The organism is Undibacterium sp. (genome assembly GCF_030683615.1).
Taxonomy (GTDB): Bacteria; Pseudomonadota; Gammaproteobacteria; order Burkholderiales; family Burkholderiaceae_D; genus Undibacterium; species Undibacterium umbellatum.
Window position 1 is genome coordinate 1 of sequence record NZ_JAUXQE010000002.1, and the last position, 56,759, is coordinate 56,759.

Annotated in this window: 56 protein-coding genes and 1 pseudogene (1 of these 57 running past the window's edge); 34 read left to right on the top strand and 23 right to left on the bottom strand. The window is 51.7% G+C overall.

What is annotated here, in order from left to right:
* A pseudogene (locus Q8K39_RS00255) lies at positions 1 to 82 on the bottom strand (IS5/IS1182 family transposase); the annotation flags it as partial.
* 54 nt (positions 83 to 136) lie between these two features.
* Entirely contained in the window at positions 137 to 751 is a 615-nt protein-coding gene (locus tag Q8K39_RS00260) for an OmpW family protein (protein WP_305257818.1), read from the bottom strand.
* A gap of 267 nt (positions 752 to 1,018) precedes the next feature.
* Here Q8K39_RS00260 and ettA point away from each other — a divergent pair, with 267 nt between their 5' ends.
* Both ettA and fliL read left to right on the top strand, forming a co-directional pair.
* Positions 1,019 to 2,686 (top strand): energy-dependent translational throttle protein EttA, encoded by a 1,668-nt coding sequence (gene ettA, locus Q8K39_RS00265; protein WP_186953875.1) that lies wholly within the window; start codon positions 1,019 to 1,021, stop codon positions 2,684 to 2,686.
* Positions 2,687 to 2,834: 148 nt separating this feature from the next.
* On the top strand, positions 2,835 to 3,272 hold the full coding sequence (fliL, locus tag Q8K39_RS00270) for a flagellar basal body-associated protein FliL (RefSeq protein ID WP_186953874.1): 438 nt from the start codon (positions 2,835 to 2,837) through the stop codon (positions 3,270 to 3,272).
* Here fliL and deoD read toward each other — a convergent pair.
* From deoD to deoC, 3 genes are read right to left on the bottom strand one after another with little or no spacing between them, the layout of a single operon-like run.
* On the bottom strand, positions 3,262 to 3,999 hold the full coding sequence (gene deoD / locus Q8K39_RS00275) for a purine-nucleoside phosphorylase (protein WP_305257819.1): 738 nt from the start codon (positions 3,997 to 3,999) through the stop codon (positions 3,262 to 3,264). The genes fliL and deoD overlap by 11 nt on opposite strands.
* On the bottom strand, positions 3,996 to 5,351 hold the full coding sequence (locus Q8K39_RS00280) for a thymidine phosphorylase (protein ID WP_305257820.1): 1,356 nt from the start codon (positions 5,349 to 5,351) through the stop codon (positions 3,996 to 3,998). Before Q8K39_RS00280 ends, deoD begins: the two co-directional genes overlap by 4 nt.
* A gap of 1 nt (position 5,352) precedes the next feature.
* Positions 5,353 to 6,135, bottom strand: coding sequence for a deoxyribose-phosphate aldolase (deoC, locus tag Q8K39_RS00285; RefSeq protein ID WP_305257821.1), 783 nt, complete (start codon positions 6,133 to 6,135; stop codon positions 5,353 to 5,355).
* 167 nt (positions 6,136 to 6,302) lie between these two features.
* Here deoC and Q8K39_RS00290 point away from each other — a divergent pair, with 167 nt between their 5' ends.
* The 3 genes from Q8K39_RS00290 (at position 6,303) to Q8K39_RS00300 (ending at position 10,053) form a co-directional block, all read left to right on the top strand.
* Complete coding sequence (locus Q8K39_RS00290) at positions 6,303 to 6,890, top strand: YigZ family protein (RefSeq protein ID WP_305257822.1); 588 nt, start codon at positions 6,303 to 6,305, stop codon at positions 6,888 to 6,890.
* Positions 6,891 to 7,246: 356 nt separating this feature from the next.
* The gene (locus Q8K39_RS00295; RefSeq protein ID WP_305257823.1) at positions 7,247 to 9,469 is read left to right on the top strand and encodes a serine/threonine-protein kinase; all 2,223 of its coding nucleotides are present in this window, start codon (positions 7,247 to 7,249) and stop codon (positions 9,467 to 9,469) included.
* A gap of 137 nt (positions 9,470 to 9,606) precedes the next feature.
* Complete coding sequence (locus Q8K39_RS00300) at positions 9,607 to 10,053, top strand: hypothetical protein (protein WP_305257824.1); 447 nt, start codon at positions 9,607 to 9,609, stop codon at positions 10,051 to 10,053.
* 17 nt (positions 10,054 to 10,070) lie between these two features.
* On the opposite strand, the gene Q8K39_RS00305 is transcribed toward Q8K39_RS00300, so the two are convergent.
* Positions 10,071 to 11,591 (bottom strand): sigma-54 dependent transcriptional regulator, encoded by a 1,521-nt coding sequence (locus tag Q8K39_RS00305; RefSeq protein WP_305257825.1) that lies wholly within the window; start codon positions 11,589 to 11,591, stop codon positions 10,071 to 10,073.
* Positions 11,592 to 11,779: 188 nt separating this feature from the next.
* Between Q8K39_RS00305 and Q8K39_RS00310 the strand changes: the two genes are divergently transcribed.
* The 3 genes from Q8K39_RS00310 (at position 11,780) to Q8K39_RS00320 (ending at position 13,809) form a co-directional block, all read left to right on the top strand.
* Entirely contained in the window at positions 11,780 to 12,343 is a 564-nt protein-coding gene (locus Q8K39_RS00310; protein ID WP_305257826.1) for a hypothetical protein, read from the top strand.
* 46 nt (positions 12,344 to 12,389) lie between these two features.
* Positions 12,390 to 12,692 (top strand): hypothetical protein, encoded by a 303-nt coding sequence (locus tag Q8K39_RS00315; RefSeq protein ID WP_186953865.1) that lies wholly within the window; start codon positions 12,390 to 12,392, stop codon positions 12,690 to 12,692.
* A 70-nt stretch (positions 12,693 to 12,762) separates the two neighbouring features.
* On the top strand, positions 12,763 to 13,809 hold the full coding sequence (locus tag Q8K39_RS00320) for a hypothetical protein (RefSeq protein WP_305257827.1): 1,047 nt from the start codon (positions 12,763 to 12,765) through the stop codon (positions 13,807 to 13,809).
* 5 nt (positions 13,810 to 13,814) lie between these two features.
* Here Q8K39_RS00320 and ltaE read toward each other — a convergent pair whose 3' ends face one another.
* Positions 13,815 to 14,870, bottom strand: coding sequence for a low-specificity L-threonine aldolase (gene ltaE, locus Q8K39_RS00325; protein WP_305257828.1), 1,056 nt, complete (start codon positions 14,868 to 14,870; stop codon positions 13,815 to 13,817).
* A gap of 139 nt (positions 14,871 to 15,009) precedes the next feature.
* Here ltaE and Q8K39_RS00330 point away from each other — a divergent pair, with 139 nt between their 5' ends.
* Positions 15,010 to 15,711, top strand: coding sequence for a transglutaminase-like cysteine peptidase (locus Q8K39_RS00330; protein ID WP_305257829.1), 702 nt, complete (start codon positions 15,010 to 15,012; stop codon positions 15,709 to 15,711).
* A gap of 202 nt (positions 15,712 to 15,913) precedes the next feature.
* Here Q8K39_RS00330 and Q8K39_RS00335 read toward each other — a convergent pair whose 3' ends face one another.
* Complete coding sequence (locus Q8K39_RS00335) at positions 15,914 to 17,872, bottom strand: EAL domain-containing protein (RefSeq protein WP_305257830.1); 1,959 nt, start codon at positions 17,870 to 17,872, stop codon at positions 15,914 to 15,916.
* A 316-nt stretch (positions 17,873 to 18,188) separates the two neighbouring features.
* On the opposite strand from Q8K39_RS00335, the gene Q8K39_RS00340 reads away from it, so the two are divergent.
* The 3 genes from Q8K39_RS00340 (at position 18,189) to Q8K39_RS00350 (ending at position 20,668) form a co-directional block, all read left to right on the top strand.
* Positions 18,189 to 18,482 carry a DUF2288 domain-containing protein gene (locus Q8K39_RS00340; RefSeq protein WP_186953860.1) on the top strand — a complete coding sequence of 98 codons (294 nt, stop codon included), beginning with the start codon at positions 18,189 to 18,191 and terminating at the stop codon, positions 18,480 to 18,482.
* Between the two features lie 89 nt (positions 18,483 to 18,571).
* Entirely contained in the window at positions 18,572 to 19,171 is a 600-nt protein-coding gene (locus tag Q8K39_RS00345; protein WP_305257831.1) for a hypothetical protein, read from the top strand.
* A gap of 219 nt (positions 19,172 to 19,390) precedes the next feature.
* Complete coding sequence (locus Q8K39_RS00350; RefSeq protein ID WP_305257832.1) at positions 19,391 to 20,668, top strand: lipopolysaccharide assembly protein LapB; 1,278 nt, start codon at positions 19,391 to 19,393, stop codon at positions 20,666 to 20,668.
* Between the two features lie 252 nt (positions 20,669 to 20,920).
* On the opposite strand, the gene Q8K39_RS00355 is transcribed toward Q8K39_RS00350, so the two are convergent.
* Genes Q8K39_RS00355 through Q8K39_RS00365 form a run of 3 tightly spaced genes read right to left on the bottom strand, consistent with a single transcriptional unit; the run spans position 20,921 to position 23,607 of the window.
* Entirely contained in the window at positions 20,921 to 22,486 is a 1,566-nt protein-coding gene (locus tag Q8K39_RS00355; RefSeq protein WP_305257833.1) for an ammonium transporter, read from the bottom strand.
* 20 nt (positions 22,487 to 22,506) lie between these two features.
* Positions 22,507 to 22,845, bottom strand: a complete 339-nt coding sequence (locus Q8K39_RS00360) for a P-II family nitrogen regulator (RefSeq protein WP_186953856.1) — start codon at positions 22,843 to 22,845, stop codon at positions 22,507 to 22,509.
* A 15-nt stretch (positions 22,846 to 22,860) separates the two neighbouring features.
* Complete coding sequence (locus Q8K39_RS00365) at positions 22,861 to 23,607, bottom strand: TorF family putative porin (protein WP_186953855.1); 747 nt, start codon at positions 23,605 to 23,607, stop codon at positions 22,861 to 22,863.
* Positions 23,608 to 24,035: 428 nt separating this feature from the next.
* On the opposite strand from Q8K39_RS00365, the gene Q8K39_RS00370 reads away from it, so the two are divergent.
* From Q8K39_RS00370 to Q8K39_RS00385, 4 genes are all read left to right on the top strand, one after another.
* Positions 24,036 to 24,278 (top strand): accessory factor UbiK family protein, encoded by a 243-nt coding sequence (locus tag Q8K39_RS00370; protein WP_305257834.1) that lies wholly within the window; start codon positions 24,036 to 24,038, stop codon positions 24,276 to 24,278.
* A gap of 9 nt (positions 24,279 to 24,287) precedes the next feature.
* Entirely contained in the window at positions 24,288 to 25,811 is a 1,524-nt protein-coding gene (locus tag Q8K39_RS00375; protein WP_305257835.1) for a YifB family Mg chelatase-like AAA ATPase, read from the top strand.
* Between the two features lie 151 nt (positions 25,812 to 25,962).
* Positions 25,963 to 27,597, top strand: coding sequence for a DUF1800 domain-containing protein (locus Q8K39_RS00380; RefSeq protein WP_305257836.1), 1,635 nt, complete (start codon positions 25,963 to 25,965; stop codon positions 27,595 to 27,597).
* 35 nt (positions 27,598 to 27,632) lie between these two features.
* Entirely contained in the window at positions 27,633 to 28,835 is a 1,203-nt protein-coding gene (locus Q8K39_RS00385; protein WP_305257837.1) for a DUF1501 domain-containing protein, read from the top strand.
* On the opposite strand, the gene Q8K39_RS00390 is transcribed toward Q8K39_RS00385, so the two are convergent.
* The gene (locus tag Q8K39_RS00390; RefSeq protein ID WP_305257838.1) at positions 28,807 to 31,032 is read right to left on the bottom strand and encodes an ATP-binding protein; all 2,226 of its coding nucleotides are present in this window, start codon (positions 31,030 to 31,032) and stop codon (positions 28,807 to 28,809) included. The genes Q8K39_RS00385 and Q8K39_RS00390 overlap by 29 nt on opposite strands.
* A 339-nt stretch (positions 31,033 to 31,371) precedes the next feature.
* Here Q8K39_RS00390 and Q8K39_RS00395 point away from each other — a divergent pair, with 339 nt between their 5' ends.
* Entirely contained in the window at positions 31,372 to 31,632 is a 261-nt protein-coding gene (locus Q8K39_RS00395; protein ID WP_305257839.1) for a DUF1161 domain-containing protein, read from the top strand.
* A 229-nt stretch (positions 31,633 to 31,861) separates the two neighbouring features.
* On the opposite strand, the gene Q8K39_RS00400 is transcribed toward Q8K39_RS00395, so the two are convergent.
* Both Q8K39_RS00400 and Q8K39_RS00405 read right to left on the bottom strand, forming a co-directional pair.
* Complete coding sequence (locus Q8K39_RS00400) at positions 31,862 to 32,362, bottom strand: GNAT family N-acetyltransferase (protein WP_305257840.1); 501 nt, start codon at positions 32,360 to 32,362, stop codon at positions 31,862 to 31,864.
* 6 nt (positions 32,363 to 32,368) lie between these two features.
* Positions 32,369 to 32,704: a hypothetical protein gene (locus Q8K39_RS00405; protein ID WP_186953847.1), complete on the bottom strand. Its 336-nt coding sequence runs from the start codon at positions 32,702 to 32,704 to the stop codon at positions 32,369 to 32,371.
* A 257-nt stretch (positions 32,705 to 32,961) separates the two neighbouring features.
* Here Q8K39_RS00405 and Q8K39_RS00410 point away from each other — a divergent pair, with 257 nt between their 5' ends.
* From Q8K39_RS00410 to Q8K39_RS00455, 10 genes are all read left to right on the top strand, one after another.
* Positions 32,962 to 33,465 (top strand): hypothetical protein, encoded by a 504-nt coding sequence (locus Q8K39_RS00410; protein ID WP_186953846.1) that lies wholly within the window; start codon positions 32,962 to 32,964, stop codon positions 33,463 to 33,465.
* 147 nt (positions 33,466 to 33,612) lie between these two features.
* A complete protein-coding gene (locus Q8K39_RS00415; protein WP_186953845.1) occupies positions 33,613 to 33,957 on the top strand; it encodes a DUF1840 domain-containing protein in 345 nt (114 codons plus the stop codon).
* A gap of 4 nt (positions 33,958 to 33,961) precedes the next feature.
* A complete protein-coding gene (locus Q8K39_RS00420; protein WP_305257841.1) occupies positions 33,962 to 34,846 on the top strand; it encodes an alpha/beta hydrolase in 885 nt (294 codons plus the stop codon).
* A gap of 179 nt (positions 34,847 to 35,025) precedes the next feature.
* Entirely contained in the window at positions 35,026 to 36,456 is a 1,431-nt protein-coding gene (gene rsmB / locus Q8K39_RS00425) for a 16S rRNA (cytosine(967)-C(5))-methyltransferase RsmB (RefSeq protein WP_305257842.1), read from the top strand.
* A 56-nt stretch (positions 36,457 to 36,512) separates the two neighbouring features.
* Positions 36,513 to 37,100, top strand: coding sequence for a DUF4390 domain-containing protein (locus tag Q8K39_RS00430; RefSeq protein ID WP_186953842.1), 588 nt, complete (start codon positions 36,513 to 36,515; stop codon positions 37,098 to 37,100).
* A complete protein-coding gene (locus tag Q8K39_RS00435; protein WP_370868535.1) occupies positions 37,097 to 39,511 on the top strand; it encodes a PAS domain-containing sensor histidine kinase in 2,415 nt (804 codons plus the stop codon). Before Q8K39_RS00430 ends, Q8K39_RS00435 begins: the two co-directional genes overlap by 4 nt.
* Positions 39,512 to 39,727: 216 nt before the next feature.
* Positions 39,728 to 40,450, top strand: a complete 723-nt coding sequence (locus Q8K39_RS00440) for a response regulator (RefSeq protein WP_186953840.1) — start codon at positions 39,728 to 39,730, stop codon at positions 40,448 to 40,450.
* Between the two features lie 30 nt (positions 40,451 to 40,480).
* On the top strand, positions 40,481 to 40,870 hold the full coding sequence (locus Q8K39_RS00445) for a GTPase (protein ID WP_186953839.1): 390 nt from the start codon (positions 40,481 to 40,483) through the stop codon (positions 40,868 to 40,870).
* Positions 40,871 to 41,226: 356 nt separating this feature from the next.
* Positions 41,227 to 41,484, top strand: coding sequence for a DUF3567 domain-containing protein (locus Q8K39_RS00450; protein ID WP_186953838.1), 258 nt, complete (start codon positions 41,227 to 41,229; stop codon positions 41,482 to 41,484).
* A 287-nt stretch (positions 41,485 to 41,771) separates the two neighbouring features.
* Complete coding sequence (locus Q8K39_RS00455; RefSeq protein ID WP_305257844.1) at positions 41,772 to 42,800, top strand: adenosine deaminase; 1,029 nt, start codon at positions 41,772 to 41,774, stop codon at positions 42,798 to 42,800.
* A 14-nt stretch (positions 42,801 to 42,814) separates the two neighbouring features.
* Here Q8K39_RS00455 and Q8K39_RS00460 read toward each other — a convergent pair whose 3' ends face one another.
* Positions 42,815 to 43,981, bottom strand: a complete 1,167-nt coding sequence (locus Q8K39_RS00460) for an FAD-binding oxidoreductase (RefSeq protein ID WP_305257845.1) — start codon at positions 43,979 to 43,981, stop codon at positions 42,815 to 42,817.
* A gap of 8 nt (positions 43,982 to 43,989) precedes the next feature.
* Positions 43,990 to 45,018, bottom strand: a complete 1,029-nt coding sequence (locus Q8K39_RS00465) for a GlxA family transcriptional regulator (RefSeq protein ID WP_305257846.1) — start codon at positions 45,016 to 45,018, stop codon at positions 43,990 to 43,992.
* A 111-nt stretch (positions 45,019 to 45,129) separates the two neighbouring features.
* Between Q8K39_RS00465 and Q8K39_RS00470 the strand changes: the two genes are divergently transcribed.
* The 6 genes from Q8K39_RS00470 to Q8K39_RS00495 all read left to right on the top strand — a co-directional run bounded on the left by Q8K39_RS00470 (position 45,130) and on the right by Q8K39_RS00495 (position 48,645).
* Entirely contained in the window at positions 45,130 to 45,396 is a 267-nt protein-coding gene (locus Q8K39_RS00470; RefSeq protein ID WP_305257847.1) for a tautomerase family protein, read from the top strand.
* The gene (locus Q8K39_RS00475; RefSeq protein ID WP_305257848.1) at positions 45,393 to 45,824 is read left to right on the top strand and encodes an MAPEG family protein; all 432 of its coding nucleotides are present in this window, start codon (positions 45,393 to 45,395) and stop codon (positions 45,822 to 45,824) included. The genes Q8K39_RS00470 and Q8K39_RS00475 overlap by 4 nt, the downstream gene beginning before the upstream one ends.
* 39 nt (positions 45,825 to 45,863) lie before the next feature.
* Positions 45,864 to 46,445: a gamma carbonic anhydrase family protein gene (locus tag Q8K39_RS00480; RefSeq protein ID WP_305257849.1), complete on the top strand. Its 582-nt coding sequence runs from the start codon at positions 45,864 to 45,866 to the stop codon at positions 46,443 to 46,445.
* A gap of 142 nt (positions 46,446 to 46,587) precedes the next feature.
* Entirely contained in the window at positions 46,588 to 47,742 is a 1,155-nt protein-coding gene (locus tag Q8K39_RS00485; RefSeq protein ID WP_305257850.1) for an HDOD domain-containing protein, read from the top strand.
* 64 nt (positions 47,743 to 47,806) lie between these two features.
* Positions 47,807 to 48,343 (top strand): hypothetical protein, encoded by a 537-nt coding sequence (locus tag Q8K39_RS00490; protein ID WP_305257851.1) that lies wholly within the window; start codon positions 47,807 to 47,809, stop codon positions 48,341 to 48,343.
* Entirely contained in the window at positions 48,343 to 48,645 is a 303-nt protein-coding gene (locus tag Q8K39_RS00495) for a hypothetical protein (protein ID WP_305257852.1), read from the top strand. Before Q8K39_RS00490 ends, Q8K39_RS00495 begins: the two co-directional genes overlap by 1 nt.
* A gap of 111 nt (positions 48,646 to 48,756) precedes the next feature.
* Here Q8K39_RS00495 and Q8K39_RS00500 read toward each other — a convergent pair whose 3' ends face one another.
* From Q8K39_RS00500 to puuE, 4 genes are all read right to left on the bottom strand, one after another.
* A complete protein-coding gene (locus Q8K39_RS00500; RefSeq protein WP_305257853.1) occupies positions 48,757 to 49,644 on the bottom strand; it encodes a CPBP family intramembrane glutamic endopeptidase in 888 nt (295 codons plus the stop codon).
* 258 nt (positions 49,645 to 49,902) lie between these two features.
* Positions 49,903 to 50,043, bottom strand: a complete 141-nt coding sequence (locus Q8K39_RS00505; RefSeq protein ID WP_305257854.1) for a sigma factor — start codon at positions 50,041 to 50,043, stop codon at positions 49,903 to 49,905.
* A 96-nt stretch (positions 50,044 to 50,139) separates the two neighbouring features.
* Positions 50,140 to 51,237, bottom strand: coding sequence for a porin (locus Q8K39_RS00510; RefSeq protein ID WP_370868536.1), 1,098 nt, complete (start codon positions 51,235 to 51,237; stop codon positions 50,140 to 50,142).
* 121 nt (positions 51,238 to 51,358) lie between these two features.
* Entirely contained in the window at positions 51,359 to 52,315 is a 957-nt protein-coding gene (gene puuE / locus Q8K39_RS00515; protein WP_305257855.1) for an allantoinase PuuE, read from the bottom strand.
* A 324-nt stretch (positions 52,316 to 52,639) separates the two neighbouring features.
* On the opposite strand from puuE, the gene Q8K39_RS00520 reads away from it, so the two are divergent.
* Positions 52,640 to 53,485 carry a DUF817 domain-containing protein gene (locus Q8K39_RS00520; protein ID WP_186953824.1) on the top strand — a complete coding sequence of 282 codons (846 nt, stop codon included), beginning with the start codon at positions 52,640 to 52,642 and terminating at the stop codon, positions 53,483 to 53,485.
* A 306-nt stretch (positions 53,486 to 53,791) separates the two neighbouring features.
* Here the strand turns inward: Q8K39_RS00520 and Q8K39_RS00525 are convergent, their stop codons facing one another.
* The 3 genes from Q8K39_RS00525 to Q8K39_RS00535 all read right to left on the bottom strand — a co-directional run.
* Positions 53,792 to 54,214 (bottom strand): hypothetical protein, encoded by a 423-nt coding sequence (locus Q8K39_RS00525; protein WP_305257856.1) that lies wholly within the window; start codon positions 54,212 to 54,214, stop codon positions 53,792 to 53,794.
* 1,078 nt (positions 54,215 to 55,292) lie between these two features.
* On the bottom strand, positions 55,293 to 56,297 hold the full coding sequence (locus tag Q8K39_RS00530; protein WP_305257857.1) for an ABC transporter ATP-binding protein: 1,005 nt from the start codon (positions 56,295 to 56,297) through the stop codon (positions 55,293 to 55,295).
* On the bottom strand, positions 56,290 to 56,759 hold the end of the coding sequence (locus tag Q8K39_RS00535) for an ABC transporter ATP-binding protein (RefSeq protein WP_305257858.1). 517 nt of this gene lie beyond the right edge of the window; 470 of the gene's 987 nt are visible here — the last part of the coding sequence; its start codon lies off the right edge, out of view; its stop codon occupies positions 56,290 to 56,292. Before Q8K39_RS00535 ends, Q8K39_RS00530 begins: the two co-directional genes overlap by 8 nt.

The window sequence follows — 56,759 nt, forward strand, 5'->3', positions numbered from 1 at the left end:
TTTTCTTGCGTGCGCTCAGCAGAATATCTTCTATCTTCGCAAACTGTTCTCTACTGATGTCGCTTGGGTAGGCTTTTCTCATCACCTAAGTTTACGCAATATTCCTTTTGTTTACAATAAGATCTCGAACAGCCTCTTAGAAGCGATAGCCTACGCCTACACCTACCAGCCAAGGATCAACCTTGACTGCACTGACTTTAGCGCCAGAGATAGTGACATCGCTACGAATCTGTACTTTTTTGACATCCAGATTCAAAGACCAGTTTTTGTCGAGTTTGAAATCGACGCCAGCCTGTATCGCCAGACCAAAACTGCTGCTTTCCAGACCGCCTGCACCTTTGAGCAGGTTCACATCTGAAATGCGGGTGTAGTTAAGACCAGCGCCAATATAAGGACTGACTTGGGAACCAGGTGCAAAATGGTATTGCGCAGTCAAGGTTGGTGGCAAATGTTTGAAGCTGCCAATAACGGCGCCATCAAGTTTGACATCATGTTTTTGAGGGTAAGTCAAAATCAATTCTGCCGACCAGTTAGGCGTGAAGAAGTAAGTAATATCCACTTCAGGAATTACCTTGTTATCGACTGTAATACGGTCAGCGGCACCAGCGCCACCCACAGGATCAGAGCCATTTGCAGTACTGATATTGACGACACGGGCGCGCACTTGCCATGGGCTCTGTTCTTGAGCCATTGCCTGGGTTGCTGTGAAACCAATAGCGGCCAGGGAGAGTGCGATTACAAGCTTTTTCATTTTCATTTCCTTTTCTCATCAGTCAACAGTGATGAAGAAAGTGTAAATCCACACTAGTAGCAGGGTCTTGAGCTACATCAACTTTGGTGCAGGGCACCAAATATGCGTTCTTGTCATTGAAATTGCACGCATTCCAACTCGCTACATGCGCTATGGCAATGTCTGAACTTTGCCGTATACCTCAGATTTTCAGGTGAAATATTCCGTCCCGTGCTGGCTTGAGGTATCCTTGCAAACATTCTTATTCCCTATGAAAATTCAAGAAAAATGGCCAATTACGTCTACACCATGAATCGCGTCGGCAAAATCGTCCCACCGAAGCGTCAAATTCTGAAAGATATTTCCCTGTCCTTCTTCCCTGGTGCCAAGATTGGCGTGCTGGGTGTGAATGGTTCAGGCAAGTCTTCCCTGCTGAAAATCATGGCAGGCTTAGACAAGGACATACAGGGCGAAGCCGTGCCCATGCCTAACCTGAACATCGGTTACCTGCCGCAAGAACCGCAACTCGACCCGGAACAAACTGTGCGTCAGGCGGTTGAATCTGCGCTGGGTGAAGTGTTTGCAGCCAAGGCCAAACTGGAAGAAGTGTATGCCGCCTATGCTGAAGAAAATGCTGACTTTGATGCGCTGGCGAATGAACAGGCACGTCTGGAAGCGATTATCTCCACCTCCTCTGGCGACAATGTAGAACTGCAACTGGAAATGGCTGCCGATGCGTTGCGCCTGCCACCATGGGATGCCAAGATAGGCGTCTTGTCCGGTGGTGAAAAACGCCGCGTCGCCCTGTGCAAATTGCTGCTGTCCAAGCCTGATATGCTCTTGCTTGATGAACCAACCAACCATCTGGATGCTGAATCTGTTGATTGGCTGGAACAATTCCTGCTGCGCTTTCCTGGCACCGTCGTGGCGATTACCCATGATCGTTACTTCCTCGACAATGCGGCTGAATGGATTTTGGAGTTGGATCGTGGCCATGGTATTCCATGGAAAGGCAATTACTCTTCCTGGCTGGATCAGAAGCAAGCCCGTTTGAAGCAAGAAGAAGCCACAGAATCCGCCCGCCAGAAAGCCCTGCAAAAAGAACTGGAATGGTCACGCCAGAATCCGAAAGCACGTCAGGCCAAGAGCAAGGCGCGTCTGGCCCGCTTCAATGAGATGAGCGAGCATGAATACCAGAAGCGCAATGAAACCCAGGAGATTTTCATCCCTGTGGCCGAACGTCTGGGTAATGAAGTTATCGAATTCAAAAACGTCAGCAAAGCCTTTGGTGACCGCCTGCTCATCGACAACCTGAGCTTCAAGATCCCGCCTGGCGCGATTGTCGGCATCATCGGCCCTAACGGTGCCGGTAAATCGACCTTGTTCAAGATGATCAAGGGTCTGGAAACACCGGACAGCGGCGAAGTAGTGCTGGGCCAGACTGCAAAGATTTCTCTGGTTGACCAGTCACGTGAAGACCTGGGCAACACCAAGACGGTATTTGAAGATGTGGCAAACGGTGCCGACATTTTGACAGTAGGCCGTTTTGAAATGCCTTCCCGCGCTTATCTGGGTCGCTTCAACTTCAAGGGCGGTGACCAGCAAAAGATCGTTGGCAACCTCTCTGGTGGTGAGCGTGGCCGTTTGCATCTGGCAAAGACTCTGCTGCAAGGCGGCAATGTCCTGCTGCTGGATGAACCATCCAATGATCTGGACGTGGAAACCCTGCGTGCGCTGGAAGATGCCTTGCTGGAATTTGCCGGCAGCGTCATGGTCATTTCCCATGACCGCTGGTTCCTTGACCGTATCGCCACCCACATCCTGGCGTTCGAAGGCAACTCACAAGTCAGTTTCTTTGACGGCAACTATCAGGAATATGAAGCCGACAAGAAAAAACGTCTGGGCGAAGAAGGTGCCAAGCCCAAGCGTATCCGTTACAAGCCTTTGACTGTGTAAGCCCCCCTGCCTGGCGTTCAAGGCATTCACCTGTGTCGTTTCACGGGTGAATGCAGAATACCAGGCATGCCGTTGTAAATTTGTTTAACAGTGTGTTTTGTTGCTATGCGATAAGCTTCTGAAAAATATAGGTTTTTCTTGAGTAAACATGAGCAAAAGGCAAAATATGATACTGAAAAAACATTTTTCCCCTGTTCTGCTTTGCCTGGCTCTGAGTCTGCAATCAGGATTGCTCCTGGCGGCTCCTGAAAACAAAGCTGCCAGTGCTTCAGCCAGCGCAGGTGCACCGACTGCCAAACTGGAAGCTTTTGTGGTTAATCTTTCCAGTACAGAGCGCTACCTGCAACTCAGCATGGCGCTGCAAATTGCCAGCGCAGAAGTCAACGACAAGATAAAAATGTTCATGCCCAAGGTCAGGCATACCCTGATCCTGTTATTGAGTAGCAAGGACAGTGAACAATTGCAAAGCCTGGATGGCAAACATCAGTTGATGGAAGAGATCAAGAGCGGCGTCAACAAGACGCTGGAGCTGAAAGAGCGCGATGGCGTGACCGATGTCTTCTTTGAAAACTTCGTTATCCAGTAATTTTAGAGCGGCAATCAATACCTCCACAACAGCTTTCCAGCGCGATTTCCACCATATCGCCAAAGCTGTTTTGCCTTTGTTCAGCCGTCATGCTGGCCCCGCTGCGCAGATGGTCGGCCACCGTCAGCAAACCCAGTGCCTGCACGCCATGTTCGGCTGCCACTGAATATAAGCCTGCCAGTTCCATTTCCACCGCCAGTATCTGCATTTTTTCCATGATGTCGAAAAGTTGCGGCTGCACGCTATAAAACAGGTCGGCAGAAAACACATTGCCTACCCTGACAGGCTTGCGCAAACTGTTGGCCGTGTCCACCGCTTTTGCCAGCAAGGCATAGTCGGCAATCGCTGCAAAATCATGATCCATGAAACGCATGCGGTTGACCTTGCTGTCGGTGCTGGCCCCCATGGCGATGATCACATCCCCCAGTTGCAGGTCGTCCCGCAAAGCGCCGCAAGAACCCAGCCTGATGAGTTTTTTCACGCCATATTCGCGTATCAATTCTGTCGCATATATGCTGATCGAAGGTATACCCATGCCATGCGCCAGCACAGATATCTTCCGCCCACGATACCAGCCAGTGTAGCCCAGCATATTGCGTACGGTGTTCACCAGTTGGACATCGCTGAGCCAGTGTTCAGCGATCATCTTGGCGCGCAAGGGGTCGCCCGGCATGAGGACGGTGTCAGCAAATTCACCGGGGGCGGCATTGATATGGGGAGTAGTCATACTGTTTCTGTCGTGAGGGCTGGCGCAGTTGGGCGCAAGCCACCGCGCATGCTTTGCCGTAATTGTTGTGGTCGTGGCGCGGCTACTTCGCCAAATGTGCATGCTGCCAGCAGGCTCTTGCTGGCAATAGCCAGACTATCTGCATCAGCGGCATGGATGATGGCCAGTGGAGTGTCGCCCTCCATGAGTTGGCCCAGTTCCGCCAATTGGCTCAAGCCTGTGCTGGTATCCCGTTGCCCCTGGGCTGTGGTACTCAATTGCAAGGCCAGCAAACCAATGGCGCGGGTATCCATCTTGTTCAGATAGAAGCCAGCGGGCGCAAAGACTGCTTGTTGCAAGGCCGCGCCAGGCAAGTAGTCGTCAATTTTGGCGAGCAGATCAAGCGGGCCACCCAGCGCCGCACAAGACCGCTCAAACACCTGTGCCGCCTTGCCGCTGTGCAGAGCATCCAGCAAGCGCACCTGCGCCTCCAGAGTATTGGCAGCCAGGCCCGCCAGTAACAGCATCTCTGTCCCCAGCGCCAACACGGTCTGGTGCAGGCGCTGCGGGCAAGTATCGGTGCGCAGATACGCCAGCGCCTCGCGTATTTCCAGCGCATTGCCTACGCTGGGTGCCAGCGGCTGGCTCATGTCGGTAATCAGGGCTGAGCAAGCCATGCCCGCTGCATTGGCAGTGTCTATGATGTTTTTTGCCAATGCCTGCGCCTGCACCAGCTCTGGTGTCTGCGCGCCATTGCCACATTTGATATCCATGACCAGCGCATCCAGCCCGGCGGCAAATTTTTTAGACAGGATGGATGCCGTAATCAAAGGCAGGCTATCCACCGTAGCTGTCACGTCGCGTATCGCATACAGTCGTTTGTCTGCCGGGGCCAGATCAGCAGTCTGGCCGATGATGGCCATACCGCAATCCCTGACCACACGGCGAAAGTGCGCCAGATCCGGCGTTGTGCAATAACCAGGTATGGCTTCCAGCTTGTCTTGCGTACCGCCAGTATGACCAAGGCCACGGCCACTGATCATGGGGACAAAACCGCCGCAAGCCACCACCATCGGGGCCAGCACCAGCGACACCAGGTCACCCACCCCACCCGTAGAATGCTTGTCCACGACCGGCCCAGGCAAATCCAGATCATCCCAGCGCAAGACCGTGCCAGAGTCACGCATGGCCAGCGTCAGTGCAGCCCCCTCTGCCGCCGTCATCCCCTGAAAGCAGGTTGCCATGCAAAATGCCCCTAGCTGCGCATCTGATATGCTGCCATCGACCATGCCAGCGACTAGCAACTGTATCTCAGCCTGCTCCAGTGCCTGGCCTGCACGCTTTTTACGTATCAGCTCTTGCGCCAGCAGCATCTCAGTATCCTGCCTTGATCTGTGCCGGTACGTCGTGCAGGCAAGCCTGCAAATTACTCAAGAGGCTTGAAGCACCAAAACGAAAATGCGCAGGACTCACCCAATCCTGTCCCAGGATGTTATCCGCCAGCGCCAGATAGGCAGCTGCTTCTTCCGCCGTCCTGACACCACCTGCGGCCTTGAAGCCACAATGACTACCGGTTTCCTTGATCACGATCAGCATAGTTTCTGCCGCTGCCAGCGTGGCATTGACTGCCACCTTGCCAGTAGAAGTCTTGATAAAGTCTGCACCTGCCGTGATTGCTATCAAGCTGGCGGCGCGGATAAAGGCATCGGTCTTTAGCTCGCCACTTTCTATGATCACCTTCAAGAGCTTGTCGCCGCAAGCTGTCTTGCAAGCCCTAACCATCTCTGCCCCGGTGCTGGTGTCACCCGCCATCAATGCGGCATAGGGGAAAACCAGATCAACCTCATCTGCACCGTAGGCAATGGCTGCCCTGGTCTCGGCCACAGCGACCTCTACGTCTGCCTCGCCATACGGAAAATTTACCACCGTCGCCACTTTGATGGCTGGCGTACCAAATTCAAGCAGTATCTTTTTTGCATGCGGAATAAAGCGCGGGTAAATGCACAGCGCCGCCACCTGCCCTTGCTCACTGCTGGCAGCATTACACAAGGCCGTGATCTTTTCCCTGCTGTCATCCTCATTCAGGCTGGTCAAATCCATCAGGCGCAGAGCGCGGCTGGCTGCCTGCTTCAAAGCCGTATCTGGGGTGGAAGACATGGTACTTGCTCCGGTAAAAACAAACGTTAAAGATACGGCGCATGTGGATGGCACTGCTTGATATACATCAGACATCAAGACTATGCTCAGAATACGAGCAATACAGTTTATGTATACCCAGACCCAATTAGCCGCCAAAATAGCGGTTTTGCCCCATCCAGCACCCCATGTACCAGCTCGCCGCCCCCGCTTTTGCCGAAATCGAAATCAAGAAAAGCCGTTTCCTGGGCCAGCTCTACCCACTCAACAGCCGCGCCGAAGCACGCCAGCAACTGGCCAGCATACGCGCCCAGCACCCTGATGCCGTACACGTCTGCTGGGCGCTGATCTGCACTGGCGACTCTGGCCTGGATGATGATGGCGAACCTTCCGGCACCGCCGCCAAACCCATGTACAACGTGCTGGTACACAAGGACGTGACCAATGTGCTGGCCGTGGTTGTGCGCTACTGGGGTGGCACCAAGCTCGGTGCTGGCGGCCTGACGCGCGCCTATGGCCAGGCTATTTCAGATGCCTTCAAGGTCGCCGACCTGATAGAGGTGGAATACATGGTGACCTGGGATATAGTCTGCGCCTATGCTGATGAATCCCATGTACGCCGCCTGTGCGACAAGTTTGCCGCCAGCGTCACCGAGCTGGCCTATACAGAATCCACCACCATCAGCATCAGCATCAAACAAAAACTGGCTGCCAGCTTTGAAGCAGAATTGATAGAAATGCTCAAAGGCCAGGTCAGCATCAGCAAACCGGACTAAGCACTCGCCTTCCCACATTCGCCACTGGCGCAACCAATAGGCTGTCATTAGCCAAGGCTGCACAGCAAGCTCGCCCCAAAGAACAGGGCAAGGCCAAGCGCCAATATATTATCGATATACCATCAACATGCAGCGGCGAAATTGGAAGCTTGCTTTTTTACATGTAAATTACTGTCAATTAACATGTCATTTACATATAAAATAGCTTTGCTTGTCACTGTGCTTACACAGTTTTGTAATAAAGTTCGCTATATTATTGCCGTTACAACTTGTTACGACTAGCAACTATCTCGCATGGATAGATAGCTGCATGTTAACAATTGCGGTATTAAAAATAATAACCATGCAAGAAACCAATGCAAAAATCCAATCTGGCCAGCAACGACAATACGGAAAAAGAAGAAGTAAGCATCAAGCTCAGACACTACGAGTTTAAAAAACGTCTGGGTGAAGGCGGCTTTGGGCAAGTCCATGAAGCCTGGGACAGCAAACTCTGTCGCCCTGTCGCCATCAAACAGCTCAAAGCAATAGAGGGTGCCGCCAGCGCAACCCCAACTAGCAGCCTGCTCAAGGAAGCACGCCTGGCCGCATCTCTCAAGCACCCCGCCTTCGTCAAGATCTTTGCCATTGAAGATGAAGACAGTAGCCATTCCATCGTCATGGAACTGGTGCCCGGCCTGACCCTCAAGCAATTGCTGCAACAACACCCACAGCAACCGCTGCCAGAACAGCAAGCCATCAACATCGTCAACCAGGTCGCCGAAGCCATGCAGGAAGCACACGCCAGCGGCCTCATCCATGGCGACCTGAAACCATCCAACCTCATGGTCGAACCCGACGGCAAAGTGCGCATACTCGACTTTGGCCTCGCATCACAAACCGATGCGCAAGCGACCACATCCATGAGCCAGCTGGACCCGCAAGGCACCATAGCCTACATGGCACCGGAACGCATGATGGGCAGCCCGGCCAGCGCCCAAAGCGACATCTACGCCCTCGGCGTCATCCTCTACGAAACCCTGACCGGCCAACGCCCCTTCGCCAACGCCAGCGGCCTGGCCCTGGCCGCCGCCCTGATGCAATCGAATTCAGACACCTGGGAATTTCCAGCAGGATGCAAGCCAGAACTGATCAAGCTGGTGCTGGCGATGACGGCACGGCAGACTGAGAAACGTTTGAACAGCATGCAGCAGGTGCATGAACAATTGCGTGGGTTGGTGAGTGTGCCGGTGCTTGCGGCAGTTACTAGTGTCGGTAATGCAGACGGCAATTCAGGCAATGGCTGGAAAACGCTGAGTAAGCCAAAACGCTTTGCCATCGCCAGCGCCATTATTGTTGCACTGGGTTATGGTGCTTGGCAGGCTGCGCCTTATCTTGAGATGGACAAGATGTCGTTGAAGCCGTTTTCAGAATCATTGGCTATGAAACAGGGGCTGGAGGCATTGCGCCAATTTGAGAGACCTGGCAATTATGAAGTTGCCGCCAAAAGTTTTGAAGCGATCTTGAAGCGTAATCCTGAGAATGCGGCAGCTGTAGCTGGGCTATCGATTATGTACATAATGCTTTATGAAAGTGACAAGCAAGATGAAGTTTTGCTCCAAAAAGCAAATGCCAGCGCACAACAAGCATTGAAATTAAATGATAAGTTAGCTCTCAGCCATATCGCTGTTGCCAGAGTTGATCTACAAGCAGGTAAATATGAAAAGTCGTTACACGCTTTTGAGAAAGCGCTGACTTTTGATCCTGACAATATCTTTGCTTCATATGGCCGTGTAACATCATTACGGAAAATGAAGCAATATGAAGAGGCAATAAAACAAGCAACTGCTGGACTGGAAAAATTTCCTCAAGAAAGAATGTTTGCAGAAGAACTAGGTGTCTCATATTTTGAGCAAGGAAAATACTCTGAGGCCGAAAAATTCTTTAGATTAAGTATAAAAATACAGCCCGACTCAATATTTGCCTATGCAAATTTAAACAACGCTTTGGTTAAGCAAAATCGAGACAATGAAGGGTTGCAGGTGTTGCAACAAGGTCTACTTGTCAAGCCGAGTGCATTACTGTATTCAAATGTTGGAATGGTACTTTTCAAGAAAGGCGATTATGTTGGTGCTGCCGATGCTTTTGAACTTGCAGTAACTCCAAACAAGGGAAATCCAGCCAAATACTTGGGCTGGGCCAATCTTGGTGACAGTTTGCTTTGGATACCTGGGCGGGAAAGCGAGGCAAAAAAAGCTTATGAAAAAGCGCGCGAACTGCTTGCTCCTCGTCTGCAAACATCTCCAAATGATAGCGCACTTGTCTCTCGCTATGGCCTGTATTCAGCGCGTATGGGTGACAAAGAAAAAGCAAATGAATACATACAACACGCTCTCAAGCTAGCGCCCAAAGATGCCAATGTACATTTCCGTGCTGGTTTGACTTACGAATTGCTTGGTCAAAGGGATGAGGCAATTGCTGAAATTGCCAAGGCAATCGAAAATGGATATTCACTCAAAGCTATAGAGTCAGAACCTGACTTACTAAGTTTAAGGCGAGATCCTCGTTATCCAAAAATATCCAACGGCCAGTCAAAATAAACTGGAACAGTTTTTGCTGGCCTATGGAAGCAGTAAAGACTTCTTTAATCTGATACTTAGTTGATTATTGAAGTGGGAAGCATGAATATCGTCAGTACATGCTTATTTGTTTAATCCAATCAATTGAGAGCTTGAATATGAGTGAGCCAGTCAACTATACATTCACAACATTTTTTAACCAAGGTGATCCACAAAGTCGGGCTACTGTTTCAGCTACCGGGAAATTCACACCAGAACCTCCAAAAAGTTCGCTCAATGGTAAAAGTATCCTCAATGTCGGCGATACCGTGACCTTTAATTTCAAAGGTACAGCTACCAATCCATCCAATACCGTAACAGTAACCGCAAGTGCATTCATCGCGATTTGCAAAGCGGAACTAGAAAATGGAAAAGCTGCAGTCGGAAGTGCAAAAACTGCGTGCCCAGTTGATGGTGTAACAATGACGATGAATGAGGACAGCCTTGGCTTCTGGGGGTTTACTATCTCATTTACAGCGGACTTCACTGATGCGAATGGCACCGTTGTAAGTTCAGAGTTTTTCTACCTACCTGATCCCGAAGTGGACGTTGAAACAGGAGGCTAAAACTTCCAGTCGATTGGTTAACTAACCCCCACCACCTTCAAATACCGCCTCAACGCCTCACTAGGCGTTTTCAATAAAGCAGCACAAGCCTCTACATCGCCAGCACTGGTTTCCAGTGACTGGCGAATTTCTTCTGTAGGTATCTGTTCGGCACGGCGTATCTGGCTGTGGTTGTCGAGCAGCTTGTACATCGAGGGGCGCGAGACGCCGAGTTCTTGTGCGGCTCCCTGTATATACCAGTCGTTGTTTTCCATCGCGCGCAGGACGTCTTCATCACTGAGTTCATTGAGTTTTTTGCGTGGTGTAGCTGGCTGCGTGATTTTACTGTCTGTGCTGATGCTGGCCTGTGCCACGCTGGATGGGGCATGGTGGGTGGTTTTGACCAGGCTGGCGAGTTGTGGTACCTCACCGAGTTGCAGGGCCAGCAGGGCGCGGCGCAGGACGTGGGACAACTGGCGGATATTGCCGGGCCAATCGTAATTGGCAAATTCGCTGACCAGTACCACTGGCAGGCTGGTGCCTATTTCATTGGGCAGTTTGCTATTGCTGAGCAGGTTCAGCAGCAAGACACCTATATCTTCACGGCGGGTGCGCAATGGTGGCAGGTGGATGATGAAGCTTTCGAGGCGGCGCAGCAGGGCCTGGTTGAAGCCTTCACTGTATAAGTCCTGGTCGGTCGCGGCGATCAGGCGGGCGCTGGATTTTTGGTCTTGCTGGGCGCCGAGCGGGCGGTAGTCGCCGCTTTCAAGCACACGCAGCAGCATGGGTTGTATGCTGGCTGGGGTGTTGCCTATTTCATCGAGGAAGAGGGTTGCACCCTCTGCCTCGGCAAACAGACCTTTGCGGGCGTTTTGTGCGCCTGTGTAGGCGCCTTTGACGGCACCAAACAAATCGGCAGCGGCCAGGGCTTCGTTCAGGGCGGCCATGTTGACACTGACCAGCTCTGCATTGGCTCGCTTGCTATAGGCGTGGATGGCGCGGGCAGCGATTTCTTTGCCTGTGCCGGTTTCACCCAATAACAAGACGGGCAGCTCGGTCCCAGCGACCTGGCGTATCTGGTCGCGGGCGACGATGGCGGCGCTGCCCACACCGATAAAGCCCAGCGCGGGATTGTGCTTGGGCAGGCAGCGCATCCAGTGCAGGCAGATGATGATGGCGCGGCCCAGGCCGAGGATGACGCCTGCTTCCAGTTGTTCACGGCTTAAGGCTACAGGTGCATTGATCTCCTCCCCATTGACCTCGACCACCATGCGGCTGGCGGGTGGGGTGATGAGGATGTTGTCATACCCATCGCGGCTGATACGTACGGGGTCACGCGAGATGCCGCCATAGCCCAGCGGCAGGCCGTCTTTGCCGGGGTGACGGAACAGCGGCAAGAAGCGATTGATCTCAACCTGGCCATCAGGGTTGCTGACCATGAACTGTTCACCTATGCGCTGGCTGTCTGGATGCCAGATGATGGTCAGGCCCAGCAGGGCCGAGGCATTGTCGGCCAGCTTGGCCAGGGGTGAGGTCAGGGTGTAGTCGGTATCGGTCATTATGATTGCTGCGAAGCTGGTACTTGAATGTAAGCGACAGTGTAAAGCGCCAATGTAAATTTGTATGCTTTACATGTCAATTGTGGTCGAAAAAACCTTCTCTCCCTAGGGAAGCGGTGCTGGCACGGGCTTTGCAAATAGACACGCATAGCGCAAGTGAACCTGCTTGCCATCTGAAGGAGATCATCATGCCTACCACTGAAATCTTGCTTGTTGTACTTAATCTGCTGCTGTTCATGCTGCTCAGCAAAATGGCCCTGAAAGCCAGGCTGGCGCGCAATATTGCCATGCGTTTGCTGACAGATGACGTGTATTACCATGAAACCCGCGCGGTGCTGATACAAAAGAATGTAGAGAGTGCCAGGTTGTCCCTTGGCCGTGTCCGTATCAGTACCATCGCTAAAATTCCTACCCCGCGCCAGCAAGACCCACAGGCAGCCTGGTTTGCCGCTGTCCACACTTCTACCCATATGCGCCTGCGCCCTTTGCCAGAGCCTGCACCATCGGTGCTGGAAGTGCCGTATGCCTTGTGGGCCACGACCTGGGCCTCAAAAGACACACCCTGGTCTACCACAGTAAGCCTGAAGCAGGAAACGCAGCCTGAAGCTGCGGCAGAAGTTGCAGTAGAGGCGGCTGCGGTAGTGGCTGTGGACGTGGTCAAAGAAAAACCTGCACGCAAACTGGTACTCAAGCCTGGCAAGACTGCGCAAGACTTGCTGGAAATGGGGATGATGCAGCGCGCTGCCTTTTAAATATCTGGAGCACTGAAGCATGCCAACCGTATTTCAGGAGTTATCTATGAAGCCCGCACAGCCATACACGACTGCAGACATGTTATTGAAGCTTGACCCGGTTGGTGACTTTGATTTGTACCAGGATTGCCTGCCACCCATGCTGAGATTGCAAGCCAATCTGTTTGGCGAACGCATACCGACTGAGGCAGAAGAGGCGGCAGCACTGGATACTTTTCGTACTTTGTATGGTATGGCCAGAAATGGTTTTGACAGGCGCAAGACAGACAGGCGACTGGACCCGGCCAGGCTGGCCAGGGCAGCAAACTACCAGCGCCGTAAGGGTGACGATCGTAATAACGGCATATAACTGCACACCACACACATTACAGCACACAGCAGCACACACAACCCAGAGCCATGAGAATTCAGGATCACCTATGATGAAAGAACAAACGCTGCTCGTTCCGCATGAAGAAGATCCTCTGCTTGCATTTGCGCCAGAAGAACCTGGACTGCAATGGCAAAGGATCATGGGCATGGCTGTGCATGGTGATGCCAACTGGGAACTGGAAATTTGTCGCAAGACTTGCATGACGCTGGCAGAAGCCAAGTCTTTTGCAGCGGCGGATGACCGTATCACTTTTTTCTTTTATGTCAAACATTACGCCATCATGTGCCGTCACCAGGTCTTGCATGCGGGTGATGTGGTGTTTTTTTCTGGCACGCCTGTTCTGGTGGCAGAAGCCGGGGCAGACAGTTTTGAAAAACCTGCTGCACCGGGCAGCCGTTTTAGCATCACCGCCGCGCCGGGCAATCATTGGGTCAGCATACAGGCGCATATGCAGGTGCCTTTTTTGAGCAGCACACAAGCCCATGCTTATCTCTGGCCTTGCCTTCTGCCTGGCCAGGCGCATGGCGCTGAATTACAAGGTGGCGGTTTGCAGGCGGTGCTTTGTTATTGTCCGCCCCATGAGGTCACCGATGAAGTTTCTGAACACCCGTTTGCGCAAGGGGGTTGGTGGGTGTGCGGGCAATATGTTCATGCGGGTGGAAAACTACAGGCAGAGCAAACCTGCTTTGGTGGCCCGTATATGGCAGTCGCTCCTGGCGACATACTGAGCTGCCGCATTGTCTATGATGCCGCCAATCACAGTTGGCTGCAAACGATTACCAATTGCAGCAACAAGGATAGTGTCATTTTCCCGATGAATGCAAAACAAAAAACCGGGCAGGCGCTTGAGAAAAACATGCTGGGATTTTGCCTGGAAAAATTGCTGCCAGCCCGGCATGAGCATAGTCGGCATCTGCATCAATGCCTGAGTCTGTTCAATGTCATTGCCAGGCTCACCTATCCGCAAAGTCAGCTGGGGCAAGACCTGAACCAATTGCCCTACATAGACAACGCCAGGCTCAGTGATGACCAGACCTGCCTGCACATAGGGCGCATCGTTTTGTACAACCCCATGATGCATGCAGGGGAGTGAGCAGCTTATGCTGCGCCCTCGCTGGTCGGCGCATTCCAGGCATTGAAGAATGTCTTGAACACTGTGAGCACTTTGTCGATGTCTGCAGCGCTGACATCCAGATGGGTGACCATGCGCATATGGGGTGTCACCCTGGCCAGAATGCCGTGCTCGCGCAGCAAACCGTCAAGGCCAGCGCAAGCTGCGGCAGGCATGTCGGCATAGACGATATTGGTTTGCGGCGTTTGTACGGTAAGCGCCGCGATTTGTCGCAGGCCATGCGCCAGGCGTTCGGCATGGGCATGGTCTTCTGCCAGCCGTGCCACGTTATGTTCAAGCGCATACTGGGCTGCGGCAGCCAGGCCCCCGGCCTGACGCATGCCACCACCGAGCATCTTGCGCCAGCGTCTTGCTTGCGCGATGAGTGACTTGTCGCCACAGAGTACGGACCCGACTGGCGCGCCCAGTCCTTTGGACAGGCACACCGAGACGCTGTCAAAACCCCTGACCGCCTCTCTGGGGCTGATGCCGAGTTTGACGATGGCATTGCAGATACGCGCGCCATCCAGGTGGGTGGCCAGGCCACGCTGATGGGCCAGGCTGGTGGCGGCCTGTGTGTATTCCATCGGCAGGACTTTGCCGCCTATGGTGTTTTCCAGCGCCAGCAAACGGCTGCGGGCAAAATGAAAATCATCGGGCTTGATGGCGGCGGCAATGTCTTCCAGTGCTATCGTGCCATCGGCCTGGTTTTGCAAGGGCTGCGGCTGTATGCTGCCGAGCACGGCGGCACCACCGCCTTCGTATTTATAGGTATGGGCCTCTTGCCCGGCAATATATTCATCGCCGCGCCCGCAATGGCTGAGCAGGGCCAGCAAATTGCTTTGTGTCCCGGAGGGGGCAAACAGGGCGGCCTCGTAGCCAAACAAGTCGGCAGCATAGTCTTGCAGGCGGTTGACGCTGGGGTCATCGCCATAGACATCATCACCCAGGTCGGCAGCCTGCATGGCGGCACGCATGGCCGGGCTGGGACGGGTGACGGTGTCACTGCGCAAATCTATCCAGTTGCTTTGACTTTTTGACATTGGTTTTCCTCTAATCTGGCTAAGTGCATGCATTTTAGCAATTTTCATCTGACAATTTTTAAAAGCAAAAATGCGTCTATCTGTGCAGCATAAACCGCTACACTGTTGCTCTTGTTCATGCTTACCAGATCAACCACTCATGCGCAGTCGCACGGCCAAATTCGCTGCCAGTCTGTTTGTGCTGCTGGGCTTTATCAGCCCGGTGGTGGTATCTGGCCTGGTGGATTTTTCGCCGGGCTTGATTGAGTCCGTGGGCAAGCGCTTTGGTGTGGAGGGGCCACGCCGCCTGGCGCAAATGCAGGTTGCCATCAACAAGATCAAGGCCGCCGCTGGCAAGGACTTTGCCAGGAATGTTGCGCGCTCTAGCGATGGCCAATATGAAATGGCAGTGCTGCGGCAAGTGAATGACTTTTATAATCGTGTGCCGTATCTGACAGATCAGGAACACTGGGGTGTCAACGACTATTGGGCTACGCCTGTAGAAATGATTGCTTCATGGGGCGCTGATTGCGAAGACTATGCCGTGGCCAAGTACATGACGCTGAAGGACCTGGGCATACCAGCCGAGCGTTTGCGCATCACTTATGTCAGGGCAACGCGCATAGGTGAAACCCATATGGTGCTGGCGTATTATCCCAGCCCGGCGGCAGAGCCGTGGATCATGGACAATCTGGAAGATGACATACAGCCCGCCTCAGCCCGGACTGATCTGGTGCCTGTCTACAGTTTTAACGATGATGACTTATGGCTGGCCAGCGGCAATACCCGCAAGGGCGGGGCATCAACAGTGCGTTTGTGGAAGGATTTGATAGAGAAGATAGCCAAGGAAAAACGCATGTGACGGGCTTACGGAAAATTGCTCCAGTTGCGTTGCAGCTTCTGTATTTAACAAGATTCGGTACTAAAGTACTGTCTTCGTCGCTACGGCGTAGTCGGGGTTTCGGACAAGATGTTGTCTGCCGACGTAGCGAACCACCCTTGCAAGGGTGGTTTCCCGAAGCGATAGCCTTGCTGGAACAATTTTCCGTAAGCCCTTTTATGCCTCACTCTACCGCAGCCATGATGACTTTTTCGGGCGCGCCAAAATAGAAGCCCTGCCCGCATTCTATCTGGTCGGCTATCAATAATTGCAGGCTGGCTTCTGTCTCTACATTTTGTGCCACCAGGGATATGCCCAGGGATTGCGCGAATTTGACGATGGCGCGTAAATGGGCGTGGCTGTTTTCGTTCTCAGCCACTTCTTGCACCAGACCGCCATCAAGCTTGATGTAGTCCGGCGGCACTTCGCGGATGAAGTTCAGGGCATGTGGGTCCAGACCAAAATGATCGACGCCAAAGCGTACACCGGCAGTACGCAAGGTGTTGAAAAATTTCCTGGTCACGGCATGGTCCTTGGCGCAGGCAGATTCGCTGATCTCTACTGACAAGCGGGCTGCCAGTTCTGGGGAGTATTTCAGGCGTGCCATTAGCCATTCACAGAATTCCTTGCTTTCCATGGATTGCAGCGAAACATTGACGGCGATACTTTTGTAGCTGCCACGATTTTTTTGCAACAGGTCCAGGATGAGAGTGACCACGGCCTGGTCTATCTCTGGCATCAACTGATGGCGCAAGGCCATGGGCAGGAATTGATTGGCAGGCACCAGATTGCCCTGGTTATCAAGCAGGCGCGAGAATACTTCATGATGCACCAGCTGACGCAATTGCAGGCGCATGACAGGCTGGGCAAACAGGACCCAGCGGTTTTCTGCCAGGGCATCGCTGATCATGGTGCGCCAGCCATGTGAACCTGCCATCGCTGCCTCACTGTCTTCCATGTGGGTAAGCGTGATTTGTCCATTGCCGGACTGGCGCATGGTTTCTATGGCCAGGTCGGCATGGGAAAAAACATCTCCACGCTGTTGTGCCGGACCAAACACCACGGCACCCGCCGCCAGGCTGACTTGCCGGGTTGCGCGCAGCAGGACTTGATTCAATCTGTAATGCAGGGCATCTACCAGCAAATTCATGGCTGCCTGATCGACATCAATACAAACTAGGGCCATGGAACTGCCACCTATGCGGCCAAGCATATGGCTGTATTTGCTCGCCACTTCCGTCAGCACAGTGGCGACATCGGCCAGCAAGGCATCGCCCTGTTGATAGCCATAGTGGCGATTGTATTCTTTCAAGCCATCGAATTCGAAAACAAAAATGACGGCGCTTTCAAAGCGCCCGTCTTCTGACAGCAAATGATTAAAGCGCAGGTCAAAACCGTGGCGGTTTTCCAGGCCACTGACTTTGTCGATGAAGGCTTCACGTCTAAAATTGTCGGCCCGGCTGATTTCTGCATCCAGCATGCTGGAGATGCGTTCTGTCATATGGTTCATGGCGACGACCACACGTTTTAGCTCACGGGTTTGTGGCACCACTTCTATGCGTTGAAAACGCTTGGCCTGTATGGCGATGGCGACTTCTTCAATTTTTTCAAGCGGGCCGAGTATGATTCTCAACAAGACAACGGTTAAACCCAGGACGACAAGGTACATGGCAAACATCCATAAGGCCATTTCTTTCATCGAACGCCACAGAAATTCATAGGCATAAGCCGGATGACTGATGACGATGACCTTGCCCAGCTGCCGCCAGCCGGATGAGATAAAGGCTTCCCCCGCCGGCGTCTGCAAATCAAACAGCGCGGGCATCCATGTCGGTACATTGTCTTTGCTGCCAGCCAGCTCCTTATTGATGATAACTTTGCCGGCTGGATCAAGAACCACGATTTTCTTATAATAGCCGCGGTCAAACAGGGTGGAGATTTGTATATTGGCCAGGGTCTGGTCGTTTTTGACCAAGGCTTCTTCCAGTGGCCGCGACAAGGCCGTGGCGGCATCCTGTGCGTGCGAGGCCAGTTGCTGTTGCAGATAATCCCGTGTGGTCAGCACCGACAAAGTCTGCAAGCCAAGGAACACGGCAAAAAAAATAATGGATATGGCAAGCAGGAGTTGTCGTCTCAGTGTCATAGCGTCTCTTTGTATGTTTTCATTCCCTGACTCTGCCTCTGTTTGTATTAAGACTTGCGTAAAACCACCCCGACTGCCTTGCAGCGTCTCTCACTGGAGCCGCGACTAAAGTATTGTCTCGTCACTGGCACCACAATGGGGCCATGTTGGCTAAGTCTATTTAATTGCAGTGTTTTACTTGCCCATGGTGACTTTAACAAGAAAATAGGTTTTATCGCTTATTTCTTCTACTTTATTTCAAGTTTTACTTAAAATCGTGTTTAGGGTGAGTTTTCACCCGGTTTTATTTCTTTCAATGTATTTTAATAAATTTCATATGTCCAATACCGATATTTTGCGCACCAGGATCAATCTGGAGACGGCGGCTTACCCATGGAGTGAATTATTGCGCCACTTTGCCAGCGGTGCAGTACTGGTGGTCCAGCCAGGGCTGGATCTGGTGGAGGTGGCCTTACTGATGGCGCAAGATCATGCAGATGAAATTGCTGCCTTGCTTGGAGAAGGTTACCTGGCCAAGGTCAGCGATGAACAAGCCCAGGCCTGGCTGGAACAGGACGCGCAGCACTGGACCGTAGTCGTCAAGCCCTGGATACTTGTACAGGAACGGTAGCATAAGGAGCAAGCAAGCTTCCTCAACGCCCTTGAACTTTTCACAAGCCCCATTGGTCAGAACCAGAGATTTCGCTTTGGAAAGCCAAGATGCACTTTTCACTGACGCCAGCTAACAAACCAGGTCACCCGCTCTTGGCGATCTTGTTGGTTATTGTTGCTCATATTCTTTTCTGGCAATTATTGCGCCAGCAAAACGGTATTCCACGTCATACAAGTGATAATCCTGTGGTGCATTATCTGCAATTTTTACAGATAGTGCCGCCACCGCCAGTTCTTGAAACCCAGCCAACTGCCCCGCCGCAGGTGAAGCCTGAACGCGCACTGCCAAACACGGTGAGCAAGCGTCAGCGCACGACCACGGCAATGTCAGTACAGCCGCCTGCGACAGCAGATGTGATCAGCCCGCCGGCGCCACCAACATTCAGTGAACAACCAGTCGCCAGGCAAGGGCTGGACCTGGACGCTTTGCGTAGCTCTGCCCTGGCGATAGAAAAACAGCGTAAACCCACAGAAATCGAACAAATACAGGCCATCCACCGACAGGCTGACAGCCTGGAAAAGCGCCTTGCTGAAGGCACGAAAAGAGCAGAAAAGAAGGAATGCCTCAAGGCGTATTCCGGCATAGGTTTGCTGGCTGTCATCCCATTGGCAGTCAGCACCGTTGTGGATACTGGATGCAAATGGTAATGCTGTTACCAGCTCGGCTATAATGCCGGATTCCACAATGTGAACAAAGCTGGCACGGAAAGACCAAGGCTATCTTGCTTGGACAGGGCATGGGGAAGAATTACCAGCTCCCCATTAATCATGCTGCTCTTTTGTGTTGTTGATTTGTTGTTGACATATTGACGCCTGTTGCATATTTAATATCAACACGACAATTTTCATTTTTTACCTGGACCATTCATGAAAAAAACTTCTTACCTGTTCGCCGCCATGCTGATGGCAGCACTTGGATCTGGCTTCTCTCCCGTGACTGTGAGTACCGCTCTGGCACAAGAAGCGGCTGATCCTGCAAAGCAGCCAACTGTACGCGCAGAAATGGGCAAGCCAATCAATGAAGTCATGGAGTTGGTGACTGCCAAGCAATTTTCACAGGCACTGGAAAAGCTGGTCGTTCTGGAAGCAATGGAGAAAAAAACTCCTTTTGAAAATTTTGCACTGAATCGCATACGTGCAGTTATTGGTTCCAGTACCAATGACTCTGCCATGATGGTCAAGGCAATGGATGCCATGATTGCCACAGAATTCTTGAAAGAGTCCGAAAAACAGCATTTCATGGAAGCAGTTGCCGGTACTTTGTTCAATGAAAAGAAGTATGCACAGTCACGTGAATGGGCGAACCGCAAACTGGCGAAAGACCCAGGCAATCCAGGCATGACCAATCTGGTCGCCCGCACCTATTACCTGGAAAACGATTACGCCAATACCATCAAGGTATTGAATGCGCAAGTTGCAGAAGATGAGAAAGCTCAGCGCAAGTCTACAGAAGAGAATTTGCGCTTACTGACCAGCAGCTATCAACAACTGAAAGACTGGGATGGTTATACAGTGGCACTGGAACGCATGGTGGCACATTACCCAAAACCAGAATTCTGGGCTGACCTGCTGTATCGCGTCACCAAGAAGCCCGGTTTTTCTGATCGCTTGCTGCTGGACTACTATCGCCTGCTGATCGTCACTGACAAATTTGAAGATGGCGCTCAGTTTGTCGATATGGCAGAACTGGCCTTGTTGTCAGGCTTGCCAGTCGAAGCCAAAACCGCAATTGATGCAGGTTATGCTGCAAACCTGCTGGGTGCCGGCAAGGAAGCCACCAAACACAAGCAATTGCGCGATCGCGTCAATAAGCAGGCAGCTGATGACGTCAAGAATCTGGATGCAGGCGAAGCAGCCGCAAAAAATGCCAAGACTGGTATCGGTATGGTCAACATTGGTTACAACTATGTGATCAACGGCCAGTACGACAAGGGCTTGGCCTTACTGGAACAAGGTATCGCAAAAGGTGGCTTGAAATCCCCGGATGAAGCAAAACTGCATCTGGGCATGGCGTACCTGAAAGCGGGCAAGCGCGACAAAGCCGTTGAAACCCTGAAATCAGTACAAGGCCGTGATGGTTCTGCTGACTTGGCGCGTTTGTGGTTGCTGGTCCCTGCTGATAAATTCGCACCTGCGGCAAAATAAACTGGCTGATAGCTCATCAGTGCAAAGATTTACGCCACCTGCGGGTGGCGTATTTTTTTGCCTCTGCATTAAAGATGCAACGGGATAAAAAAAGGCTGTTTTGCGCAATGCAAAACAGCCTGTCAAGTTCAGGACCGCAAGCTCTGATTACGGTACTGACGGTACTCCTTTGGATACTCTTACTGCCCCGGCCTCAATGAAAAGCCGGGCAAAAACTTTCAAACACCATCATGAATCGAATCAAGAATCGAATCAAGAGTGGTAAGCAGACTCACCATGGCTGGTGATGTCCAGGCCTTCACGTTCTTCATCTTCCGGCACACGCAGACCTACCACCAGATCAACCAACTTGTATGCCACGAAGGACACCACGCCTGACCAGATGATGGTTGTGCCTACCGCTGTTGCCTGCGTCATGACCTGGCCGAAAATGTCATAAGGATCAGCCGACATTTTGTTGGTGACGTAGTCGAATATACCCTGACCACCAAGGGATGGTGCAGCAAATACACCTGTCAACAAGGCACCGAGGATACCGCCCACGCCATGCACACCGAAGACGTCGAGGGAATCATCCGCACCCAGCAAACGCTTGAGGCCATTCACACCCCACAGGCAGATGATACCTGCCAGCAAGCCGATGATCAGGGCACCCATGGGGCCGACGAAGCCGCAAGCAGGAGTAATTGCTACCAGACCAGCTACCGCACCGGATGCACCACCCAACATGGAAGGCTTGCCTTTCGACATCCACTCACCAAATACCCATGACACCGTGGCTGCCGCTGTTGCCAGCAAGGTATTCATGAAGGCCAGTGCTGCTATATCACCTGCTTCCAGAGCAGAACCGGCATTGAAACCAAACCAGCCCACCCACAACAGGGACGCACCTATCATCGTCATCGTCAGGGAGTGCGGTGCCATGGATTCTTTACCGTAGCCCACGCGTTTGCCGATCAGGTAAGCACCCACCAGGCCAGCCACCGCTGCATTGATGTGTACGACAGTACCACCAGCGAAGTCGAGCGCGCCTTTTTGGAACAGGAAACCAGCCTTGGCAGACTCTGTTGCCAGCGTTGCTGCATCCTTGATCGCATCAGGACCAGTCCAGAACCAGACCATATGAGCAACAGGCAGGTAGCTGAAAGTGAACCACAGAACTACGAACAAGAGTACGGCAGTGAACTTGGCACGTTCTGCAAATGCACCGATGATCAGGCCGCAAGTGATGGCTGCAAATGTCGCCTGGAAGGCCACGTAGATAAACTCAGGAATCACCACGCCTTTGCTGAAGGTTGCTGCCACACTGAAACTGGCCTTGGCCGGATCCCAGATACCATTCAGGAACATGCGGTCAAACGAACCGATGAACTTGCTGCCTTCAGTAAAGGCCAGCGAGTAACCATAGATACACCACAATACAATAATCACGGCAAAGATCATGAAGACTTGCATGAGTATCGACAGCATGTTTTTGGAGCGCACCAGACCACCATAGAACAAGGCCAGGCCAGGTATGGTCATCAAGATAACCAGCAAGGTGGCAACCATCATCCAGGCGGTGTCGCCTTTATTGGGTGTAGGTGCCGGTGCTGGCGCTGCGGCACTGGCAGCAGCAGGTTCTGCTGCTGCGGCTGGAGCAGATGCCGGGGTGACTACCGCTACAGCAGCCGCTGGTGCGGATGCAGTCGCCACTGCGGCCGAGGCTGCCACAGGCTCAGCTTTGGCTGACGCGTCCTGGGCTGATGCCACAGAGGTAAAACCAACAGTGACCATCAAGGCCGCCCCTGCCAGTATGTTCTTCAACAGTTTTTTCATGTGAACTCCCTGGTAGGCTATCAGAGTGCGTCGTTGCCGGTTTCACCGGTACGAATACGCACTACTTGTTGCAAGTCATAGACAAAGATCTTGCCGTCACCAATCTTGCCGGTGCGGGCCGCAGTTTCTATCGCTTCAATGGCACGGTCAACGATCGCATCATCCACCGCTGCTTCGATCTTTGTTTTCGGCAAAAAATCGACCACATATTCAGCACCACGATACAACTCGGTATGACCTTTCTGACGGCCAAAGCCCTTGACTTCAGTCACGGTAATCCCTTGCACACCGATGGCAGACAAGGCTTCGCGTACTTCATCGAGCTTGAAGGGTTTGATAATTGCTGTAATCAGTTTCATGCTGACCTCGGATAATTAAAATGTTTTAACTGCAGACAGCAGCAAAGTCGTCTTGCCAGTGAATTTGCCGCTCGGTGTCACATACAGTTTGCTCTCGGCATTGGTGCCCAGGGCTGCAAGGCCAAAATTGACGCCAAAGAATTCTTTGGTCACACCGATTTTCCAGTCGGAATAAGAATAGGCACCATTGTTCTTGACGGTCTGGCGGCCTACATGCAACGCCAGGTTATAACCGTCTGGCAGTTCCACATTCGCGCCCAGATCCAGATAGCCGCTATTTTTACTATCGACAAAGCCGAACAGATTAGTCACAGAATGCGAATACTTGGCATAGAAAGGTCCCATGCCTACCTGACCATAGATTTCTGTGGTGTTGGCATCCGCAAAACCTGGTACCTTGTTCAAGCCATTGGATGGATAAACATAGGTCAATACACCAACGTCATACGAAACATCCTTGACGATCTCGCCTTTTTTTCCGGCATAGATATCCCATTCAATATCTCCGCTACCACCGGCATCCTTGGTCCACTTGATCGTGGAGAGCCAGGTTCCAGCGTAGAAGCCGCTAGGGTTATGCACGTAGTCAGCACCACCCTGCAAAGCCGGATCAAGGCGCGATTGTGAAATGGCGCGATAACGGTATTCACTGACGGCGCCAATATTGAAGCTGACTTCATTGTCTGGCTTGGCATCTGCTGCGTGGACAAAACCACTCAGGAATGTTGTGGCTACAGCAGCGGCGATTACTAATTTTTTCATTGCGCTTCCCCCTATTGAATTAAGATTTGATTTGATTGAAACCGGGACAGCATCCACTTTTTGCGCATCAGTGACTTCTTAAGGTCATGAATTACATCTGAAGGACACTTAAATTCTTCTTTCCCTTACCTGTTAGCAGGAGTCGTGCCAACCATGAACATCTATTCATTTAACCTGGTATAAGCTGTCGTAGATCGCTGTATACATACGCATACAGTCAGACAAGCTAAGGCTACGGCCCAGTATTAATATTGCAGCGCAATACCAGTGGCCGCCTGGGTAAGATGCGCTATCATTGCTCCATAGGTAAAATTGCAAGCGAATAATCAAGTTTGCGCACCAATAAAGAGCAGTATCAGATTTTGCACAAATAAGTGGCAGAACCTAATTTGCACCATAAGCGTGCAACTACAAAATAGAGGATAAATATGGATAAGCAAAATTTCTTTAATGACATGCAAGCCAAAATCAGCCAGGCACTGGAAAACTCACCCGCCAAAGATATCGAAAAAAATGTCAAAGCCATGATGAGCCAGGGCTTTTCCAAGCTGGACCTGGTAACGCGCGAAGAATTTGATATACAAGCACAAGTCCTGGCCAAGACCCGCGCCAAACTGGAAGCCCTGGAAGCCAGGGTAGCCGCTCTGGAAGCACCGCAAAAAGACGCTTAAGTAGTACGCATGTCATTAGCCGTCCTCAAAAGCCGCGCCTTGAATGGCATGGATGCACCGCAGGTCACGGTGGAAGTGCATCTGGCAAATGGCCTGCCCGCTTTCACTATCGTTGGACTTCCCGAAACCGAGGTCAAGGAATCCAAGGACAGGGTCAGGGCTGCCTTGCAAAATGCCAGGTTTGAATTCCCGGCCAAGCGCATTACCGTGAATCTGGCCCCGGCTGATTTGCCCAAGGAATCTGGCCGCTTTGATTTACCTATCGCCCTGGGCATTTTGGCGGCATCCGGGCAAATACCGGCAGATGCGCTTGAGCAGTATGAATTTGCCGGTGAATTGTCACTGTCTGGCGAATTGCGCCCGATACGCGGTGCCCTGGCCATGACTTTTGCAATTTGCAAAAGCCAGCAGCATTCACAACAGGAACCTGCCTTCATCTTGCCGCGAGCCAATGCCGATGAAGCTGCCCTGGTCAGCGAGGCCGCCATTTATCCGGCAGATTCGCTGTTACAAGTATGTGCCCACTTCGCTGGCGTAGATGCTGAACAAAAACTGGTGCGCCACAAGCCAGCATCGCAAGCGGCCCGTCCGCATTATGCTGACTTTGCCGAAGTCAAAGGCCAGATCCAGGCCAAACGCGCACTGGAAGTGGCAGCGGCAGGCTCGCATTCTGTGATATTAATCGGGCCTCCAGGTACCGGAAAATCCATGCTGGCCGCCCGCTTCCCTGGCATTTTGCCCACCATGACCGACCAGGAAGCACTGGAATCAGCAGCCGTACAATCACTGACTTCCGGCTTTTCCATAGAGAAGTGGAAGCTACGACCTTACCGCTCACCTCATCACACAGCTTCTGCGGTGGCTCTGGTGGGTGGTGGAGGCACGCCAAGGCCAGGCGAAATTTCCCTGGCACATAGAGGTGTCCTGTTCCTCGACGAATTGCCAGAATTTGACCGCAAAGTTCTGGAGGTGTTACGTGAACCGCTGGAATCAGGTCACATTACCATCTCGCGGGCGGCAAGGCAGGCTGATTTCCCGGCGCGCTTCCAGCTAATTGCTGCGATGAATCCCTGTCCTTGCGGCTATTTTGGTCACTCCAATGGCAAATGCCGCTGCACACCAGACATAATCGCCCGCTATCAGGACAAGATATCCGGCCCCTTACTGGACCGCATAGACATGCAGATACAGGTGGGTGCCTTACCACATACCGATTTGCTCAAGCAGGCCGATGGTGAACGCAGCGCAGCTATCCATGCGCGAGTAGAAACTGCCTTTGAGCGGCAACAGCAGCGTCAGGGCAAGGCGAACAATCTCTTGTCCACGACTGAAATTGATCTGCACTGCAAACCGGATGAACAGGCAGGGCTGCTCTTGCGCAATGCCATGAACAAGCTCAACTGGTCAGCCCGTGCCTACCATCGCGTATTAAAAGTCGCCCGTACCATAGCTGACCTGGCTGGTTCAGCACACATAGCGACGCCACACGTGGCGGAAGCCATACAGTACAGGCGGGCGCTCAGAGACCAGTGAAGACACTTGCTGTTTTTTTAGCTTGGAAGCAGTTACATAGTTTTTCCTCACTGTTACAGCACGTTACGAAAATTTCGCAAAATAAGCCTAAACTTGCTATCACAATCCACTGTCAGAAACCTTCTAGACAGATACACAAGTGAGGGCGAGCATGAAAATTCAATCCAAGCTGCAGCAAGTGCTGGGTGCCAGCCTGCTGGTCTTGCTGGCAGCATGCAGCAACCTACCCCAGCAACATGCAGATAACAGCAGCCAGCCAGGCAAGACGCTGGCACAGGCTGCGCTAGTGCCAGAGCAATTGCTGAACCGTTTGACCTGGGGTAGCAATCCCTCCAGCCTGCAGGTCTTGCAAGCCGTTGGCCCAGACCGCTACCTGGACCAGCAATTGCGCGCGCGTAGTACCGTCTTGCCACCAGCGATACAAAGCCAGATTGATGCGATGACCATTTCGCGCCAGCCATTGCCTGAACTCATGCGTGACCTTGAAGCTCGCCGCCTTGCCTCTGAGCAGCAAAAAGACACAGATGACACGCTACGCAAGGAATATCAGCAAGAATTGACACGCCTGGCCAGGGAAGCGTCTACCCGCGCACTTTTGCGTGACATTTATTCGCCGAATCAGTTGCAGGAGCAAATGAGCTGGTTCTGGATGAATCACTTCAATATCCATAATGGCAAAGCCAATGTACGTGCCATGCTGGGAGATTTTGAAGAACAGGCAATACGCCCATATGCCCTGGGCAATTTCCGTGACTTGCTGCGTGCCACTGTGACGCACCCTGCCATGCTCAGGTATCTGGATAATGAACATAATGCAGCCAACCGCAACAATGAGAACTATGCGCGTGAGTTGATGGAATTACATACCATGGGGGTGAATGGCGGCTATAGCCAGAAAGATGTACAGGAACTGGCAAGGGTGCTGACCGGCGTGGGCATTAATTTGAGCAAGGATGCGCCGCGCATGAAGCCTGAGCTGGAGAAAATCTATCTCAGGCAAGGCTTGTTTGAATTCAACCCGCAACGTCATGATTTTGGTGACAAGCTGGTGTTGGGCAAGACCATCAAGGGCCGAGGTATGGCCGAACTCGATGAGGTGCTGGTACTGCTGTCCCGACAACCGGCTACAGCCAGTTTTGTCAGCCAGAAGCTGGCGACTTTTTTTGTCTCTGATACGCCCTCAAAAAACCTGACCGATAAAATGGCGCAGCGTTTCCTGCAAACCGATGGCGATATCGCAGCCACTTTGCGTACCATGTTTAATAGCCAGGAATTTATTGCTTCGCTGGGAAAAAAATTCAAAGATCCGTTGCACTTTATGCTGGCTTCGGTACGCCTGGCGTATGACGGCAATACCATTGTCAATACCGGCCCCATGCTGAACTGGCTGAACATGATGGGCCAGCAATTGAATGGTCGCCAGACACCGGATGGTTATGCACTCAATGAAAGTTCATGGGCCAGTTCTGGTCAGATGACGGTGCGCTTTGATATTGCCCGGTCAATTGCTGGTGGCAACCCGGCCCTGTTTCGGGCGGAGAATCAAACTCCACAAGCTGCGCAAGCCATGCAAGGCATGCAAACTTCCGTGCCAGCGCAGACTACACCCGCAACAGTGCCAGGCACACAAGAAAAGCCGCAGCCACCTGCACTGGCTGCATCGTCCTATGTAAAAAAATGGAGTACACAATTCAGCCCTGCTACCCAGACCGTCTTGAATCAAACACGCACGCCACAGGAATGGAACACTTTGTTCCTGGCCTCGCCTGAAATGATGCGTCGCTAACTGAACGTCTGCCAATTATTACGGAAAGGTCTACCATGTACCGTAGAGACTTATTGAAAGCAATGGCCCTGCTGCCATCGTCTGCCTTGCTGGGAATGAGCAGCCAGGTGATGGCGGCACCAGCCACTCAAAATCGTTTGCTGCTGGTGTTTTTGCGCGGCGGCTATGATGCCAGCAATTTACTGGTGCCTACTTCCAGCAACTTCTATTATGAAGCCAGGCCAAATATTGCCATTGCCAGACCGGGTTCCATACCGGATGCGGCACTGGCACTGAATGCAGACTGGGGCCTTCATCCGGCCTTGCGTGACACGATTTATCCCATGTTCCAGCAGGGTGAAGCAGCATTCATCCCCTTTGCTGGAACAGATGATTTATCGCGTAGCCATTTTGAAACCCAGGACAGTATAGAAATGGGCCAGCCCCTGAATGCCAGCCGGGATTTCCATTCTGGTTTCTTGAATCGCCTGGCGAAGGTGTTGGGGAATAACGGCAAAGTCAGTGCGATGGCTTTCACTGACCAGTTACCACTGGCCATGCAGGGCCAGGCCCACATTGCCAACACCGCATTGCGCAATGTCAGCAAGGCCAATGTTGATCAGCGCCAGCGTGAGTTGATCATGCAAATGTATGCCAATACAAATCTGTCGCAAGCCGTCAAGGATGGCTTTGCCATGCGCGATGAAGTGGCGCGTGAAATGGCAGAAGAAATGAATAGTGCCAATCGCAATGCGATCTCGACCAAAGGTTTTGAGCTGGAAGCCCAACGTATCGCCAAACTGATGCGCGATAAATACGCACTGGGTTTTATTGATGTCGGTGGCTGGGACACGCATGTTAATCAGGGCGGGGCATCAGGCACACTGGCCGTCAAGTTTGAAGAACTCGGTCGCGGGCTGGCCGCTTACCGTACTGAAATGGGCAGTGCCTGGCGCAATACCACGGTGGTGGTGATCAGTGAATTTGGCCGTACCTTTCGCGAAAATGGCAAGCGCGGTACTGACCATGGCCATGGCACGGTGTACTGGGTCTTGGGTGGCGGTATAAAAGGCGGGCAAATCGTCGGGGAACAAATTGCGCTGGAAGCTGGCAAATTATTCCAGAACCGTGACTACCCGGTGCTGAACGAATATCGCGCAGTGCTCGGTGGCTTGTTCAGCCGTCTGTATGGTTTGAATGCTGGCCAGGTAGAACAGGTGTTTGCTGGTGTCAAAGCACGTGATCTGGCTTTGCTGTAATCGCTTCCAGACCAGTCTGGCCTTCCCGGTGCAAAGGCAGGTCTATATAGAAATGTGTACCTGGTTGCGCCGGATCTTCACTCATATAATAACCAATGTCGCCATGCATTTGCCGGATGATGGCCTGCGATATTGCCAAACCCAGGCCAGTACCACCTTTGGCACGTGTGTCTGAAGAATCTGCCTGGGAAAACTTCTGGAACAGGCGTTCACGGAAACTTTCCGGTATGCCTGTGCCCTGATCGATCACTTCTACACGCACCATGTTTTCGTCCCTGACCGTGCTGATAACCCTGACGGTCTCCCCTATGGGCGTATACTTGCAGGCATTCGACAAGAGATTAGCCATGACTTGCTGGAAACGTCCGGCATCAACCATGACTTCTGTCTGATCTGCCAGTTTGCCCATCGCGATTTCAGTATCCATGCTTTGCGCGAAAGCCTGATTATTATTCACTGCCGTCTGCAAGAGGCTTTGCAAATTTAGTCGCTCAAAAACAAAATCCATCTTGCCGGCTTCTATTTTTTGAATATCCAGCAAGTCATTGATGAGGCGGGTCAGGCTTTCACTATTCTTGTGCGCCATGCCCAGCAGGGCAGAGATTTTTTCCGGCACCAGGCCCATGGCCCCGCCGACCACCAGCCCCAGGGCACCACGGATGGCTGTCAATGGCGTGCGCAATTCGTGGCTGACGGTGGAGATGAATTCACTCTTCATGCGTTCCATCCTGCGCCGCTCTGAAATATCGCGCACGATGACGATAAGTTTGCGCCTTCCAGCATGATAATACTCGGTAATCGCCAGCTCTGCGGGGAACAGGCTGCCATCCTTGCGCATGCGCTCGGCCTCAGTGCGCAGGCAACCGGTTTCCAGAAACTCCCTGCGGCTCATGGCCAGCCCCAGCAAATCGGGTTGTCCTGGCGGGGAGAAAAATTTACCATTCTTGCCAACCACTTCATTGGCTGGATGACCATAAATGGCCACGGCAGCCGGATTCAGTGCCTCAATCTTGCCAGTGTCATCGATCATGATGATGCCGTCCGCCGCGTTCTGGAAAATGGCCTGCAGTCTGTCTGAAGAATCTTTCAAAGCGATCTGCTGCTCGGTCAGGTTTTTCAGCAGGTGGGCCTGATTGCGGTTGATGACTTCTGCCTGTTGTTTGAGCTCGGTGGTCACCAGCAAATCCTGCTCTCGTCTTTCCAGCAAATTAACCAGCACGCTGAAAGCCGCCACGATGGCGAGGATACCACTCATGGCGATAACGACGATGCCGGTACTGATTTTGCGCCAGTCAGCCAGATACAAGTCTTCATCCACAGAAAAATTGACGATCAGCGGGTATTTTTCCAGCGACTGTATGGCGGCCATGCGGGTGATTTGTTTGCCACCCTCGGCCATGCGCGGATTATTGCCAATGATGACGCCTGATTTTTTATTGTGCCTGTGCACCAGTTCATAGGTGCTTCCTGTCAGGTTACGCTTGCCCATGACATCGCCGCGTTCTGGCCAGCGTGCCAAATAAGTGAAATCATTGCGCAGTAAACCTATGGAGGCATGGCCGTCGGCACTGAGTTTTTCATAAAACTGAGAATAAAACGAGGGAGACATGCCAAGTATGACCACGCCAATGAATTCCCCGTCACTGCCTGTCAGCCTGTGGCTGAGGAAAAACATCCATTTCCCCGTGGTCTTACTGCGCACGGAAGAGCTCAGGTAAATACCTTGTACTGGATTATCGCGTTGCGCAATGAAGTAATCGCGGTCTGCCAGGCTGTAGGTAGGCGCGGGAAAATTACGCGAGGTATTAATGACATTGCCATCGACATCGAGCACGGAAATCACTTCTACAGCAGGTGACAGCGAAGCCTTTTCTCGCAGGAACTGATGAAAATCATGCGTAGATAATTTACCACTCAGGTATTCGGCGCTGACACTCCAGCGGTCTTGTATGCGCTCGGCAATGCTGTCGAGTGCCGTGTAGGCAAAGTCCATTTGCTGGCTGACGGTTTCGGCCAGCACGATGCTGAAGGTTTCAGTCTGCTTTTCCCACTTGCCAATTTCCTGGATACGCAGCATCCAGATCGCCGTCGCGGCACCGACGATAATGGCCAGCACCAGGCTGGCTGCCAGCGCAATAGCTAAACGACTGGTAGGCAATCCTGCTGGCTTCATTTCATTTGGTCCGGTCTTGCTCAAAGCTCATCCTTGTGCTCAAGTCTGGCAAGTTGATTGCAACTGCATGTCGCCCGAATTTAAAGTCGTATTGTCAGATATAGCAAACTTACCAGAATGATAAAGTAAAGCAAACTAAAACACATTCTATCCTAGCGTTGACCAACTAGGAAAAATCGAAAGAATTACTCTGAAGACAGCAAGTTTGCAGACGATTTACCACGCTTTCACGGAAGTAACTATTTATTTCTATCAAAAACACCGGGGGGATGTTACGGTTTTATACAGCTAAGTGAGTGTCCATGTGACGACAAGCTTGCCATCAATTAGTAAACAAGCTAAAACAGAAAGGGAGCAAACAAAATGAGTAAAAGCGTTTTGGTCAAAGGTTTGGTCATCAGTTTCTTGCTCAGCAGCGCCCCGGCGTGGGCCGAGATAACGTCTTGTGAAACCATTAAAGACAAAGTAGCAGCAAAACTGGAACGCAAAGGAGTCAACAATTACAGCTTGCAAGTCGTCTCCAAGGATACCGAAACCAAGTACAGAGTCGTCGGTAGCTGCGAAGGTGGCAAGAAAAAGATCATTTACAAAAAAGAAAAGGCGAGCAGCAAGGCTGAAGAATAAGCCTGCTACTACACTGCAAAGCGGATCTGCCTGCATGCAAAAATCAGGCAAGATTCGCTTTTCTTTTTGCCGCCTAGAGTCTGGTCACGACCTGTATAGAGCGGGTGTCAGCGGAGGAGAGGAGCAGCGCAAAAAGCGGAATGTACTTGAGTACATGAGCAATTTGAGCAGCACATGAGCCCCGCGGGTACTCAGGTTGCGCACGCGCAGTAAGATCGTGAACTGGTTCTTACAAGTTCATCAGCATGTAATGAGCCTGTCCAGCATAACTTGCCAATTTGGCTTTTTGCTCCGCACTCAAATCAGTCTGCTCAGTAAAACCCAGACCCTGCCAGTATGACCTGGTACTTTGCACTGACACCAGGCAGGCGTATTGCCAGCCCTGTCGCCTGGCATGTGCCAGGGCGAATTCCAGCATGGCTCGTGCCAAACCCTTGCCAGTGTGATCCGGTGCAACTGCCATGTCATGCAGATACAGGGCATTGGCAGGCTCAGCTACTTGAAAGTCCTGTCCCAAAGCAGAAATTCGTCCTTTGACCGTAGGATAAGCGGCCAGATAGGCAAGCACCTGACGATCCTGCGCCGCAACCCAGGCGCAATCGGGTGCGGTGGCCAGGCGGGCTGCCAGCAAGGCTGGTGCCTCCACCATCTCAGCCACATAAGCCTTGGCCTGTATCTGATAAACCGCCGCCAGATCCGCTGTCTGCATGGCACGCAGCAACACTGTCATATACAGCTATTTCGTGGCCTTGGCACTGGCGCTGCCTTCTTCGGCACTGGCCGACGCGTCTGGCTTTGCCAGCTCTGGCTTGACGACGTCAATCTTGTTTTCACGCATATAGTCATTCATTTCCTTCCACCCCGCATACACTGCCGCCCTGGCAGCATCGGGATTGAGGGCATAGCAGTCTTCAATGGCGCGGCCAGCGTGGCGGCAGGCACTGCCAGTCGCACGGGCATCCGACTCGCGCGCTGCTGCGTCCTTGGCTGGATCAGGCAGACCCAGGCGGTCGCAGGCAGTCAAGGACGTCAGCATCAGCAAAAAAATCCCGGAAAACTTGGAAAGTGACATCACAGCACCAAAAAATAAGTGAAAACGTTCAGGTAGATCTGTTTATGATAACCCAGTGTGTGGCTGGACAAAATGCCTTGTTGCTCAGGACGGAGATGGAAACACCAGCCTATTTTTCAGGCAAGGGGCGTTCTAGTGCAAAAACAGACGCAATTTGACCAAAGGACTTATCATGTAGCACTTGTCCATGCGTATTGTTGACGGCAAGAAAGCCGTAAACATGAATGCTATTCCGCAATCTTATCGATTCAATTTCCATGAAATCCACCATCCATCGCTTTTTACTGCTTGCCTCTCTGATACTGCTGATTGCATGCAGCCCTAAATTTGACTGGCGCGATGCGCGCGGCAGTAATGCACCGTTCTCCATATTAATGCCGGGCAAACCATTGGGTGACAGCAAGGACATGCAGCTGGAAGGCATCACTGTAAAAATGGACATGCTGGCCGGGGAAGCTGGCGGCATCAGTTTTGCCGTTGGCAGCACCAAAGTAGACGATCCCGGCAAGACCGGGCTGGTCATGGAAGCCATGAAAAAAGGCATGCTCATGAATATTCAGGGAACGCCGGAAACCACCACCAGTAAAGGCGCAGATATGCTGGAAGTGCGTGGCAAATTGCGCAATGGCCAACCCATCGTGATGCTGGCCCGCTTTTTGATACGTGGCCCCTGGGTGTATCAAATTATCATGCTGGGGCAGGAAAAAGACATGAAGCAGGAGGTCATCGACACCTATATGACGTCTTTCAAATCCAACTGAAGCAACAATCTGAAAACAATCTGAAACGACAATCGGCCAATTTGGGATTATTATATGAGTGAGCGCGGCCAGATCAGTGACGCTAGCGCACTTCTGGTGTTTAGCCGCTTTATCTTCGCACATCATAGAAAAATAGGAGACGTGTCCATGCTGATCACATTCAAGTCCAAAGCGGCTACAGAAATAACCATGTACAAAGAGCATGCACGCCGCATTCTGGAACTGCTGCACAAGGATGTGGAGCGCGGCATCATTACCCCTCCCGAATTGCCACAAGCCATACAAAAAATCGAAGCTGCGGTTGCCGAAAGCAAGGCTCACCCAATTTCTGAAGAAGTCAGCCGCGATGTGAACGCCCATCACAATGAAAATGGTGATGATAATGAGCACGAAACACCAGAGCCAGTAAGCTTTGCTACCAGAGCTTTCCCCGTGCTTGAAATGTTGCACGCCGCCCACAAGATGCAGCGCGAAGTCATGTGGGGCGTATAAAACCATGACCTCCCACGTAGAAAATACCAGGGAATTCGAACTCCGGACCGCAGATGGCAAGGCAATTTTTGTGCGCGACTGGCCGCTAGCGGATGCAGTCATGGCTCGACCACAGCAAGGTATAGTCATCATGCATGGTCTGGGTGAGCACTGCGGGCGGTATGCCCATGTCGCCAGGTTCTTCAACGCCCTGGGTTTTGTCGTGCGCACCTATGACCATCGCGGTCATGGACAATCTGACGGTGGCAGCGGTGATGTTCCAGACTCCATGTGCATCTTGCGTGATGCGCAGATGGTCATTAGCGACTTTAGCCAGCAACTGGCGGGGCCGCCCATATTACTAGGACATAGCATGGGTGGCTTGTTTGCTGCCCGCTATGCACTTGAGCAATTGACACCGCTGCGCGCCCTGATCTTGTCTTCCCCCGCGCTGGCAATACGCATGTCCAGCTTGCAGCATGGTTTGTTGAAGGTTGCATCCAACCTGATACCTGGTGTGGGTTTGCCGAACGGCTTGCAAACCCGCTATCTGTCTCACGATGGCGAAGTGGTACTCGCCTATGAAAATGATGCCCTGGTGCACTCACGCCTGAGTGCGCGCCTGCTGACCAGTATGTTGCAGGCCATGGATTATTGCCATGCACATGCCGCAGAATTAAGCATGCCCCTGTTGATGATGGTGGCGGATGACGATCATCTGGTCGACCCGGCAGGTAGCCGCCGCTTCCTGGAAAAGCTGGGAAATGACCAGCTTAGCGCGCATTTTTATGCCGACTTTTATCACGAAATATTCAATGAACTGGATGCCACCAGGGTATTCGATGACTTGCGAACCTGGCTGGAACTCCAGCAATTCACCCCTTTGGAACAGATACAAGAAGCGGCCTGAAACAGCAGATTTTCTGAAGTTGGATAGAATAAAACAGCATAGTCTGAAGTGGTGGCGTGCTACAGAAAGCGGAAGCAGCCAGCAAGGCTGTTACACTAGCGCCCTCTCGCCTTATCAGGCTGACCATGTTAAATTGCTGAAAAGGCAATTTACTGCAATAAGCAAAATTATCCGGAAATATGCAAGATCAACCAAGAAAAACCCTGGGCCGACCAGCCAAACCTGCCCGCAGCGCCACTACGGGCAGCACATCCCACGTGCTCAGCAAGCCACAGGTGGAGTTTGAAACCATAGAAATCAAGGCAGATTCCCTGGCATTCAGCCTTGTAGGTGCAGCACAGGCTGTCGCCTATGTGCTGGAAGGTACAGCCTTGCCGCAAGCGCTGACCAGAGTATTTACGCAAACCAATGCCTTGCCTCAGGCGCGCGGGGCAATCCAGGATATCGCCTACCGCACCATGCGCCAGGTTGGCCGGGTGGATGCCCTGCTCAAAATCATGACCAACAAGACGCCGGAACCGGCCTTGTTATATGGCTTGCTGTGCTGTGCACTTACCCTGCTGGTTGGTAATGAAGGTGATGATGAAAAGGCCTATGAAGAGTTTGTCGTGGTGGACCAGGCAGTGACAGCCGCCACTTCCAGCCCGCATATGGTTTTTGCCAAAGGTATGGTGAATGCCGTGCTGCGCCGCTATCTGCGTGAAAAAGAAGAATTGTTAAAACTGGTCATGAAACAGCCGGCAGCTGCCTGGAATTATCCGCAATGGTGGGTAGACCAGTGCAAAACAGCTTATCCACAAGACTGGCAAGCGATACTGAGCTGCGGCAACCATGCCCCGCCTTTGACTTTGCGTGTGAATCAACGTGTCAGCACGGTCGCTGCTTATCTGGAGTTATTGGCCAGCCAGCAGATCGGTGCCAGCCAGATAGGCCCGTTTGCTGTGCGCCTGGACCGGCCACTGCCAGTGTTCAGCATCCCCGGCTTTGAAGCGGGTGTTGTGTCGGTGCAGGATGCCGCCGCCCAATTGGCAGCGCCTTTACTGGATGTACAGACAGGCATGCGGGTATTGGATGCTTGCGCCGCCCCCGGTGGCAAGACTGGCCATTTGCTGGAACTGGCTGATATCGAACTGACTGCGGTTGATACTGACCCGGCCCGTATCCAGCGTATCCATGAAAATCTGGCGCGTTTGAAGTTATTTGCGACAGTCAAGGAAGGCGATGCCTGCCGCAACAACTGGTGGGATAGCCAGCCCTATGACCGCATCCTGGCAGATGTGCCCTGCACTGCCTCTGGCGTGGTCAGGCGTCACCCGGACAGCCGCTGGTTGCGCCGCAAGACCGATGCTGCCCAGTTGGCGGCCTTGTCAGCCCGCATACTCGATAATCTGTGGCGTATGCTGAAACCGGGTGGCAAGATGCTGATGGTCACCTGCTCGATCTGGCCGCTGGAATCCGAAGCTCAGGCTGCCGCTTTTGCTACACGTAATGGCGCGCAACGCCTTGATGCACCGGGGCAATTACTGCCCAGCTTGACCAAGACGTCCGAAAGCAACAACGAACATGACGGTTTGTTCTATGCTTTGTTTCAAAAACCAATGCAAAATTAACGAATGCCAACAAGTTCAAGCTATCATTAGCAGACTTTTGATTTCGTATTGATTGCATGTTCAGACGTTTTACCTCCCTGCTGCGCCAGATATCGCTGACTTTGATGTTGGTGCTGCTGGCAATGGCGGCGGCACCTGTAGTTCAGGCCGCCGACGTGGAAGTCAAAACGGCCAGGATAGAAGCTAGCGACGAGGGCTACCGCCTGGCTGCTACTTTTTCCCTGGACCTCAGTGACAGCTTGCGCAAGGCTATCCGGGATGGCATCCCGGTCTCATTCACCACAGAAGTAGAACTGACCCGCTCACGCTGGTATTGGGTAGACGAGAAGGTGGTGCGTAGTGAATATCTGGTCAGAATTTCTTATAATGAATGGACGCAGCAATACAACGTCACTATTAATAATGGCTTGCAACAGAATTTTGCCTCTCTCGATACCGCGCTCAATCTGGTGACACGGCCAAATCGCTGGCTGATAGCAGATAAATCCCAGTTAACTGCCGGAGCTACCTACAACGCAGCAGTGCAATTGCGCATGGGTTTGAGCAAGATCTCCATGCATTTGCAAATACCCAGCTTCAACGACAGTCACTGGAGTCAGAAAACCGAGTGGAAGCGTTTTTCCTTCAAGGCTGAAGACAAGTGACAAGATTTTTGCGGTATGCACTGATTATCGGTGGTGCTCTGATGAGCATCCTGCTGTTTTTCCTGACTACAGTCTCCGAAAACTCTTCGCGCTTTGAGCGTTATTACGAATGGCTGCTGGATGCTAATGCCATTGTCGCCCTGGCCCTGCTGATCCTGGTACTGACCCTGGTGTGGCGGCTGTTCCGCCGCTACCGTGCCAGGGAATTTGGCTCCAAACTGATGACCCGTCTGGTGGTGCTGTTTGCCCTGGTAGGCATCTTGCCAGGAACGGTGATTTATGTGGTGTCGGTGCGCTTTGTTTCCCTTTCTATCGAATCCTGGTTTGATGTCAAGGTTGAATCTGCCCTCGATTCCGGCAAGAACATGGGCCTGACCGCACTGGATTTCTTGCTGGCAGATTTACAGTCCAAGGCCAAGGACATGGCTTCGGAATTGTCTGATCCGTCTGAAAGCTCGATGTCCATCCACCTGTCACGCCTGCGCGAACGTATGCAGGTACAGGAAGCCACCATCGTCAATAGCAAAGGCCGCCTGATTGCTTCTGCCAATGAAAACGTCAACAGCCTGCTGCCAGAGTTGCCAACCCCGGACATGCTGAGGCAAGTCAAGTTGTCACGTTTTTATGCCGCCAGGGATGAAAAACTCGTCCCTGCTCCTGGCAGTGATGGCGACCCGGCTACTGCTTCAGCAAGTAGCACAAGTGCAGCAAGTACTGGCAGCGGTATCCCTGAAACCCGTGGAGCAACCCGTCCGGCACTGGCACCAGAACCTGCTCGCATACTGCGTTCCCGCGTGATCGTGCCTTTGCGTATGAGCACAGGCTGGATATCCCTGCAAAATGAAGCTTTGTACCTGCAATTGATACAACCCGTCCCCATCAACCTGGCCATGCATGCTGAAGCACTGAGCAATGCATCGCGAGAATACCAGGTGCGCTCGATAGGCCGTGTGAACCTGAAAAAGATGTACATCATCACACTGACACTGACGCTATTGCTGGCAATTGTCGCCGCCATCACCAGTGCCTTTTTGATTTCGGGCGAACTGGCGAGACCGTTGCTGCTGCTGGCAGAAGGTACCAAGGCCGTGACCGAAGGTAATTTCTCGCCTCGCCCTATCGTTACCAGCACGGATGAGCTCGGTAGCCTGACCAAGTCTTTCAATACCATGACCAGGCAGTTATTTGACGCCCGTGCTGCAGTGGAGAAAAACCGCAATGAACTGGAAAACGCCAAAGCCTATCTGGAATCAGTGCTGGCCAACATGTCGGCTGGAGTGATGGTGCTGGATCAAAATGGCAATCTGGTGACCTGTAATGAGTCGGTAGAACGTATCTTGCAGCGCCGGCTGGAAAGCGAAATCAATAAACCCCTGGCAGATATTGATGGCATGCAGGCTTTTGCCTTTGCTATTTCCAAAGCTTTTTCAGAGCAGCATGCACAGTCAGCTGCTGGTGGTGAAAACGAACGCGAACAACACTGGCAACAGCAAATTGAAGTGCCTCGTCCAAATGTCGGTAAAAAAGGCGTCACCTCTGCAACTCCTGGCGAAGTAGTGGTCGCTGAAGATGAACAAAGCATTACCCTGCTGGCGCGTGGCTCACATTTGCCAGTGGCGTCGGGCAGCGGCTATGTGGTGGTGTTCGATGACATCAGCAATATCATTTCCGCCCAACGCTCTATCGCCTGGGGTGAAGTGGCGCGCCGCCTGGCACATGAAATCAAGAACCCGCTGACACCTATACAATTGTCAGCAGAGCGCCTGCAAATGAAATTGCAGGACAAGCTCAGCGAAACCGATGTGCTGATACTCAATAAAAGCACGACCACCATCGTCAACCAGGTGACGTCGATGAAACGCATGGTCGATGATTTCCGCGATTATGCGCGTACACCGCCTGCTGTTTTGATGCCATTGAATCTGGCTGGCCTGATTGATGAAGTGCTGCATTTGTATATTGCCGGTGATGGCAGGGATGCCATCAAGTTGACCATGGCGCCAGGTTTACCCAAGGTCATGGGTGACGCCACCCAGATGCGCCAGGTAATTCACAATCTTTTACAAAACGCCCAGGATGCCGTGGCTGACAATACCACTGCCGGTTTTGTGCCACGGATTGATGTCATCACTGATGTCGTGCGCTACACTGGCACTGACCAGATTGCTCACTCTGCGGTACGCCTGTCAATTATCGATAACGGCCCGGGATTTTCCAGCAAAATCCTGGCACGCGCCTTTGAACCCTATGCCACTTCCAAGCCACGTGGTACAGGTCTGGGACTGGCAATGGTAAAGAAAATCATTGATGAACATGGTGGCAGGATAGATATTCAAAATCGCAGCGATACAAACGGTGCAAAAGTAGCGATTTTGCTGTTAAAGTTAGCACCGGATGCAAATACGGTATAAGTTCGCCGTACTTGCGGTAGCAGTTCTGTAGCAGGTAGTTGTTCTGATGTTCCCAAAAGAGGAATACGGATAAAAGCAGAAGGGGCACTTTGAAATTGTCATTCAGCACAAGCATATCGTTTTCACCAGCCAGTCTGGGGTAAACAATAAGGCAGCTTGAACATCGAACGGTAAGAAGCACCCAAAAAAACATAGAGGCGGTAATAGGGTAGATTTATGGCAAATATATTGGTCGTAGATGATGAAATGGGTATCCGGGAATTGTTGTCAGAAATTCTCGGCGATGAAGGTCATGTCGTTCAACTCGCTGAAAATGCACAGCAGGCGCGTCAGTCCAGGCAAGAAGCCAGGCCAGATCTGGTCTTGCTCGACATCTGGATGCCTGACACAGATGGCGTTACTTTGCTTAAAGAATGGCAGCGCGATGGTTTGCTGACCATGCCCGTGATCATGATGTCAGGTCATGCCACGATAGATACTGCGGTCGAAGCGACCCGGATAGGTGCCTTGAATTTCCTGGAAAAACCCATCGCCCTGCAAAAATTGCTGAAAGCAGTACAGCAGGGCCTGACACGCAGCACGGAGGCACCAAAACCGGCTGCCCCGGCCTTGCGCGTGATCAGCAATGACAATTCCGTCAGCGCCAATACATCCGGCAGTTTTGGCAATACTGCACCGTCTTACGAAGCCAGACATTTTTCTGCTGCCCAGCCTGTCGCTGCGGCACCAAATAATCAGTTTGCCAGCCTGTCGTTTGACTTGCCCCTGCGTGAAGCCAGAGATGCCTTCGAGCGCATCTACTTTGAATACCACTTGAACCGCGAAGGTGGCAGCATGACCAGGGTGGCAGAAAAAACCGGCCTTGAACGCACGCACCTGTACCGCAAACTGAAGCAACTGGGCGTTGAGTCCATGAAGTACGCGAAGCGTGGCGAGTAATATTGCAGCACAGCGCAATGTGAGTACCATGTGAGTGCAGCAAAAGCGCAATTACACCTGGTACACGGCGCAAGTTATACCCAGAGGGAGGCGGCAATTGCAGCCTCCCTTGCCCGTTTAGATGGCAATAGCGCTGCGACTGACAAGAATGTCGTCATCCTCGAAGGCTTGCCTGATGGGCAAGATATCCTGCAAGCCACCGACCTGCTACACATTAGCCGGATTGCGCCCGGCTGCTTTTGCTGCATAGGCAACCTCAGCCTGCGCGTAACACTAAACCGCGCCCTCAGGCAAAAACCCGCTAATATATACCTAGGCATTGCCAGTGATGCCCATCTGGATAAACTCCTGCTAACACTTCAGGGACCTGCCTACACCAATCTACTTGAGATCAACAGTACAAGTGTCCTGAGTTATTAATTCGCTGAGTAAATCCGGCGAGAATCAATGCGATACAGCGTCGCAAATGCGCGCAAGGCACCAGCCTTGCTGTGCTTTGCTCCTTGTCTCGCATCGATTTCGCCAAATTTATTTTTCAGCGAACCAATAATTCAGGACACTAGCTTGTGAACCAATGTTAAGTCGCTAAAGTCCAGACGTTGCCATGCCGTAATACTTAGTAACAGCACAGTAACGAGCTGGCAATTGTCTTTGAGGAAGAGTCGCGCAGTAGCTTCATCAGCGGCAATTGCTTGAAATTCGCTGTATGCAACATCATGTAAGCACCATGAACGGTAACCCGAGGAAATATCCTCCAGCCAGAAAGGATGCATAAAATGAATCTCATCTATAACAGCGAGCAATATAGCGTCATCGAATATGGCGCAGACACTGACCACGAAGCCCTGCGCTTTGGTGGCTATGAAATCACTGACAAGGCAGTACGCCGCGAATGGTTCATTGGCGGCCCGCTTGCCATCAATTTCCGCAAGGACGTGACCGACCTCATCGCCAGCGAACCCAGCATAGAAGAAATCGATGATTTCCTTGGTCAGTTTGATGGCTATATGGGTCAAAGCGTTTTACTGCATTAATCCACAGTAAGCTAGTATCAAGCACCACAGCTCAGGCAATGAAAGCGCAACAGCGATAAGTATGGACGATGGCTTTGGCACTCGTCTGTACTGCTGTGCGGTCATCTTCATACTGACTTTGCAAATTCCAAACAGATCCCAAACAAATCCAGCGCTGGTTCGTATCAATATGTGACCATCTATACAGAACATCACCTGATTTTGATATGCTGACAGGGACAGGGTGATATCTTCGCCAGACCATTGCCATTCTATTATTCAGCACTACCCCTATCAGGTTCAAAACTATGAGTACTCAACTGCACGACTTTATCCGTGGCCTGCCCAAGGCAGAATTGCATTTGCATATAGAAGGTTCACTGGAACCTGAGTTGATGTTTGCCCTCGCGCAAAAAAACGGTGTTCAATTACCATATGCGAACGTAGAAGAAGTACGTGCAGCCTACGACTTTGCAGACTTGCAGTCTTTTCTCGATCTGTATTATGCCGGTGCTGCCGTGCTGCAAACCGAGCAGGATTTTTTTGACCTGACGCATGCCTACATAGAACGCGCCCTGGCTGACAATGTGCGCCATGTAGAATTGTTCTTTGACCCGCAAACCCATACAGCACGCGGCATACATATCACTACTGTGTTCTCCGGCATCGCCCGCGCATTGCGCGAAGCGCGTGCCAAACAAGGGTTTTCTGGTGCAATGATACTGTGCTTCCTGCGTCACCTCAGTGAAGAAGATGCCATTGCCACGCTGGAAGCTGCCCTACCCTTGCGCGATGAATATGCAGACCTGTGGACAGGTGTCGGTCTGGATTCAGCCGAAGTCGGCAACCCGCCAGAAAAATTCGCGCATGTCTTCACGATTGCACAGGCCATGGGTTTTCGGCTAGTTGCACATGCGGGTGAAGAGGGCCCGCCAACCTATATCCATAGCGCGCTGGATGTCTTACAAGTCGAACGCATAGATCATGGCGTGCGTGCAGAAGAAGACCCTGCCCTGATGGCCAGGCTGCAGCAAAGCCGCATGCCGCTAACAGTCTGCCCCTTGTCGAATTTAAAGCTGTGCGTGGTCAAGGATATGCGTGAACATAACCTGGCACGCATGCTGCGCGCAGGTTTGTGCGTGACCATCAATTCAGATGACCCGGCTTATTTTGGTGGCTATATGAACGCGAATTACATGGCCACTGCCGATGCGCTGGAGCTCGGCAAGGAAGAATTACTGCAACTAGCACGCAATGCCTTTGAAGCGTCTTTTGTCACGCCGGAACAAAAACAGGTCTGGCTGGATGAGCTGGATGCTTATGCTGCAGCTCATTGAGTTAAATGACATTCTCAAATCACATTCTTTTCCAGCAACGGCCTGCCATCAAGTAGTCGCTGGGCTGACAATGGCGACAAATCCAGGCTGCTGTAAGCACCATCCACCAGCAATTCTGCAATACCGCGCCCGGTAGCGGGCGCGTGTTGCATGCCGTGGCCACTGAAGCCATTCGCCAGCATCAGGTTCCGCAGTTGTGGGTGTGGGCCAATGACGGCATTCTGGTCAAATACATTATATTCATAATAGCCAGCCCAGGCTCTTTGCATGCGCAGGGCTTCAAAAGCTGGAACGCGATTGGCCATGATTTGCCATGCCGTATCGAACTGTTCATAGTCTGCTTCCAGCGCTGCGTCATCGGGATCATTGTCCGGTGGCAAACCGCATATCCAGTGCTGGCCTTCTGGTCGCAACCACAAACCGGATGGATCAATGATGAGCGGACAAGCAGGCGTTTGCGCAGGGCTGGATACGACAAACACCGTGCGTACACGCCCAACCACCGGTAAATCAAAACCCGTACCTGCCAATAAGGGACGCGCCCAGGCACCGGCTGCATTGACGGCAACATCACATTTAATGACCGTGCCATTCTGCAAACGTACGCCGGTTACTCTGCCCTTCTCATGCTCAAAACCTTGCGCATCCGCCTGCAGATAACTGACACCCAGGCTACGCGCCTTGCGGCGAAATGCCATCAGCAAGGCATAGCCGTCAAACCAGCCTTCACCACTAAGACCTAGCGAACCTATGGCAAGGTCATCAACATTCAGCCAGGGGAATTTCTGTTTCAGCGCATCTTGATTTAACAGGGCAACATCTACCTGCTCTGCTCTTTGTATCTCATGATTTTCACGCAAAGTGGCAGCACCGCCCTCGGTGGCCAGATACAGGTAGCCATGTTCGCTGAGCGCCAGTTCCGGCAACTCACCGTCAACAGCGAGGTGCTGATGCAGGTCGCGCAAGAAAGCGATGCCAAATTGCGACATCTGTATATTCAACGGCGTACTGAATTGCTGGCGTATGGAGCTGGCAGACAGGGCCGACGAGGCATGGGTATAGCTAGGGTCACGCTCCAGCACCGTGACCCGGCCTTGAAAGCGTGGATGTGCTGCCAGAAAATAAGCCACCGCACTGCCGATGACGCCACCGCCTATTATCACTACATGCCTGATATCCATTGCAGTCCTTAAAACCGTAATCCAAACCTGCGCCGGTAATCCTTGGGCGTCACTTGCGCCCACTGCTTGAAGATTTTACTGAAACTGGAGACATCTTCATAACCGCAACGTGCCGTAATATCTTCCAGCGATAAACGGGTAGTTTCCAGCAAGGCCTTGGCGCGCTCTACTCTTAATTGTTGCACATAATGGGTGGGACTGAGTTTCATGGATTCCTGGAAGCGCCTGAGGAGGGTGCGCTGGCTGACATTGCAATAGCTGGCCAGGTCAGCCATGGTCCAGTGCTGGTCCAGACGCTTGTTCAGCCAGCGCCGTGCACGTTCTATGACTGCATGGCCCTGGTCCTGCATGATGGCCTTGGCAACATAGGGGGCCTGGCTGTTACGGTTAGCATCAACCACCAGTATCTTGGCCGTCATCTGACGCAATTCTTCTCCGGCGAAATGCCCCACCAGCCATAGCGACAGATCGATATACGAAGTCACGCCACCAGACGACACCAGTTTGCCATCCTGCACGATGAGCTCATCAGCTTCCAATAAAACCTGGGGGAAATTTTTACGGAAGTAAGCACTCAGCCACCAGCTGGTGGTGGCACGCCGGCCATCAAGCTTGCCGGTACGCGCCAGCAGGCTGGTGCTGGAACAACTGGAAATCAACAGTCTGTCTTGCTGAAGATAGCTTTCCATCAAGGCTTGTTCAGGTGCCAGTCCATTGAGCAAATCATCAAGTTGCTGGTTGTCTTTATGATCAACACCAGGAACCATGAGTGCATCGAGTTCCTGAGTATGCATTTGCGTGTATATGTCACGCGCCTGAAAATGTAGTCCACTCACTTCTTGCATGATGTCGCCACGGGCACTGACCCAAAAAGCTTCAAACTGCACAGGTTTGCTACCCGCAGGACGTATGCCTGCCAAAGTATTGGCAATGGTGAAGACATCCAGCGGCAACACCGCCCCACTACGCAGGCAACCGGGATAAACCAGTATGCCGATGCGTATGATTCCATCCTTTGTCGTCAACTTCATCGTCATTTGGCCAGCCTGTCCATTTAACACCTTTTTTTGTCGATTCAGCCAATGGTACTGCTTTTTCATTAGCCGCACAATGAAGTCTCTTACAAGCAATCACACAAGGAGTACGACATGCCCTACGTTCAAATCAATACGATTCAAGGAATGTTAAACACGGAGCAAAAGCAACGCTTGCTGGAAAAAATTGCCGATGCTCTGGTGGAAATTGAAGGTGGCGGTGACCCAGAATTCAAGAAGTCGGTCTGGATCAATATCCAGGAGAGCGGGGCAGAAAACTGGTCCATGGCTGGCTTGCGTCCTTCGCCCCAGCAAATCGCTCAATTCCTGGCAGTCAGAAATGTGCGCGCCAGTGCACAAAACAACGAGGTGCCAGCATGATGAACTACCCTGCCCTGTCCAGTTTTGTACTGGCCTTGCTGGCGCTGTTCCTGAAAGCCAGTGTACTGAGCGTGTTCCAGGTTATCAGCCGTATACGCAGCCGTCGTTACCTCTTGCCAGAAGACGCAGCCCTGGCGGGCCTGCGTCCGGTTGAATCAGAATCTGACCTGGTACAACGCTGCGCCCGTGTCTGGCGCAATGACGTGGAAAACCTGCCGCTCTTCCTGGCGCTGGCCATCTGCTATGTTTTGTTGGGTGCAGAACAGTCGGCAGCCAACTGGCTGTTTGGCAGTTATGTAGTAATACGCTATTTGCATACCCTGATTTACCTGCGTGGCATGCAGCCCCTGCGTACCATAATGTATTTGTCCGGCATGGCCATATGCTGGACGATAGCCTACAGAATATTCCAGCAAATCCATCTATAAAGCAGTATTCTGTTATTTTTACCTGCCTTGGGGGAGTAAATGGCTTTCATCGGTCCAGATGTCAAACTTGATCATCCTGCGTATATCCATGACACGGCGCACCTCTATGGCAAGATCAGCGTGGGGCAACATGCCTCAATCTGGATGAATGTGGTGGCCAGGTCTGAGCATAAGGAAATCATCATTGGTGCCTATACCAATATCCAGGACTTTGTCATGCTGCACATAGGTGACCAGACCCCGACCAACATCGGCAGCCATTGCTCTATCACCCATCATTGCACCATCCATGGCTGCACCATCGGTGACAACTGCCTGATAGGCATCAATTCCACCATCATGGATGGCTGTGTGATCGGTAATAACTGCATTATTGCCGGGCATACTTTTCTCAAGGAAGGCACTATCATCCCTGACAATTCCATCGTCATGGGCACACCCGGCAAGGTCATACGTTCGCAAAACAATTATGTGCGCAACCGCCTGAATGCCTACATGTATTACAAGAATGGCCTGGCTTATGCGCGGGGTGAATATAGAGAATGGGCCAGAGAAGAATTTCCTGCCGAAATCATGGCAGAAATTGCCATCTTGAATGCCCAGCTGGCAGCCGATGAATGACAACTTAAGTTAAAAACGGGCAACGAACTGACTATAGTTCAGGCCCGGGATTGACATGCCAGCAGCAAATATACACACTGAAACTTCTGGCGCATTATGAACATCAAGATGCGCTATTTCAGTTTGAATCGAAAGGGCAGCCGTGGCGAATACCCTGAGCAAGTTCTTTAACCGCCTGTTCGGTGCTGAGCAGGGCACGCCCGTGATCAGCCCACCCCAAGCTGCACCTGAAATTGTGGCAGCGCCCAAAGCGGCTGAACCTGTAGAAAAGGCCGCCTCCGAACCACTGATCGCAGTACACCAGGCTGAACCAGTTCTCGCGCCAGATACCCCCGCAAACAACACTGCCAATACAGAAAAACTCATCGCCTGGAAACCGGTCCTGCCTGTCGAGAGCTTGTTCTTTGACTGGATCATGGGTTACCCAGGTGAAGGCGGTAATGTTGAAACCGAACAGACTGTCATGCAAGCACTGTACAAATTGCTGGCGTCTGATCTGAATGACGCCGTTATCGTGCCACGCGTGCCCAGTGTCATCCCGCAATTGCTGAACAGCCTGCGCAGTAAAACCATTTCTGCCGGTGATTTGTCGCGCCAGATCGTCAAAGATGTGGTCCTAGTTGGAGAAGTCATCAACACCGTCAACAGCGCCCTGTACAACCCGGCTGATCGTATCAACAGTCTGGAAAAAGCCGTTATGATACTGGGCGAAGAAGGTCTGCGCCTGGTGATCGCCAAGGTTGCTTTCCGCCCCATTATCAACCTCAATGCCGGGCAGTTCACCCGCCGCGCCGCGCCGCATATCTGGGCCCAGTCAGAAAAATGCGCGGTTGCCTGTCATACTCTGGCACGCGATATGGACCCTTTCCACGCATTTTTGACTGGCCTGATGAAAAATGTTGGTCTCATTATCGCTTTCCGTTTGCTGGACCAGACTTGCGAGCACGGCAAATTCAAGTATTCGCCCGCCTTCCAGCCTATCTTCTCTTCCGTCGCTGCGACCCTGTCTTACCGCATCGCCCAGCGCTGGGAATTCCCTGAACATGTGATCCTGGCCTTGCAACAGCAAGCTGGTGGCCGCAAAGCCATAGAATGGAGCCCGTTAGGCCATTTGCTGCATACTGCCGACCTGATTTCAAAGATGCGCTTGCTGGTCAATCACAGTCAATTGAATAGCAGCGATAAAAAACTCAGGCTGGGCCTGAACCCGGCTGAAGTCAGTTGCTTTGATTTGTTGAATGAAATCCAGCTATATGACACGACAGGAGTACAACAGCATCCCGAAGCGCAAACTTAGTCATGTAGTGTGGGACAATAGTGGTTATGGCGTATATTGCCCAACCCACTAAAGAAAACTCACCATGAATATCCCCGGACTTGGGCTAGTAGAAAAAGATGAAGAAAATGGCTGGTATATAAGCCAACCCATACTCATCCCTGCCTTGCAAGAGCAAGAATATGAATTCTTGCTGGAAGGCTATGATGAAGCCGACGAATCCTGCAAGGCTGATTTTCACGATGCCATTGCCAACTTCATCAAACTGGACCCAGCCGTACTGGTCAAAGCAGAAGCAGATATCTTTGCCTATTATCAGGACGTGGCAAATTATCGCAAATCCGAAAAACTGGATGTGGTACAGATAGCCCAGCCAGCCGACGTCTGGCAACACATACAATATGGCTACGAAGCCCTGGTATGCCAGCGCCCGAGTGGTGACAAGACCATCTATGTCTCACTGGAATGTGATTGCGACTGGGATGAAGAAAACGGCTTGCAACTGGTATTCCGTAATGGTGCAGAAATCAGCAAACTTGGACCTTTTGATGACTATCTCAGCAATGCCGATGCCTTTGGGGAAGCCAGCCTGGATAAAGTGGTTTATCAAAGCCGGGGCTGATGACAGCTACTTTAGAAATCAAGCCAAGCACAAGTTGGGCTGATTTTGCCGAAGCCGATGAACTGTCTCAACTGATCTGGGATGGTTTGTCGGAAGCGGATGGCGCATGGCATTACATGAATTTCACGACTGATACGTCGATCTGGGAATCTACCCTTGATGGCAGTACCGTCACCATGTTCTATCAGGATGACCGCCTGCAAGAATTGCTGGTGACACCCGGAATCGCATACGACTATCTTCTAGCTTTCATCCAGCGTTTCAGGCTGCTCACCAGCACTCGTGCTCAAATCACTGAATAAGAAAACTGCGCGGTATCACGCCGACTTTTTTGCATGGCAATACTGCCGCCTGCCTCATTTAGCAACATCATTTAGCGACATCATTCAAGCACCTCATGACTATCCAAAAAATCAAGCCAATCGAGGATACGTGAACAAGATGAAATGACATAAATTAAATGCAGCATGCGTGAGTATCACCCACTCCAGCCTGCGTGTCCGATGATAGACAATGGCATAACCCAGCCCGGCAACTGTCGCCAGGGCAGCATACTGGGTACCTCCACCCAGATGTGCAAGACCAAACAAGACTGCCGACACAGCAATCGCCAGATAACCAAAGACAGGCTTGTTACCCAGGCGATAGATCGTTTCCTGTATCAGTCCCCGAAAAAAAGCTTCTTCTGCAACGCAAGTCAATACCAGATTCACGGCCAGGAACAACAAAGTCGCTTCCGGCAGTTTTGGATGAAAGCGGAAGAACTGTGTCACCAGCCCCAAACCGGTCAAGACCACGATAGTCAGCAAGGCAGGCAAGGCAATGCGCTTGCCATCAGCCAGGAATTGCCTGAAGCTGCTTGCGCGTGAGCAAAACAGGCTCAGCATCAGATAACCTGCCATACCCTTGTCGAAATTGGCATACAGGGTAAAAGGAATGGCATCATCGCTGAACCTGACTTTATCAAGTAGCAGCATATTGTGAAAACCCGGTGCTTTATGCATGGCAAGTATCAACGCCACCACCAGAGCCAAGACACCTGCCAGTATGCGCAGGGCGAGGGGCATGCGATTTCTGACGCTTGCCCATAACAAAAGTGCCAGCACAGCAAGCACCGCTGCTGCCATCGGTGTGATGAGGCCACTGAACAAAGCCGAGAGCACCGCAAAAATTGCCAGCAAATGTCCAGGAACCAGGTTTTTTAGCGGGCCAGCCACAGCTACTTTGGGTAGCCATGCGGCTGCGATAGCGGCATACAAGAAAAGATAAGGAAGGATTTGCAACTCAGGAACAGTGGTCATGGGAAATAAATCTATTGAGCTATTGTTTGCTTCATACAAGCTTTGCCAAGGATAGTTAAATTTATAAAAATGTCAATATTATCCCTGAGTTTGCATTCAGCATTTCACTGTTCCTGAAAATACAGAACAAGGCAGGGTATAGTTTTCGCGCTCGCGCTTGAGTACATGTAATCTGTCTACACAAAGACTGCTGATGACAGCCAGCAACCGGGCCTTGGGTTTACGAATTTGCATTAACTCTTCATCTGTCAGTGCATGTCAGTGCAGGTAAGTGTTTTGCACCAGGTATTCTGCTTCGGCACGCGAGGCCAGCATGCGATAGGCAATGCCAAACAAGCGGGGTCTATGATCAATAAAGCTTTGCAGGCAGTTCATCTTGGCGGTATCCGGTACGTTCATGATGATATTGAGACGGAACAGACTTACCGTTTGTGACAGCGGATAGAAAAAAACCGCAAATTTTTCAATATGCGGTTTTTTGTTAGCTGAAGTAACTCAGAATCTGTGACGTATCCCAGCAATAACGCTGGTAGCACGATCAGCCGTACTGATCTTGTCACTCATCAGCACTGCATACACATCGGTACGCTTGGACAGGTTGTAGTCATAGCCAGCAGACAGGGTATCGCGCTTGTATTCCGTATTTGCCGCCAGCGTGCCATTGCGTTTGGTATTGGCATAGGCCAGCAAGATGTCGCCACCACCTGCCGGGATCTTGGCACCCAGGCTATAAATCTTGTCATCCATCTGCTTGCCTGCCGCATTGTCATTTTGGCTGGAGGTATAAGTCGCATATAGCTTGGCGGCTGTCAGGTCATAGCTGGCGCCGACGAAGTAAGCAGTCTGGTTATTGATGGAAGCAAAATTCACAGGTGCAGATGTCGCATCAACTATCGCTGAGCCACCAAGGGGATTCGATACCTGGACTTTTTGGTAGAAGGCACTCAGCGCCAGTGGGCCATTGAAGTACAGCGCATTCAGGCCTATGTTGCGAGTGCCTGTGTCACCGGCTTTTTCACCAAACTGATAGTGCATGTTGGCACTGAAGCCGGAGAAATTGGGGGTGCTGTAAATGATTTCATTGCTCCAGCCAGAATCACCGGCGGCAGAATTGGCCCAGGTGCGTGAAGCAAAACCACCAGAAGGCACATACCAGTGCAGCACCAAAGGCGAAACATCAAAGGAATCACCAAAGGGATTGAAAATCACGACAGGCAAAAAGCTGGGAGCCAGATCACGGCCAAGCGACACGCGGCCAAAGCTGCCGGACAAGGCGACATTGGCATCACGCGAAAACAGGGTATCGCCACCAAAGCGGCCAGACTCACCGGTATCTGGTCGCAGGAAGGCTGTCAGTGCAAATTCTGCCTTGAGACCACCGCCGAGGTCTTCTACCCCTTTGAAACCAAACCAGGATGTGGTCATGCCACCCGGCGTGATGGCAGCCGTGCTGCCTTTGTCACCACTCATCTTGACTGTGCCAACAGACAAATCCATCAGGCCTTGCACGGTAACATTGGATTGCGCCAGCGCACTGCCTGCACACAAACAAGAAGCAACTGCCAAAACCATGAATTTCATTTGCATTTTCATCTTTTTTCCTTCTCTCAGATTTAACAACGATTTTTTCAGCGTGGTGGCAATTCAAGCTTTGTCAGCTTAATCTTGGGCAGGCAGGACTTGGGTACGTCCCGCCAGTCAACAGGCGCTGCATTTACTTAGCTACATAGGGATGTACTTGTTTCCAGTGTTCTGCAATATCAATGCGGCGGCAGATCCAGGCCTTGTCATGCGACTGTACATAATCAAGGAAACGCTGGAAGGCACGGAAACGTCCGGGCCGCCCCAGCAAGCGGCAATGCATGCCTATGGATAGCATTTTTGGTGCATTGTCACCATCAGGGTCACCTTCGGCATACAAGAGATCGAAACTGTCTTTCAGGTAATCATAGAAATGTTCGCCCGTATTAAACCCTTGTGGCGTGGCGAAGCGCATGTCGTTGCTGTCCAGGGTGTAAGGCACGACCAGATGCGGATGCTGCTGGCCATCGCTGGTTGTGACTTGCGTCCAGAAAGGCAGGTCATCGCCATAGTAGTCAGCATCATAGGCAAAGCCGCCATGCTCCACCACCAGCTTGCGGGTATTGGGTGAATCACGCCCGGTGTACCAGCCCAGCGGGGCTTTGCCAGTCAGCTCGCGCATGATTTGCACGGCTTGCTGCATATGTTCACGCTCTATGGTTTCGTCCAGCGCCTGATAATGTATCCAGCGCAGACCGTGACAGGCGATTTCATGACCAAGCTCGCCAAAAGCCTGGGTCAGCTCGGGATGGCGCTGCAAGGCCATGGCGACACCAAACACAGTCAGCGGTAACTTGCGTTTTTCAAATTCACGCAAGATGCGCCAGACACCGGCACGGGAGCCATACTCGTAAATAGATTCCATCGACATATGGCGTGCTTCATAAGCTGCAGCACCCACGATCTCGGATAAAAACTGCTCAGACGCACGGTCACCATGCAGTACACAGTTTTCGCCGCCCTCTTCATAGTTCAAGACGAATTGCAGGGCTATCCTGGCCTGACCTGGCCATTGCGCATGCGGGACATGGCGGCCATACCCTATGAGATCACGAGGATAATCACTATACTGATTGCTGGACTGCGTCATACTTTTGTTCTCCGGTACATGCTGCTCAGGACTTGTGATCCTGGCTTTCATCGTTCTGCTTGAAGTAGATGGCGAATGCAAGTGACGTGCCATCTTTCCATTTGCACTAAATCATTTTTCATATTCGCCTGTGATTGTCAGCAATTTTTCACTGTTAGATATACTGTTTTTAGTATATGTTCTATTACACATCAATTAAACAACATGGAATTTTTCACAACAAGCAAAGGCAGGTCAAATAAATGCTGTGTAAGCACCCTGTAACAATAGCAACCGTATCACTGCCCTGACGATAAGCGCAGCAAGCTTGTTACAATGCAGCCCATGCGCCTGCAATCCATAGACCAATTCCTGATCCAGCCTCCCCAGCCTGAAAATCTGGTGGGCTTTCGTCGTTTTTTACTGGAGTTCTGGTATTTTGGTATCAAAGAAGTGCGCGCCTGCCTTTTTGTCGGCCTCTTCTTTGCATCGATTTTGATCGTGCCCAAGGCTGGCTTGTTTGGCTTGCCGCGTTATGACGTGCTGTTTGTGATTGCACTGCTGATACAGGGCGGCATGGTCTGGAGCAAGCTGGAAACTGTTGATGAGCTAAAAGCCGTCACCCTGTTCCACATGGTTGGGTTTGCGCTGGAAGTGTTCAAGGTATCGGGCCAGATACAGAGCTGGGCTTATCCTGAATTTGGCTATACCAAGATTTGGGGCGTGCCGCTGTTCAGCGGTTTCATGTATGCCAGCATAGGCAGCTATATCATCCAGGCCTGGCGCTTATTTGATTTACGCATACGCCATCATCCCCCTTACTGGATGGCCGCGCTGATAGGCATACTGATTTATGTGAATTTTTTCACTCACCATTACATTGGTGACTATCGCTGGTACATGGCGGCTTGTGCACTGGGTCTGTATGCGCGTTCATCCGTGGTATTTCGCCCGCTGGACCGCGACCGCAGCATGCCCTTGCTGTTATCTTTCATACTGATAGGTTTCTTTATCTGGCTGGCAGAAAATATGGGGACCTTCTTTGGTATCTGGCGTTACCCCAACCAGTTGGGTGCCTGGTCTACCGTGCATCTGGGCAAGTGGAGTTCATGGTCCTTGCTGGTCATCATGACTTTTACCATCGTCGCCCATCTTAAACATATCAAGCGGCATATCCATATCGCCGAATAAGCCAGCACCTTCTCATACCAAGTGAGCTTGCAAAAAAATAGCCCGCTGAATTCGCGGGCTTAAATCCAAACCTTTAGGAGGTGTTGGAGGAGACAGGTACTACTTTAATGCGCCGCAACATATCTGTATGCTTTATTATGCAAATATCAGGTATACATTTTCTGAATATCTCTTAGAGATTAAATACCACTCATCCGCCCTTCCTCTACCGCTCCCAGGAAAGTGACATACCAGTGATGTTTTCGTCATCACTAGAGGTAATACTCAGGTTTATATTTGGACCAGCCCGCTCATGATCCAGATGAATTACTTGCGATCTGTCTTAGGCTTCAATACCAGCAATTGACCATGTTTCAGACAGACATTGACGATGTGCTGAGCCCAGGCTTTGGTGACCAGGTAATTACTGCCACTCATCTCTTCTTCCGTAGCTACCACGCCAGTCTTCAAATCTATCCTGGCTTTATGGTGCAGCCATAAGAGGCCCTGCTCTTCGGATGGATGGGCAAAGAAGTGCATGATCAAGATGGACTGATCTTCTTTCCAGTAGGCATACATGGCTGTTTCACCGCTGTCTATTTTTACATTGGCGATATGAATATGCTGTGAAGCATTTTTTGGATGCAGTGCGTAGCGAGTGACAAATTGCTGCAAGGCTAGACGCATATCTTTATCTATGCGGGGCTTGGGAATAGACTGCTCGACCACGCCATTCCTTGGCTGATCCATCGCACTTGCTGGCAAGCAAGTGAAGGCGAACATACTCAAAAGACATGCAAGATAGACAGATCCGGTTTTAAAATGCATATAGACATGGGTTTAGCGAATGAGTAAAGCCAGATAGTCACGCAGACTGAGCTTGCACACAAGTCGCAGGAAAATAGTTGGCAAACATCATTTGAATCATCACGTTCAAAACAGGCAAAAAAAAACCCGCAAATTTTGCGGGTTTAAATCCAAACCTTAGGAGGTGTTGGAGGAGACAGGTGCAACTATATCGCAGCGCAACAAATTCACCAACATCTATTTTCACATATCAATCATTCATAAATCACATATCAAGCCTGTTTAAAATATTTCCTGACAGAATTGAAATCAATGAAATTAACATCATGCCTATGGCTAGATCGGTAAAAAGGCAAAAAAAAACCCGCGACCTTGCGGTTGCGGGTTAAATCCAAACCTTAGGAGGTGTTGGAGGAGACAGGTACTACTTTATCGCACCGCAGCAAATAATGCATCTTTATTTTTGGTATACCAGTTATCACCATTTCCAATATCTGAGTTGATAACTGCGATTTTTGTCTATGTCTCTGAAAACTTGCACTCTGGGATACAGCCGACTCTTATTTTTGATGCGTGCTGCGCCACAGATGTGAAAACACCAGTGCATATGAAAAGAAAATGAGTGCAGCAAGGACCGCCATGCCCACAGTATGGCCCTCCAGATAACGCAGCTCTTCCAGCAAAAGCATACCTATCAGCACATGGGCCAGATAGATGCTGAGGTCCCGTTGCAGAGATCATGTACACAGGCAAGGGTGGCAGGCGCTACGACACTGTAAGCAAGACTGCAGCCAATGCAATATACAAACCGTAATAATGCAGGATATCGGCAGGCCATAACAAAACAGGAAAGCAGCGCGTTTCAACAAACTGACTCTTTGCCGATTTAGGGCTGCAGCATCGCCAGCCAGCCTGACTGGTTGGTCATGAGACTGATACCAACACGCGCCAGATCGTAATCCAGGATTCTTTGCTGCATCATTAAAACTCATTCACTGCCTAAAACATAACAAGATAATAATCAAGTATTTAAATGACAAGCAGAAAAATGCAAAGGAGCAACTTCTTTGAGTGCTGGCTGCTCTGCGGCACATCTGGGCATGGCGTGCGGGCAGCGCGGATGGAAGTGACAGCCCGTCGGCGGATGCAAAGGCGATGGAATTTCACCCTTGATGGCAAGGTATTCCATCTTTCGCACTTCCAGCCTGGGGGCAGATGCCAGCAAGGCTTGTGTATAAGGATGATTAGGCCGCTCAAAAATTTCGGTGGTCGCGGCTGATTCAACCACGCGGCCCAGATACATGATGAGTACGCGGTCAGACACATGCCTGACCACACCCAGGTCATGGCTGATGAACAGATAAGTCAGGTTCAGCTCATCACGCAGTTTGATGAACAGGTTTAAAACCTGCGCCTGTATCGACACATCCAGCGCAGCTACTGCCTCATCACAAACCAATAACTCAGGCTTGACAGCCAGCGCCCTGGCGATACCGACGCGAGCACGCTGGCCGCCAGAAAACTGATGCGGGAAACGTTTCAGCACAGCCGGGTCCAGCCCTACTTTTTGTAGCAGGTGTTCTACATATTCCTGCTGTTCTGCCGACTTGATCATGCCATGCACGACCGGTGCTTCACCCACGATATCTTGCACGCGCAGGCGCGGGTTCAACGAGGCATATGGGTCCTGGAATATCATCTGCACAGCCAGTTGCATTTGCCTGCGTTTGGCCTGGTCCATGTCAGCCAGACTTTCGCCACGCCACCAGCGCGACCCTTCTGACAAACTGTGCAAGCCCACTGCCATGCGCCCTAGCGTAGATTTACCGCAACCTGATTCACCTACCAGGCCGACGACTTCACCCGCCTGCAAACTCAAATCGACTTGATCAACGGCATGGACGATTTGCTGTTTGCTGTCAGCACCGAATAGCTGGGTCAGTTTGTCGGTGAATGCCACAGGTTTGGCAAAGCGCTTGCTGACCCGGCGCAGCTCCAGCAAGGCGGGCAAACGGCTATCAGTCATGCGCCACCTCGGCCATTGCGTGCATTGGGTGGAAGCACAATACCTTGTGGCCCTGCAGATTTTCTGCCACCGGGTCTTGTTCACAAACCGCAGTAGCACGTTCGCAGCGCAGGCGGAATGCACAGCCTTGCGGCAGGTTCAACAAAGACGGAGTTGACCCCGGAATCTGACGCAGGCTTTGCCCATGCAGATTGCGTGATGGTGAAGACGCGATCAGACCGTGAGTATAGGGATGCCAGGCCTGTTCCAGTACTTGTTGCACGCTACCGCTTTCGACTACTTTTCCGGCATACATGACGGCTACGGTATCAGCCAGGCCAGCCACCACTGACAGGTCATGGGTAATCCAGATCAATGCCGTGCCAGATTCACGGCACAGTTTCTGCATTTCATACAGGATCTGGCCCTGTATGGTCACATCGAGTGCGGTAGTTGGTTCGTCGCAGATAATCAGCTCGGGCT

Excerpts from the sequence above, each read along its gene's own strand:
- Q8K39_RS00260 (WP_305257818.1), bottom strand. The coding sequence starts at position 751 with ATGAAAAAGCTTGTAATCGCACTCTCCCTGGCCGCTATTGGTTTCACA.
- ettA (WP_186953875.1), top strand. The coding sequence starts at position 1,019 with ATGGCCAATTACGTCTACACCATGAATCGCGTCGGCAAAATCGTCCCA.
- fliL (WP_186953874.1), top strand. The coding sequence starts at position 2,835 with ATGAGCAAAAGGCAAAATATGATACTGAAAAAACATTTTTCCCCTGTT.
- deoD (WP_305257819.1), bottom strand. The coding sequence starts at position 3,999 with ATGACTACTCCCCATATCAATGCCGCCCCCGGTGAATTTGCTGACACC.
- Q8K39_RS00280 (WP_305257820.1), bottom strand. The coding sequence starts at position 5,351 with ATGCTGCTGGCGCAAGAGCTGATACGTAAAAAGCGTGCAGGCCAGGCA.
- deoC (WP_305257821.1), bottom strand. The coding sequence starts at position 6,135 with ATGTCTTCCACCCCAGATACGGCTTTGAAGCAGGCAGCCAGCCGCGCT.
- Q8K39_RS00290 (WP_305257822.1), top strand. The coding sequence starts at position 6,303 with ATGTACCAGCTCGCCGCCCCCGCTTTTGCCGAAATCGAAATCAAGAAA.
- Q8K39_RS00295 (WP_305257823.1), top strand. The coding sequence starts at position 7,247 with ATGCAAAAATCCAATCTGGCCAGCAACGACAATACGGAAAAAGAAGAA.
- Q8K39_RS00300 (WP_305257824.1), top strand. The coding sequence starts at position 9,607 with ATGAGTGAGCCAGTCAACTATACATTCACAACATTTTTTAACCAAGGT.
- Q8K39_RS00305 (WP_305257825.1), bottom strand. The coding sequence starts at position 11,591 with ATGACCGATACCGACTACACCCTGACCTCACCCCTGGCCAAGCTGGCC.
- Q8K39_RS00310 (WP_305257826.1), top strand. The coding sequence starts at position 11,780 with ATGCCTACCACTGAAATCTTGCTTGTTGTACTTAATCTGCTGCTGTTC.
- Q8K39_RS00315 (WP_186953865.1), top strand. The coding sequence starts at position 12,390 with ATGAAGCCCGCACAGCCATACACGACTGCAGACATGTTATTGAAGCTT.
- Q8K39_RS00320 (WP_305257827.1), top strand. The coding sequence starts at position 12,763 with ATGATGAAAGAACAAACGCTGCTCGTTCCGCATGAAGAAGATCCTCTG.
- ltaE (WP_305257828.1), bottom strand. The coding sequence starts at position 14,870 with ATGTCAAAAAGTCAAAGCAACTGGATAGATTTGCGCAGTGACACCGTC.
- Q8K39_RS00330 (WP_305257829.1), top strand. The coding sequence starts at position 15,010 with ATGCGCAGTCGCACGGCCAAATTCGCTGCCAGTCTGTTTGTGCTGCTG.
- Q8K39_RS00335 (WP_305257830.1), bottom strand. The coding sequence starts at position 17,872 with ATGACACTGAGACGACAACTCCTGCTTGCCATATCCATTATTTTTTTT.
- Q8K39_RS00340 (WP_186953860.1), top strand. The coding sequence starts at position 18,189 with ATGTCCAATACCGATATTTTGCGCACCAGGATCAATCTGGAGACGGCG.
- Q8K39_RS00345 (WP_305257831.1), top strand. The coding sequence starts at position 18,572 with ATGCACTTTTCACTGACGCCAGCTAACAAACCAGGTCACCCGCTCTTG.
- Q8K39_RS00350 (WP_305257832.1), top strand. The coding sequence starts at position 19,391 with ATGAAAAAAACTTCTTACCTGTTCGCCGCCATGCTGATGGCAGCACTT.
- Q8K39_RS00355 (WP_305257833.1), bottom strand. The coding sequence starts at position 22,486 with ATGAAAAAACTGTTGAAGAACATACTGGCAGGGGCGGCCTTGATGGTC.
- Q8K39_RS00360 (WP_186953856.1), bottom strand. The coding sequence starts at position 22,845 with ATGAAACTGATTACAGCAATTATCAAACCCTTCAAGCTCGATGAAGTA.
- Q8K39_RS00365 (WP_186953855.1), bottom strand. The coding sequence starts at position 23,607 with ATGAAAAAATTAGTAATCGCCGCTGCTGTAGCCACAACATTCCTGAGT.
- Q8K39_RS00370 (WP_305257834.1), top strand. The coding sequence starts at position 24,036 with ATGGATAAGCAAAATTTCTTTAATGACATGCAAGCCAAAATCAGCCAG.
- Q8K39_RS00375 (WP_305257835.1), top strand. The coding sequence starts at position 24,288 with ATGTCATTAGCCGTCCTCAAAAGCCGCGCCTTGAATGGCATGGATGCA.
- Q8K39_RS00380 (WP_305257836.1), top strand. The coding sequence starts at position 25,963 with ATGAAAATTCAATCCAAGCTGCAGCAAGTGCTGGGTGCCAGCCTGCTG.
- Q8K39_RS00385 (WP_305257837.1), top strand. The coding sequence starts at position 27,633 with ATGTACCGTAGAGACTTATTGAAAGCAATGGCCCTGCTGCCATCGTCT.
- Q8K39_RS00395 (WP_305257839.1), top strand. The coding sequence starts at position 31,372 with ATGAGTAAAAGCGTTTTGGTCAAAGGTTTGGTCATCAGTTTCTTGCTC.
- Q8K39_RS00400 (WP_305257840.1), bottom strand. The coding sequence starts at position 32,362 with ATGACAGTGTTGCTGCGTGCCATGCAGACAGCGGATCTGGCGGCGGTT.
- Q8K39_RS00405 (WP_186953847.1), bottom strand. The coding sequence starts at position 32,704 with ATGTCACTTTCCAAGTTTTCCGGGATTTTTTTGCTGATGCTGACGTCC.
- Q8K39_RS00410 (WP_186953846.1), top strand. The coding sequence starts at position 32,962 with ATGAAATCCACCATCCATCGCTTTTTACTGCTTGCCTCTCTGATACTG.
- Q8K39_RS00415 (WP_186953845.1), top strand. The coding sequence starts at position 33,613 with ATGCTGATCACATTCAAGTCCAAAGCGGCTACAGAAATAACCATGTAC.
- Q8K39_RS00420 (WP_305257841.1), top strand. The coding sequence starts at position 33,962 with ATGACCTCCCACGTAGAAAATACCAGGGAATTCGAACTCCGGACCGCA.
- rsmB (WP_305257842.1), top strand. The coding sequence starts at position 35,026 with ATGCAAGATCAACCAAGAAAAACCCTGGGCCGACCAGCCAAACCTGCC.
- Q8K39_RS00430 (WP_186953842.1), top strand. The coding sequence starts at position 36,513 with ATGTTCAGACGTTTTACCTCCCTGCTGCGCCAGATATCGCTGACTTTG.
- Q8K39_RS00440 (WP_186953840.1), top strand. The coding sequence starts at position 39,728 with ATGGCAAATATATTGGTCGTAGATGATGAAATGGGTATCCGGGAATTG.
- Q8K39_RS00450 (WP_186953838.1), top strand. The coding sequence starts at position 41,227 with ATGAATCTCATCTATAACAGCGAGCAATATAGCGTCATCGAATATGGC.
- Q8K39_RS00455 (WP_305257844.1), top strand. The coding sequence starts at position 41,772 with ATGAGTACTCAACTGCACGACTTTATCCGTGGCCTGCCCAAGGCAGAA.
- Q8K39_RS00460 (WP_305257845.1), bottom strand. The coding sequence starts at position 43,981 with ATGGATATCAGGCATGTAGTGATAATAGGCGGTGGCGTCATCGGCAGT.
- Q8K39_RS00465 (WP_305257846.1), bottom strand. The coding sequence starts at position 45,018 with ATGACGATGAAGTTGACGACAAAGGATGGAATCATACGCATCGGCATA.
- Q8K39_RS00470 (WP_305257847.1), top strand. The coding sequence starts at position 45,130 with ATGCCCTACGTTCAAATCAATACGATTCAAGGAATGTTAAACACGGAG.
- Q8K39_RS00475 (WP_305257848.1), top strand. The coding sequence starts at position 45,393 with ATGATGAACTACCCTGCCCTGTCCAGTTTTGTACTGGCCTTGCTGGCG.
- Q8K39_RS00480 (WP_305257849.1), top strand. The coding sequence starts at position 45,864 with ATGGCTTTCATCGGTCCAGATGTCAAACTTGATCATCCTGCGTATATC.
- Q8K39_RS00490 (WP_305257851.1), top strand. The coding sequence starts at position 47,807 with ATGAATATCCCCGGACTTGGGCTAGTAGAAAAAGATGAAGAAAATGGC.
- Q8K39_RS00495 (WP_305257852.1), top strand. The coding sequence starts at position 48,343 with ATGACAGCTACTTTAGAAATCAAGCCAAGCACAAGTTGGGCTGATTTT.
- Q8K39_RS00500 (WP_305257853.1), bottom strand. The coding sequence starts at position 49,644 with ATGACCACTGTTCCTGAGTTGCAAATCCTTCCTTATCTTTTCTTGTAT.
- Q8K39_RS00505 (WP_305257854.1), bottom strand. The coding sequence starts at position 50,043 with ATGAACGTACCGGATACCGCCAAGATGAACTGCCTGCAAAGCTTTATT.
- Q8K39_RS00510 (WP_370868536.1), bottom strand. The coding sequence starts at position 51,237 with ATGAAAATGCAAATGAAATTCATGGTTTTGGCAGTTGCTTCTTGTTTG.
- puuE (WP_305257855.1), bottom strand. The coding sequence starts at position 52,315 with ATGACGCAGTCCAGCAATCAGTATAGTGATTATCCTCGTGATCTCATA.
- Q8K39_RS00520 (WP_186953824.1), top strand. The coding sequence starts at position 52,640 with ATGCGCCTGCAATCCATAGACCAATTCCTGATCCAGCCTCCCCAGCCT.
- Q8K39_RS00525 (WP_305257856.1), bottom strand. The coding sequence starts at position 54,214 with ATGGATCAGCCAAGGAATGGCGTGGTCGAGCAGTCTATTCCCAAGCCC.
- Q8K39_RS00530 (WP_305257857.1), bottom strand. The coding sequence starts at position 56,297 with ATGACTGATAGCCGTTTGCCCGCCTTGCTGGAGCTGCGCCGGGTCAGC.